This window comes from Mycobacterium sp. NBC_00419, assembly GCF_036023875.1.
Lineage (GTDB): Bacteria > Actinomycetota > Actinomycetes > Mycobacteriales > Mycobacteriaceae > Mycobacterium.
Genome location: NZ_CP107931.1, coordinates 4456365 through 4513643, shown reverse-complemented (window position 1 = coordinate 4513643; position 57279 = coordinate 4456365). Strand labels below are relative to the sequence as shown.

The window sequence follows — 57279 nt, the reverse complement described above, 5'->3', positions numbered from 1 at the left end:
CGCCGGGTTCGGGCAAGACCACCGTGCTGGCGGCCACTCTCGACGAGCTTGCCGGTGACATCGCCGTCGGCGTCATCGAGGGCGACATCGCCACCGACATCGACGCCGCCCGCCTCGGTGGCCGCGGCGCGCAGATCTCCCTGCTGAACACCAACAACGGCTTCGGCGGCGAGTGCCACCTGGACGCCCCGATGGTCAATCGGGCCCTCCAGGGCCTCGACCTGCCGGCACTGGACCTGGTGATCATCGAGAACGTCGGGAATCTGGTGTGCCCCGCGGAGTTCGACGTCGGCGAGCACGCCAAGGCGATGGTCTACTCGGTGACCGAGGGCGAGGACAAGCCCCTGAAGTACCCGGTGATGTTCCGCTCGGTCGACGTGGTGCTGCTGAACAAGATCGACCTGGTGCCACATCTCGACGCCGACGTCGACACCTATATCGCCCATGTGCGGCAAGTGAATCCGTCGGCGGCGATCCTGCCGGTCAGCGCCCGCACCGGTGAGGGGATGCCGGCCTGGTTCGACTGGATCCGCAGGTTCACCGCAGCGACGTCATGACGGCGCGCCGCGCAGGCTGAACCGCACCGCGACGACGCACACGTCGTCGTTGCGCGGCGCAGGGGCCATGGTCTGCGAAAGCCGCTGGCATGCGGCCGACAGCGGTTCGTCGGCCGCCCAGTCCCGGATCAGCCGCTGCGCCCATTGAATTCCGGTCTCGATGTCCTGGCCGCGTCGCTCGATGAGGCCGTCGGTGTAGAGCACCACGACGTCGCCGTCGGCGAGTGTGGTGTAGCCCTGGGCGTAGCTGACGTCGTCGACCGGGCCCAGTACCGGTCCATGGCCGGTGGCAAGCCGCACGACTTCCCCGGTATCGGCTCGGCGCAGCAGCGGCGGCGGGTGACCTGCCGAGGCGTAGGACAGTGAGCTGTCGCTGGGATCGAAGATCGCGACGCTCATCGTGGCGAACTTGCCGTGGCTGGCGTGCCGGGTGAACGTGTTGAGCTCACCGAGCAGCCGCGCCGGTGAGAGGCCTTGCAGCGCCAGAGCGCGGGCGGCGCTGCGCAGTTGGGCCATGTCCTCCACGGCGGGCAGTCCGTGCCCGACGACATCACCCACCGTGACGTAGGTGCGGCCCTGCCGCAGCGCCATGGCGTCATACCAGTCGCCGCCCAGGCCGTGAACCGCGTCGGCCGGCTCGTAGCTGATCGCCACGTCGATACCGTCGATCGCCGCCGGGCTGCTCGGCAGCACCGCCGCCTGCAGGATGGCGGCGCGGGCGTGCTCGTCGGCGTAGACGCGGGCGCGCACCAGCGCCTGGCTGATCATCGTCGCCACCGCCGAGGCGTAGGCCAGTTGGGCGGTGTCCAGCGGCTGCGGGCGGTCCCACGCGAGCACCAGGACTCCGATCGACATGCCACCGCCGGTCAACGGCCAGCTGACCGAGCAGAAAGTTCCGCTCGCCGCCAGCCACGCGGCGTTGTCCGGATAGCGGCGCTGGTAGTCCAGCGGGTTGCGGACGACCACCGGCTGCCCGGTACGAACGACCTCGCAGGCCGCTGCCGGTTCGCTGAGCGACACTCCGCGACCGAACCTGGCCACGACCGGCTCCGGATAGCCGGCCATCGTCACCCACTCCAGTCGGGTTCCGTCCGGTGACACCAGCCCTAAGGTGAGCGCCGAGGCACCGGCGTCATTGAGCACCTGGGATTCCACCGCGTCGCCGATCTGCTCCTGGGTCAGCGCACCGGAGAGCAGCTGACCCAGGCGGGCCAGGGTGCCCAGGCGCAACCGTTCGCGTCGTTCGGCTTCCCGCTGCTTGATCGCGGCGACCCGGCCGGCGGCCTCCTGGGCGATGAGCATCGACACCAGGACGACGACGGCGATGAAGGCCTGGGTGACCGCCAGTCGTCCGGGTGCGGGAAGGTCCAGCCGCGCGAATGTGCCGTAGCCGGCATCGGTCAAGACGTTGGCGGTCAGGGCCAGTACCGCTCCGGCCAGCGCGGCGCCGAGGACGTCGAGCCGCAGCGCCGCCCACGCCATCACGGGCAGCAGAAGCAAAGCCGGTGGTACGGCGGTGACGAACGCCACCACCGACAGCGCGGCCGTGGCGAGCAGAATCAGTGCCGTCTCGAGCTTGCGGGTCGCGAGGACATGAATTTGTTTGGGCCACAGGAGAATCGGTGCACCAATGACCAGAACGCCGATGCCGTCGCCGGCCCACCAGTGGAGCACGGCCGACGGTAGCCACGCGCCGTCACGAATCACGGTGGTGACGGCCCCGCCGATCAGGCCACCCGCCAGCGGGCCCAGCACCCCAGCTCCTGCGACGAAGCGGGCCAGGTCGTCACGCCTGCGCAGATCGGGTGGACCCTTGCACCACCGGAGCACCACCGACGCTCCGACCAGGGCCTCGACAGCATTGGCCGCGGCGAAACCGGCTGCCGCGGGCCAGCCTGCTCCGTAGCGCAGGTCCACGGCCAATTCGGCGACGACAATCGCCGCGACGATCACCGGCCACAGCGACCGGCGCGTCAGAATCATCGCGGCCACCGTCACCCCGGCCGCGGGGAAAAATGCCGGACCGATACCGGCGCCGAAGGTCTGCCACGACAGCACGGCCCCGACGATGTACGCCAGAGCTACCCAACCGAACAGACCCGTTGCCGCTCCCAGACGGTCCTGACGGTTAGCGCCGGTCAAACAGGCTCACCCTTCGATGGCTCGGCGAACGAAAAGAGCACCCGCAGAGCCTAGTCATACTCCCACGGCAGGCGCAGCGGAACCACTCGAGCCGATTGCGCACCGAGCAGAACAGCAGCCCGAGATCGGACGAATCATGTTGTCGTCGATGGGTTCTCGACGACAAAGGTCGCTTCCACCTCGGCCCTGACTTCCACATCCTGCGGGCGCAGCACGAATTCCGCGGGGCCGTCGGCCGACGGCGCCTGGGCGAGCATGGCCGCCCTGGCGACCGGCGCGGGCCGGTTCATCCCCGGGTCGCTGACACTGCGGACGCTCACCGCGCCGAGGTCCAGGGCGTCGGCGTAGTCCTGGGCGCGCCGCCGTGCCTCGTGCACCGCCTGCTGGCGGGTGTCACGCTCGATGCGCAGTCGGCTGGCCTCGGTCAGCTCCCATTCGATGTGCTGGATCGACAACCCGTCGATACCGGCCGCCCACGACACCCAGGTGGCCAGCTCGTCGACATCGGCGAAGGTGGCCTCGACCGTGACCGAGGCGGAGTGGACCAGGGGTAGCTTCTTGCCGTCCTTGTGCCACGGGCGATGCGAATTCATCCGCACCTGGTCCACCGAGTACGTGGTCACCGGGCCGTCCTCGGGATGGTGCCGCGCTTCGAGGGCGGCCTTGACCTCGGCCAGTGCGGCTGCGACCGACCGGAACACCGGCTCCGGTTGCGGCCCTTCCAGCGCCAGCGTGACGTGGATGGTTCCGAGTTCGGGAGCCAGCGTCACCGAGTGCGCGCCGCGCACGTTGATCTGAACGTCAGTCATATCGCTCACCCTAGAGAGGTCAGCCGACATGCTCCCGTCGCCGCTTGGTGAAGAACTCCACGGCATCGCGAATCGACTCGTGCACGTCGCGCGGCTGCCAGCCCAGTTCGCGGACCGCCTTGCCGTGGTCCATCGGCGCCATGATGTCCATCAGCCGCACCGAGGTCGGCGTCAGTTGCAGATCGCGGCGGGTCACCGCCGCCGCCACCCCGCCGAGGATCCCCGCGGCGCGCAGCAGCGGCTTGGGGATTCCCCATCGGGGCGCAGGCACGCCCGCGGCCTGCGCGGCGGTCTCATACAGGTCGCGGTAGGGCAGGAACCGCTCCGAGACGATGTAGCGCTCCCCCACCCGGCCGCGTTCGCCGGCCAACACCAGCGCCTGTGCGGCATCCTCGACGCCGACCACCTCGGTCGCCATCCCGGCCATGTAGAAGCCGAGTTTCCCGAACGCCGCGGCGGCCACCAGCGCGCCGTGCGGAGTGGGCTGCCAGTCCCTGGGCCCGTAGGTGTTGGACACGCACAGCGCGACGGCAGGCAGACCCTTGTCCCGGGCGTAGCTCAGCACCATGTCCTCGGCCTGCACCCGCGACCGGATGTAGTCCCCGGCCCGTGACCCCCAGTCGAACGGGGTGTGCTCGTCGACGGTCCCGCCGGCGCCCAGCCCGATGGTGCCGATGGTGCTGGTGAAGACGAACCGGTGCAGATCGACCTCCATGGCGGCATCGAGCACGTGGCGCAGGCCCTCGACGTTGGTCCGGTAGAGCGGCGCGGAGTCGCGCAAGTAGGCGCGGGTGTCGACGACGCAGTAGTAGACGACGTCGCAGCCGGCCATCGCGGTGCGCAGCGCGTCGTCGTCGAAGATGTCGCCGTAGAAACGCTGCACCGGCAGGTCGTCGATCGGGCGGGTGGAGCTGGTGCTGCGCAGCATCACTCGCACGGTCTCGCCGCGTTCGACAAGTTGACGTGCCACGTGCGACCCGAGGAAGCCGCTCGCCCCGATCACCAGTTTGTCCGTACCCGTCACGTCCCGCAGCATGCCCGATGAGCAGCCGAAAAGACAGTGTCGAGAATCTGTTCACTGACTGCGCGGGGTGTCGGAGGCTGCGTCGTTCACTAGGATTGGCCGGGTCCGATACCCGCGGAGGCAGAGCACCATTTCGTCGACCACAGACCAGACCACGACCGATACACCGGCAACGGCCACCACCCGGCCGCTGTATGTCGGCACCGGCAACGACGTCAGCGCGGCTGTCGACGCACTCGACGCCCCCTGGTCGTCCGCGGTGGCGGTCGCCGACACCGAACTGCCCGACTTCACCCCGCGGCGGCGCTGGACATCAGTGGTTCTGGGCGCGCTGGGCATCATGGCTCTCGCGGCTCTGGTGGTTGCGGTGATCACGATGGCCCACCAGTCCACCGAGCCCGCAGGGCCGGCTGCCGTCCCGGCTCCCCCTGTCACGACGTCGGCCGCGGCGACCACCACCGCTGTGGTGCCGTCGCCGTCGGCCCCCGCCGACCGCGCACCACCACCGGCCTTCGCCAGCGTCACGGCGACGGCGTCCACCCTCGCACCGCCGCCGGCTGTGCGGCCGGGGGGACCCGACCCGAAACCCGGTGTGCGCGAACGGCTCCATGACCTGTTCCCGCGATTGTTCCCCGACCGGTAGGGCTCAGCGACGCAGCCCGGTGACGATCAGGTACTCCCACTGCATCGTCGCAGTACCGCGGCCCGCCTAGTCCTTGAGGCAGGATTCGGCGCCGTTGATGACGCCGTCGCGGTAATGCCTGATCCGCTCGAACCCGGCACCCTGGCGATCGACGTCTCCGTCGCCGCGGAACACCAGCAGCGCGGTGATCGCTTCGTCGAGGTCTCCGGGCGAGATAGTGAAAGAACTTGTCTCCGAACGGTTCCCGAGCACCACGCTGGCCGTGTATGCGCCCGCGAAGCAATCTCCGCGCAGTGACTGGGTCTTGTCGTCGGACTGATCGTTGGCCCGCGTCATCGCGGCCAGGCCGTACTGGGTGGCCAGCAGGGTGGCCACCGCGAAGTCACCGCCCTGGCGGTACACCGTCGGCATCGCGTCGACGTTGTCCCAGCCGATGTAATCGTCCGGGACGCAATAGAACAGCGCGTAGTCCTTGGTGGAATTGCCCCCGCACAGCGGCGGGTTGGCCGGGTCGAACGGCTCCAGGCCCTTGAGCGGGACCCACTGCCCGCCGTCGGTGAGTTCCGGGTACACCTGGGTCCAGTAGTCCTCCAGGTCGTAGGGCACCCCGTTGACGATCGAGTCGTAGGGCGCATCGCCACCGCTGGCCTCGTCCTCGGCGTCGTTGAAGGGCAGTTCGATGACCACCGGATCGTCGTCGCGGTAGGCCTTGCACGCGGTGGGTCCGTTGTCGTAGCCGTCCTGGAAGGCTCCCACCCGGTCGAATCCACTGCCGTGCGCCGACGGGTCGATCTTGCTGGTTCCCGGCGAGTCACGCAGCTCGAGGATGCCGGCCAGCGCGGTGTCCAGTTCGGCGGCGTTGGCCTTGAAGACGCCGGTGTCCTGAGCGTGCTTGGCCCAGCCGCCGGCGAAGCAGTCGGCCTGAAGTTCCTTGGTGACCGTGCGGGCGGTGAAGTTGGACCGTTCCTGCACCGCATGGCCCCACTCGTGGGCCAGCACGATCGGGATGACGAAATCGCCGAACTTGGACTGCAATTCAGGCAGCAGGTCCTCGGAGTCCCACGCCACGACGTCCTTGGTCGAGCAGTAGAACGCGTTGCCTGAGATGTCGCTGGCGTCGGAGGCGCAGGGCGGCAGGTCCCCGGAGGACGGCAGCACCGCGTAGAAGCCGCCCTCGACCGGCTTGTAGTCACCGCCGTAGAGCTTGGGGTACTCGTCGCCCCAGTACTGCTGCAGGTCTTCGATCGCCGCGACGGCGATCTTGTTCACCGGGGTCGACGCATCGCCGTGGATGGTGACGTCGCTGGCCTTGGGTGGCTGCGACGTGGGTGTCGCAGCCACCGGTTTCGAACCACCGCAGCCGGCCACCAGGATTGCCACCGCGACGACGGGCAGTACACGCGCACGCATGCGCGAAGATTAGCCAGAAACCACGCATTGTGCGCGGTGTACGGCAAAAGACGTGCGCTCAACCTCTCCTGCGGGTTGCTGCAGCGCTACTTGATCAGCGGATCGCGCGGCATACCCAGGATTCGTTCAGCGATCTGGTTACGGGTGACCTCCGAGGTGCCACCGGCAATCGCCATTCCGCGCGCGCCCATCGCCGCGCGGGCAGCCAGCTCACCCTCGCCACCCTCGAGCACCAACTCGGGGCCCAGGAGAGACGCGGCGATGGCACCCTGTTCCTGAAAGTGCTCGGCGAGTTTCAGTTTGGTGATGTTGCCCTCGGGGCCTGGCCCGGCACCCTCGATGCTGCGCACGACACGACGAAGGTTCAGCAGCCGCAGCGCGTGGTCCTCGGCGAGGAACCGGCCGACCCGCTGCCGGGCACCGATGACATGATCGCCGTTGCGCTTGGCCAGGTCCACCAGCCAGGCCGAGGCGGGTGCGATGCCGCCGGCGCCGCCGCCGATACTGACCCGCTCGTTGCCCAGGGTTGCGCGCGCGACCGTCCAGCCGGCGTTGGGTTCACCGACCACGTCCTCGTCCGGGACGAAGACGTCGTTGAAGAACACCTCGTTGAACTCCGAGCCCCCGGTGATCTGCCGCAGCGGACGCACCTCGACACCCGGTGCCTCCATGTCCAGGATCACCATCGTGATGCCCTGGTGCTTGGGGACATCGAAGTCGGTGCGCACGGTGGCCAGCCCACGCTTGCAGTAGTGCGCACCGCTGGTCCACACCTTCTGGCCGGTGATCGTCCACCCGCCGTCGACCCGGGTGGCGCGGGTCTTGACCGCCGCGGCATCCGACCCGGCCGACGGTTCAGAGAACAGCTGGCACCAGATCTCGTCCTTGCGCAGCGCCTTCTCGACGAATCGTTCGATCTGCGAAGGAGTTCCGTGCTGGACCAGGGTCAGGATGACCCAGCCGGTGATGCCGTAGTCGGGGCGAGTGATACCGGCAGAGGCGAACTCCTCCTCGATCAGCAGCTGCTCGATGGCACCGGCGGCACGGCCCCACGGCTTGGGCCAGTGCGGCATGATGTAGCCCGTGGCGATCAGCTCGTCGACCTGAGCCTTCTCCTCGAGCTTGGCGAGTTCGGCTGCGTCGGAGCGGATCTGCTCGCGCAGTGCGTCGGCGTCGGCGGGCAGGTCGAGGCTGTTGGCCCGGCTCACCCCCAACGCGGTCAGGTCGAACACGTCGGTCGACGGACCGTCGCCGCCCAGCAGGGCCTGCAGGGTCAACGCCCGGCGCAGGTGCAGATGCGCGTCGTGCTCCCAGGTGAAGCCGATGCCGCCGTGCACCTGGATGTTCAGCTCGGCGTTGCGGACGTAGGCACCGAAGGCCAATGTCGCTGCTGCCGCGGCGATCAGTTCGAACTGAGACTGCCCTTGCTCGGCGGAGTCTCCCGCCGCGCGGGCGGCGTCCCACGCCGCGGCGACGGTGGACTCGGCGGCCACCACCATGTTGGCGCAGTGGTGCTTGACCGCCTGGAAGGTCGCAATCGTGCGGCCGAACTGTTCACGCACCTTGGCGTATTCGACCGCGGTGTCCACGCAGTCCGATGCCCCGCCGGCGGCCTCGGCCGCGAACAGCGTGCGCGCGTAGGCAACCGCGGCCGAGGTCGCTTCGGTCAGGATGTTGTCGCCGACGGACACCTCGGTCAGGGACACCCGGCCCGAGCGGCGGGTGCGGTCGAGGTTTCCGGGCACCTCGACCGTCACCCCGCTCGCGTGCCGATCAACGAGCACCACGTCCTCACCGGCTACCAGCAGCAGCAGGTCGGCCAGACCGGCACCGAGTACCACGCCCGCGTCGCCACTCGCCTTACCGTCGGAGACGGTCACGTCACCGCCGAAACCGATTGCAGCAGTGACGGTTCCGTCGACCAGGCCCGGCAGCAGCCGGGCCTTCTGCTCGTCGGTACCGACGGCGGAGATGACGGCAGAGGCCACCACGGTCGGGACGAACGGCCCCGGGGCCACCGCACGGCCGAGTTCGTCGACGACGACGACGAGTTCGGGCAGCCCGTATCCCGAGCCGCCGTACTGTTCGTCGACGTGCAGGCCGAGCCAGCCGAGTTCGGCCAGCTCGGCCCAGAACGCCGGCCGGGCCTCCTCATCGGAGTCGAGGAGCTCTCGCGCGGCCCAGCGCGCCTTCTGCGCGGTCAGGAAGGAACGCGCCACCTCCCCGAGTTCGCGGTGGTCGTCGGTCAGTGCGATACCCATCGGTGTCCTCTCGAGGCTGCGCTAGTTCTCCTACTGCCTTACCACATCACCTGGGAGCGAAGCGCTGTCCGGCGTCCAGGCGGATGCACTGCCCGTTGAGCATCGGGTTCTCGACGATCGCCGAGACCAGCTTGGCGAACTCCTCGGGCTTGCCGAGCCGCTTCGGGAAGGCGGCGTCCTTGGTCAGCGCCTTGGCGAACTCGTCAGGGATGCCCTTGGTCAGGCCGGTGGCGAACAGGCTGGGCGCGATGGCCAGTGCACGGATCCCCACATTGCCCAGGTCGCGGGCCATCGTCAGCGACATGCCGGCGATACCGGCCTTGGCGGCGGTGTAGGCCACCTGGCCGATCTGTCCCTCGAACGCCGCGATGGACGCGGTGTTGATGATGACGCCGCGCTCCCCGGTCTCCTCGTCCTCAGGCTCGTTCTTGGCCATGTGGGCCGCGGCCAGCCGGCTGATGTTGAAGCTCGCGATCAGGTTCAGGTCGATCGTGCTGCGGAAGGTCTCCAAGGCGTGCGGGCCGTTCTTGCCCAGCGTCTTCTCCGCGACGCCGCCGCCGGCCGTGGTCAGGATGACGTGCAGGCCACCGAGCGCGTCGACGGCGTCGGCCAGCACCTTCTCGGTGCCCTCGAAGTCGGTGACGTCGATAGCGAAGAACGGGCCGCCGACGGCAGCCGCGACCTCGGGTCCGTCGGTGCCCTCGCGGTCCAGGATCGCCACACTGGCGCCGCGCGAGGCCAGAAGCTCAGCACTTGCCCGCCCGAAGCCCGAGGCGCCGCCCACGACGATCACCTTCTTGCCCGAGATCTCCATCCGATTCCTCCTGTTGTCGTTGCCGCCGCGGCCCTTACCGTGCGACTTTCAGTTCCACATCGGTAGCGACGTTACCGCTCGTCATCGATCGGTAATGAACGTGGGTCGCCACCTCGGCGGTAGGTTAGCGACATGGCCCGAACCAGCATTGGTCTGCGGATGGGCGCCGGTATCGCCGCGGCTGCGGTGGCCGTCGGCGTAGCGCAGTTGCTGGCGGTGCTCTTCTCTCCCGCGGCAGACGCCCGCACCGCGGTCGGGACGGCCGTCATCAACCTGACGCCGGGCCCGGTCAAAGAATGGGCGATCCAAACCTTCGGCACCGCCGACAAGTTGTTCCTGTCGGTGATGGTGCTCGTGGTGATCGCAGCGCTGGCCGCCGTCACCGCGATCTGGGAGCGCTCGCGGGTGCCGACCGGCACGCTGGCGATCCTGGCCGGCGCCGTCGCCGGAAGTGCGGCGGTGCTCTCGCGGCCCGAAGCTCACGTCACCGACATCATCCCGACCCTCGTCGGCGCGGCGGCAGGCATCGCCGTGCTGCGCTGGCTGACCTCCGGGCGGATCACCGAGGGACGCGAAACCGCCGCGACGCAGGCCGCCGGGGTCGACCCGGGCCGGCGACTGTCCCTGGTGACGTTCGGCCTCGCCGGGCTCGGACTGGTCAGCGGGGTGGCCGGCGCGGCGATCGGCCGTGGCCTGCGCTCAGTGTCCGGCGACCGGGATAGTTTCGCGCTGCCCACCCCGACTTCACCCGCCCCGCCGATACCCGCCACGGTGCAACCGGCCGGCGTGCAGCTGCCGAGCTTCATCACGAGCAACGCCGACTTCTACCGCATCGACACCGCACTCAGCGTCCCCCAGCTCTCCCGCGCCGACTGGCGGTTGCGCATCCACGGCATGGTCGACCGCGAGATCACCTACACCTTTGAGGACCTGCAGAAGTTCGAGCCGATCGAGAAGGTCGTGACGCTGGCGTGCGTGTCGAACCCGGTCGGCGGTGACCTGATCTCCAATGCCACCTGGACCGGCTACCGGGTGCGGGACCTGTTGAGCGCAGCCGGAATTCACTCCGATGCCGACATGATGCTGTCCACCTCCGTCGACGGCTTCACCGCGGGTACCCCGGTCGAGGCGCTCACCGATGCACGCGACTCGATGCTGGCGATCGGGATGAACGGGGTACCGCTGCCCGTCGAGCACGGCTACCCGGCACGGCTGGTGGTGCCCGGGCTGTACGGATACGTCTCGGCCACTAAATGGGTGACGGACCTGGAATTGACCCGCTTCGACCGGGCGCAGGCCTACTGGACCAAGCTGGGCTGGTCCGAACGCGGCCCGATCAAGACCGAGTCGCGCATCGACGTTCCCCGCGACGGGCAGAAGGTTGCGCAGGGGCCGGTCACCTTCGGCGGGGTGGCCTGGGCCCAGAACCGCGGCGTGAAATCCGTCGAGGTCCAGATCGACGACGGCCCGTGGCAACAGGCCCAGTTGGGGGCGTCGTACTCCAACGACGCGTGGCGGCTGTGGAGCTTCCCGTGGACCGCCACCCAGAGCGGTACACACACCATCACGGCGCGCGCCACCGACAACACCGGCGCGGTGCAGACCGAAGACCAGGCCCTGCCGGCACCCGACGGGGCGAGCGGCTGGCCCTCGATCACCTTCGAGGTCAGCTAGTCCCTCCGCCGAGACTGATGTGACGCAGATGCGCACTCGCAGTTTGTCGGCGTCCGTTCAATCTCGGTGATGTCGGTCGGCCATGCCACCCTGGATGCATGTTGCTCGGCGATGTTGCGGCGGCCTCGGCCGATGTGACGGCGACGTCGTCGCGGCTGGCGAAGGTCGCCCGGATCGCCGACCTGCTCAGCGCCACACCAGACCCGCAGCTGGTCGCGATCGTGGTGTCCTGGCTGTCCGGTGAGCTGCCGCAGCGCCAGATCGGTGTCGGCTGGGCGGCTCTGCGCTCACTGCCCGCGCCTGCCGCCGTTCCGGTGCTGACGGTCAGCGCCGTCGACGCAGCGTTCAGCGAGATCGGGGCGGTGGCGGGCAAGGGGTCGCAAGCCCGGCGCGCCGGCCTGCTCGGCGGACTATTCGGCGCCGCGACGGCCGACGAGCAGCTGTTCCTGCGCCGGCTGCTGTCCGGTGAACTGCGCCAGGGCGCGCTCGGCGGCGTGATGGCCGACGCCGTCGCCAAGGCCGGTGGCCTGCCGGCAGCCGCGGTGCGTCGCGCGGCCATGCTCGGTGGTGAGCTGCCTGCGGTCGCCGCCGCGGCGCTCACCGGCGGCGTGCAGGCCCTCGACGAGTTCACCCTGCGCGTCGGCAGGCCGGTCGGGCCGATGCTGGCCCAGACCGCGACGGGAGTGGCCGAAGCACTCGAACGCCTCGGCGGGCACGCCGTATTCGAAGCCAAGCTCGACGGGGCACGGGTTCAGATTCACCGCAGCGGCCAGGACGTCACGGTGTACACCCGAAGCCTCGACGACGTCACCGCACGACTCCCCGAGGTTGTCGCGGCCGCCCGCGCGCTGCCGGTCACCGACCTGATCGCCGACGGGGAGGCCATCGCCCTGCGGCCCGATAACCGTCCGCACCGCTTCCAGGTCACCGCGTCCCGGTTCGGCAGGAGCGTCGACGTCGCGGCCGCTCAAGCAGCTCAACCACTTTCGGTGTTCTTCTTCGACGTCCTGCACCTCGACGGCGTCGACCTGCTCGACGAACCCGCACATCGGCGCATCGCCGCGCTGGAGCAGATCGTGCCTGCCCACCAGCGTGTCGACCGGCTCGTCACCGCCGATCCTGCTGCCGCGCAACAGTTTCTGGATGCCACCCTGGCAGCCGGGCACGAGGGCGTGATGGCCAAGTCGCCGGCCGGTCCATACGAGGCGGGCAGGCGGGGCGCAGGCTGGCTGAAGGTCAAACCGGTGCACACCCTGGACCTGGTTGTGCTGGCCGTCGAGTGGGGGTCGGGCCGCCGCACGGGCACGCTGTCCAACATCCACCTCGGTGCGCGCGATCCGGTCAACGGCGGCTTCGTCATGCTGGGCAAGACCTTCAAGGGCATGACCGACGCGATGCTGCAGTGGCAGACCGAACGGTTCACCGAGCTGGCAGTCGACGGCACGGCGGGTTACGTCGTCACAGTCCGGCCCGAACAGGTCGTCGAAATCGCATTCGACGGTGTGCAGGGTTCCAGCCGCTACCCCGGCGGGATGGCGCTGCGCTTCGCCCGCGTGCTGCGCTACCGCGACGACAAGAGCCCGGCCGAGGCCGACACCATCGACACCGTTCGCGCCTTCTATGAGCGCAGCAGCTAAACCCGCGCGAATTCGGCTTTACCGCGCTCGAATTCGGCCAGCATCTCCGCGGTGAGCGTCGGGCGGATCTCCCCGATCGCGTCGAGGTAGTCCGGCGTACCCGCGGGCTCGCCACGGCCATGCCGCATCTCGCGTTCGAACGCGGCCTGCGATCCCTTGCGGGCGGCGAATTCGATGTCGGCCGGGGTGAAGAACTCCGAGGCCGCGACCAGTTGGTCGACGTCGACCTCGGCGCAGGCCTTGCCCAGGTAGCGCTGCCACACCGCCCGGCGGGCCGGCTGGTCCGGCGGGCCGACCGGGATGACGTAGTCGAAGCGCCCCGGCCGCAGGAACGCCGAGTCCAGCGAGTGCACGGCATTGGTGGCGCACACCAGCAGCCGGCTGTCCTTCTGGCGGAAGGCCGGAATGAGTTTGAGTAGCTCGTTGGTCACCCCGAGTTCGGCCGTCGAGGCCCCCGAGCGTGCGGTCGCGATCTCCTCGACCTCGTCGATGAACAGCACCAGTTCGTCGAGTTCGGCCAACTCGGCGAAGGCCTCCCGCAGGGAGGCCGCCAGCCCGCCGGTGCCGGTGGCCAGCCGCGACGGGAACAGTTCGACGAACGGCCAGCCCAGCCGCGACGAGATCGCCTTGGCGAAGCTGGTCTTGCCAGTTCCGGGCGGCCCGAACAGGATCACCGCCTTCGGCGGCTGCACGCCGTAGCGTTCGGCGACCTCGGGATGGGCGAGCGGGTCGACGATGCGGCGCTCGATGATCTGCTTCTCCTGCTCCATACCGGCCATCTCCCCGAGCAGGCCGGGCGGCAGGAATTGGCCGCCCAGTTCGTCGAGCAGGTTGGCCTGATCCAGGCCCAGGTGCTCGACCATCTCGAAATAGACCAACCCGTCGCGCCGCACGTAACCGGAGTTCTCCAGGGCCGCCGCACCGGTGGCACCCTCGGGCATCACCGCGCAGATCCGCCGCACACCCTGCGAACGCAGCCGTCGCTCGAGGTCACCGAGCAGCGCGCTGCCGATCCCACGGTGCCGCCAGCGGGAACCCAGTGCGACCAACAGGATCCAGGCCCGCTCACCCTGGGTCTGGGCCACGGCCATGCCGACCACCTCGTCGCCGACCTCGGCGACCACGGCGGGCTGACCGCTGCGGGCGGCCGCCATCACCTCGGCCACGGTGAACACCGGCTCACCCGAAACGAGGCTCCGGCTCTGGTCCCAGACCTGGATGGCTTGATCGAGGTCCTCGTCGTGATAGTCGCGCAAACGCCACGGCGGCATCGCCCACCTCCTTCGGTGTCAGGCGAATCGTGCATCGGCGCGCGGGCGACGGCATCCCCCGATCGGTGGTTTTCGGGTGTGGTTGTGACGCGGATGCGATGATTTCCACCTCCCAAGCAGAAAGCGAGTCGATGAGCAGCACCGAAGCCGACCTGGTCGACGGCGTCCCCCGTAGCCGCATCGTGGTCGCCTCGATGGTGGGCACCACCATCGAGTTCTACGACTTCTACGCCTACGCCACCGCGGCGGTCCTGGTGTTCCCCCAACTGTTCTTCCCGAAGGGCAACCCGACCACCGCGTTGCTCGCGTCGCTGGCCACCTTCGGCTTGGCGTTCGTGGCGCGTCCGTTGGGCTCAATCCTGTTCGGCCACTTCGGCGATCGGGTCGGGCGAAAGGCAACCCTGGTCGGGTCTCTGCTGACCATGGGTATCGCCACCTTCATCATCGGGCTGCTGCCCACCTACCCCCAGGTGGGTCTGGTCGCTCCTGCACTGCTGGCAGTGATGCGGTTCTGCCAAGGCCTGGCGCTGGGAGGTGAGTGGAGCGGCGCCGCCCTGCTTGCCACCGAGACCGCCAAACCGGGCCGCCGGGGCTGGGCGGCGATGTGGCCGCAGCTGGGTGCGCCGTTCGGCTTCCTGCTGGCCAATGGCCTGTTCCTGGCTCTCATCACCTGGCTGGGCAACGGCAGCGCCAAACCCGATCCGCAGGGCGCGTTCATGACGTGGGGGTGGCGCGTCCCGTTCTTGCTCAGCGCCGTGATGGTCGCAGTCGGGCTGTACGTGCGGCTGCGGTTGACCGAGACGCCGGTGTTCCGGCGAGCACTCGAGCGCGGTGAACGGGTCAAGACGCCGCTGACGGAACTGTTCCGCACCAGTTGGCGGCAGCTGATCGTGGGCACGTTCGTGATGCTGGCGACCTACACCTTGTTCTATATCGTGACCACCTGGGCGCTGAGTTACGGCACCGGCAAGCGGCCGCCCGACGGCACCGGCCTCGGGTTCGGATACGTCGAATTCCTACGCCTGCAGTTGATTTCGGTGCTGTTCTTCGCCGCGCTGATTCCCGTTGCTGGCCGGCTCGCCGATATCTTCGGACGGCGGCGCACCCTGCTGGTGATCACCGCGGCGATCATGGTCTACGGGGCGGCGTTCGGATTCCTGCTGGCGCCCGAGCGGGCCTCCGACGGGGCGATGCTGCAGTTCCTGGTGATCGGCATGGCCCTCATGGGGCTGACCTTCGGACCGATGAGTGCCGTTCTGCCGGAGCTGTTCCCGACCAACGTGCGCTACACCGGTTCGGGGATCGCCTACAACGTGGCCAGCATCCTGGGCGCTGCGGTCGCACCGTTCATCGCGACCTGGCTGGCCACCAGCTACGGCGTCGGATGGGTCGGCGTCTACCTGATGGCGGCCGCGGCCCTGACCTTCATCGCGCTACTGGTGATGCGCGAAACCAAAGACGACTCGCTGGATTCGGAATCGATCGGCGATCACCTCGGCGACAGCGTCCACCCCGGCTGACGGCTCAGCCCCGCCCGCTGCCGCCGCTACTCGCCGAGGCCGATGACTTCTGACGGTTCGACGCCGCCGGGCGCTGGTGGCTCGACGCCGACGTCGTCGCTGCCGCTGACGTTGCCCTCTTAGACGAGCCGGATGCCGCGGCCGAGAGCACGAGGGTGTTGTTGATGTTGATTCCCGGGCCGGTCTGTTTGATCGTGGCCCCGTTCTGGCCGATCGAGCCGGCAATCGAGAGCGGACCGGGAATCGATGTCACGATGGTTCTGGAGCCGCCGAGATTGAACACCGTACTGAGCACCGAGGGTTTCGCGGGGCCGGCTGGGATCGCGAAGGTGCCCGCGCCGAGGAAGTTGCCCCGCCCTCCGACATTGAACGCGTTGTTCAGCGTGCCGTAGACCTCGATGAACCCTCCGGTGTCACCTTGTCCACCGCCGAGGTCGAGTGCCAGGTTGACATTGCCCGCCACCAGCAGCGTGTAGGTGCCGGTATTGGGTGGAATGTCGAGTCCCTGGCTGCCCAGGCTCACGGCGGTATTGAAGAAGTCGGTGCCCGAGACGCTGCCGACAACCGCAGCGACCCGCTTGCCCTGGACGATGGCGGTGGAGAAGTTACTGTGCGTCACGGCCACGGAGTTGGATCCGCCGCCGTAGGCCAGGTTCACCGATCCGTCGGCGGTCGCAATCGTGGTCTGCCCGGCGGTGTTACCGAGTCCGTTGGCCAGCGCGATGGTGAAAAGTCCTGTGGCACTGGCAGTTGCGCCGGGCCCCACTGCAATCGCGATGCTCGTGATGCTGCTGGTGCACTCGGCGGAATTGCCGAGGCCGAAGAAGGAGGCACACGTTGCATTGGCGGTGGCCGGCGATACCATCGCCGCGGCGAGGGCGGCGGACGTGAGCGTGCCGCCTACCAAGCCGACGAGCTTACGACGACTGCAACCGTTCGGCACTGTGGACTGAATCATGGTGTGGTTCCTGACTATTGCGGCCTCGGCCGTATCGCGGATTGATGAGAATCCGGCTGCGACCGTCGATTCGGAGGCTGCCGCCACCAGCGCCGGTGTTCCTGCACCGGCAAGACGTGGGCCGCCGGGCCCACTCCAGCCACCGCTGGCGCGATTCCTCGTCGCCGCCTCTTACGTGACCCCCCGCGTCCATCTAACGCTCAGGCCACGACCCAGTAGCCCGGAACAGTCAGATCGCCCGGACTGTGGCCGCAGTCAGCCGCCGGCGTCCAACACCGCGTCACACAACGGCTGCGTCGTCGCGATCAGCCGGGCGTTGGCTTCGTCGACCTCGTCGGCCCACGCCGCGGCGGCCTGCGGTGTGCGGCCACCGGCGATATGGCGGGCCACCAACCGTCGGCGCCGAACAGGCGCCGGGCAGTCCAGGTAGTACACCCGGTCGAGCACGCCGCGGACCGCAGCCCAGTCCCCGTCGGGCAGCGCCAGGTAATTGCCTTCGGTGACCACCAGCGGTGAATCGCGGGCCACGACGTGACCGGCCGCCACCGGCTCGTCGATCTCGCGGCTGAACGCAGGCGCATATACCTCGCCGGCCGCGTACTCCGAGCGCACCCGTCGCAACAGTGCGGCATAGCCCGCGGCGTCGAACGTGTCGGGTGCACCTTTGCGATCACGACGACCCAGCCGGTCCAGAACCGCGTTGGAGAGGTGAAACCCGTCCATCGGCAGATACGACGCCCCGGGGAAATTGGCCACCAGGGCCTGCGCCACCGTCGACTTGCCCGCCCCCGGCGGCCCGGTGATGCCGATGACCACCCGCCCGGGTGCGGCGGCGAGCATCTCTGTGACGTCTGCGACCAGAGCGTCCAGGAAAGTTTCGCGGGCGTAACTGATGGCTAACTGCTTTCGATAGGCCGGGTAGGTCGGGGATGACGACCGTAGGCAGGACAATCCATGAATCCATTTCGGACCATACGCAGTCGGGGGATCATCAGGGCGGCCATCGTTGCCGCGGCCGGGTTGCTGTTGCTGGGCAACCTCACCGCGCCGCCACCGACGGCACGGGCCGCCGAGGTCGAGTTCCTCAGCGTCCCCTCGCCGTCGATGGGCCGCAACATCACCGTGCAATTCCAGGGTGGCGGACCCAAGGCGGTCTATCTGCTCGATGGCCTGCGCGCCCAGGACGACCGGAACGGCTGGGACATCAACACCGGCGCGTTCTCCTGGTTCAACGATTCCGGGGTCTCCGTGGTGATGCCCGTCGGCGGTGAGTCGAGCTTCTACACCGACTGGTACCGGCCGGCGGTCGGCAACGGCACCACCCAGACCTATAAGTGGGAGACGTTTCTGACCTCCGAACTTCCGGCCTGGCTGTCGGCGAACAAGGGCGTCAGCCCCAGCGGCAACGCCGTGGTCGGGTTGTCGATGTCGGGCAGTGCCGCGCTAATCCTGGCCGCCTACCACCCGGGCCAGTTCGTGTACACCTCGTCGCTGTCGGGCTTCCTGAACCTCTCGGCCAGCCCCTGGCCGGTCCTGGTCTCGGTGGCCATGGCCGATGCCGGCGGGTTCAACGCCCTCGACATGTGGGGGGCGTACGGCGGGGCGGCCTGGCAGCGCAACGACCCGATGCTGCATATCGGCCAACTGGTCGGCAACAACACCCGCGTCTGGGTGTACAGCGGCAACGGCAACCCGACCGACCTGGATGCCGGGCTGGGCAACGCCCAGATCTCCGCGCAGCTGCTGGAGGGTCTAACTATCCGGACCAATCAGGAGTTTCAGAACCGCTACCAGGCCGCAGGCGGGCGCAACGGCGTCTTCAACTTTCCGCCCAACGGCACCCACAGCTGGGGCTATTGGGGTGGGCAGTTGCAGGCGATGAAACCCGACATCCAGCGGGTGCTCGGCGTGGCACCGACCGCCTGACGTCGCGCCGAGTGGCCACCTAGTGCACGCATTTCGCCGATCGGCGTGCCGCAACTGGCCACTCGGCCCGGCCGGAGCATGACGAGAGGCCCGATCCCTTGTTCAGGGACCGGGCCTCTCTGTGTCACGTTGTGTCCGCACCCCACGGCCGCTGTCTTTAATTCCCAGTGCGGCGCCCGCCCAAACCCGGTTGGGCGGAAATATCGGACACGGTTTACCTTCGTTTGATAACCGTGGTGCGCAGATAAGGGGTCGTGGATGGATCTGTCCTGGTCAGCTGAGGATCTGCGGTTCCGCGACGATGTGCGCGCGTTCCTCGACGAGAAACTCACGCCCGATCTGCGCCACGCCGGCCGGCTGATGACCAGCGTCTACGCCGACCACGAGGCGAGCATGGCCTGGCAGGCGATCCTGCATGAACGCGGCTGGGCGGCACCGGCATGGCCGGTCGAGTATGGCGGCTGCGACTGGTCGCTGACCCAGCACTACATCTTCAGCCGCGAATCGACCCTGGCCGGCGCTCCATCGTTGTCCCCCATGGGCATCAGGATGGTGGCGCACGCCATCATCGCGTTCGGCACACCCGAGCAGAAGGACTACTTCCTGCCGCGAATTCTGACCGGCGAGGTGTTCTTCTGCCAGGGCTACTCCGAGCCCGAAGCCGGCTCTGATCTCGCCGCGCTGTCGATGGCGGCCGTCGACGACGGCCAGGATCTGGTCTGCACCGGCAGCAAGATCTGGACCACGCACGCCGGAGAGGCGAACTGGATTTTCACCTTGGTGCGCACATCGCGGTCGGCCAAGAAGCAGCAGGGCATCACCTTCGTGCTCATCGACATGAATACTCCGGGCATCGAGATCCGGCCGCTGGTGATGACGTCCGGAGAGAAGATCCAGAACCAGATCTTCTTCGACGCGGTCCGGGTGCCCAAGTCCAATGTGCTCGGCCAGATCGACGACGGCTGGACGGTGGCCAAGTACCTGCTGGAGTTCGAACGAGGCGGTGGCGCCACCGCACCGGCCCTGCAGGTGATGGCCGAGTCGGTCGCCGCCGAAGCACAGACGCAGACCGGCCCGGCCGGTGGGCCGCTGATCGACGACGCCGCCTTCGCCGCGAAACTCGCCGACATCAGGATCCGCACCGAGGTTCTCGAGGTCCTCGAATACCGCGTCCTGGCAACGGTTGCCGAAGGCAAGAACCCCGGCGCGGCATCGTCGATGCTCAAGGTTCTGTCCACCGAACTGTCCCAGGCGATCACCGAACTGGCACTCGAGGCCGCCGGGCCGCGTGGGCGGGTGTATCAACCGCACGCCACCCGCCCCGGCGGGCCGATCGAAGATTTCGACCCACCCCGCGATGGGTACATCAGCGGCCAGCCGTGGCAGGCCGTCGCGGCGCTGCGCTACTTCAACGACCGGGCCGGCTCTATTTACGCCGGCTCCAACGAGATTCAACGCAACATCCTGGCCAAAGCGACCTTGGGGCTGTAGATGGACTTCAATCTGAGCAAAGAGCAAGAGCTGCTGCGCGACGGCCTCGGGAAGTTCCTGGCCACCCGCTACGAGCTGGAGAAGAGCCGCACCGCCGCCAAGGTGGGCCTGGGCTGGCAGCCCGACATCTGGCGCGGCTTCGCCGAGGAACTCGGCATTCTGGGTGCCACGCTGCCCGAGTCGGCGGGCGGCATCGGCGGCGGGCCCACCGAAATCATGGTCATCGCAGAGGAATTGGGCCGTGCGCTGGTGATCGAGCCGTTCGTCGAGACCGCCATCGTGGCGGCCGGGCTGCTGCAGCGCGCCGACGGACCCGCCGCCGCCGCGGTGCTCGAGCGCATCGCGGAGGGCAGCGCGATCATCGCGGTGGCGGCCGCGGAGCCGGACTCCGGCGACCGTTGGTCCAGCGTGTCCACCACGGCCGTCCGGGACGGCGCCGACTGGGTGATCACCGGCAGCAAGGCGGTCGTTGTCGGCGCGCCGATCGCGACGCACCTTCTGATCACCGCACGAACCTCGGGTGAATCCGAAGATTCACAAGGGATTTCACTGTTCCTGATCGAATTTGATCCGGCCGCCCCGCCGCGTGGGGTGACGTTGCACAGCTACCGCACCATCGACGACCGGCGGGCCGCCGACCTCGATTTCGACGGGCTCCGGTTGCCGGTGGACGCATTGCTCGACGACGACGTGTGGCCGTCACTGGCTCAGGCCCGCGACGAAGGCGCGGCCGCGGTCTGTGCAGAGGCCGTCGGCGCGATGCGCAAAGTGCTCGCCGACACCGTCGACTACAGCAAGCAGCGCCAGCAGTTCGGCCAGCCGATCGGCAGCTTCCAGGTACTGCAACACCGCATGGTGGACATGTACATGGAACTCGAGCAGGCGGTGTCCGCGGTGTACCTGGCCGTGCTCAACCTCGCTGCCGAAGCGCACGTGCGGGCCAAGGCAGTCTCGGCGGCCAAAGTCACCGTCGGGCGCGCGGCGCGGTTCATCGGCCAGAACGCGGTTCAACTGCACGGCGGCATGGGCATGACCGAGGAGCTGGCGATCGGCCACTATTTCAAACGGCTGACCGCGGTGCAGTACGAGTTCGGGTCCACCGACTACCACCGCACCCGGTACGCCAAACTGTCACGGCCCTAAAAGGTTTGGGCTGCCTTGCGGTTGCGTTCCCGCATCGAGGCGATCACCCCGCCGTCATTGAGGATGTCGGTCCCGGTGAGATAGCCGGCTCGGTCGCTGACGCAGAACGCGAACAGCTCAGCCATCTCCTCGGCTTTGCCCCACCTGGGCACCGCGAAGTCGGCGACCATCGCCCCGGCACCGGCCTTCTCCTCCAGCAGGCCCATCTCGGTATCGACCGACCCCGGTGACACCGACACGATGCGCAGCCCGCGGCCGTTGAATCGTTCTGCCTGCGAGGTGCTGTACCACCGCACGAAGTACTTGCTCAGGCTGTAGGCGAGCCCGGAGCGCATCTGCTCACCCGCCAGGTCGCAGGCCGTCAGCATCTCGTCGAGGAACCGCTGCTCATCAGTCAACGCGAGGTCGAAGTGCCCGGTGGGGACGATCTCGTCGGGCAGCATGTGCGACGCCATCGATGCGACGTTGACGATGGCGGCGCCCTGCGGCGCCGAGGCGAAGAAGGCCTCGTTGACGTGCACTGTGCCGAGTGCATTCGTCGCGACGATGTAGTCGGCGTCGCCCATGCTGGGGCTCACACCCGCGGTGTGGACGACCGAGGCGAGCGGCCCGAGTGCCGCCGCCGTCTCGAAAAGGCGGGTAACGGCCTGGCGGTCGGTGACGTCGCAGTTGACGGTCGTTGCGGTGATGCCGAGTTCGCTCAGCGTGCTCGCCGCCGCGTCGAGTCGCTCGCCGCGGACGTCGCAGAGCACCAGTTCGTTTTCGCGCCCGAGGATGGTTGCCGTGGCCAGGCCCATGCCGCCCGCGCCGCCTGTGATGATCGAGACCCCAGTCATGGCAGGAGGCTATCTGAGCGCTCGCTCAGCGGAACTGTGGGGCGGTCGTCCGCGTTAGAAAAGCGTCATCGGCGAGCGCCTGACAGATCGCCGACCAAGGACTTGACTGAAGTTTGGAGAGGAGGGTGGTCATGCTGAACAAGATTGTCGGTGCGGTCACACAGATCGCCGAGGCAGGCGGGTCCATCGTCGGGATCCGAAGCGGCACCGAGGAGCCGGACTACACCGTGGAGCGAGAGATCGACGGCGTAGAGATCCGCCGGTACGGCCCGCGCATCGCCGCAGAGACCACAGTCGAATCGGCCGACGAGGAGGCCAGCCGCAACGAGGGCTTCCGCCGCCTGGCCCGCTACATCTTCGGAGCCAACTCGGGCAAGGACAAGATCGCGATGACGGCCCCGGTCGTCCAGCAGCAGAGCGAGAAGATCGCGATGACCGCTCCGGTGGCCACCCAGCGCGACTCGACCGGCGACTGGGTCATCCAGTTCTTCATGCCCTCGAAGTACACGATGGACACCCTGCCCACGCCGAAGGACGAGCGGGTGCGCCTGGTGGAGGTGCCTGGCGAGACGGTGGCGGTGCTGCGCTTCAACGGGCCGTATGGGTCCAAGGCGGTGGCCGTGCATGCCGACAAGCTGCTGGACACCTTGAGCCGCAACGAGATCGAGGCGATCAGTGAACCGCAGGCGTGGTTCTACGATCCCCCGTGGACCGTTCCGTTCCTGCGCCGCAATGAGGTCCTCGTCAAGCTCGCCGCCACCGCGAGTTGACCGCCAGGCGACACTGATTCGCCGACTTAGGGTGTCGGCACCTCCGGTGCGGCGTCCACGGGCGCCGCGGCCGAGGAACCGACCGGCCCGGACGGCGCCGCCGACTGGCCGGGTCCGGCGCTGGCGGTCATCGGGCGCTGCGCCAGCAGCAACAGCGCGTCGCCCATCGTCACGTCCTGGGTCTGAATGGCGTGCCACATGTCACGCAGGTAGCCCATGTTGCGCGTCTGGGTCGGGATGTCGGTGGTGCCGGGCGGCAGGTTGCCCGGGCTGGGCAGGTGCTGCACACCATCGGTCGGCTGACTCGGGTCGGCCGACACGGCCTGTGCGCTGGCTTCCACCGGAACGACGGGAGCGGGCACCGGTTCGGCCGGATCGGCAAGCGCGGCGGGCGCGGTCGCGATAGCCAGCCCTGCGCCCAGCGCTGCGAGCCCGAGGCAGACGCGGCGCACCAGCGCCGAGCTGTGGACGGTCGTGTTCGTCGTGTTGGTCACCGTCATGTCCTCCGCGGTCGTCCCGGACGGCGAAACCGGTCATATCTCCCGGTGAGCGCCCTATACCGGTGATTCCGATGCTGCTTGCATTTTGTTACACCAGCCACTTGCGTCACGTCAGTTTCGACAATCCCGCCAACCTCGGCGCACCCCGGGCGTCCCCGTGCGCCTGCAGGGCGGTTCGGGTCCAATCGCCACCCCCGGCGGCTACGCTGACCAGCAAGAACACAGAATCGGCTTGAAACCGGGCATACCCGGGTGTAAAGATTCGTTGCCCGCAGAACCTGGGATACCGGGGGTTCTGGCGCGCCTGAAGTCTCGAAACTTTCCCAGCTGATGCGGTCGTTATGACTAGTAATGGCGAATAGCACGCGCGAATCGGGCGAGGGGTATCGATGCAGCTTCCGGATGATGATGCACTGACCGGGGGTGCTCTGGCTCGCGACGAGCCGGGCGGCCGGTCCGAGCAGGTCGGCTGGTTCCGGTTCTATTTCGACGACGAGCGCTGGGAATGGTCCCCCGAGGTTCAGCTGATGCACGGCTACCAGCCGGGCACCGTTTCCCCCACGACCGAGCTGGTGTTGTCGCACAAGCACCCCGACGACTACCAGGCCGTCGCGAACACCCTCGACGAGGTTCGCAGACATCATCAGGCCTTCAGCACCCGCCACCGGATCCTCGATACGGACGGCCGCATCCACCACGTCATCGTGGTGGCCGACAAGCTGCTCGACGACGACGGCGTGGTCGTGGGGACACACGGCTTCTACGTCGACGTCAGCCCCGCCGAACATCACCAGCAGCGACGGCTGACGGAGGCGATCGCCGAGATCGCCGAGAACCGGGCGGCCATCGAACAGGCCAAGGGCATGCTGATGGTCATCTACGGCATCGAGGCCGACGCAGCCTTCGAGCTGCTGCGCTGGCGCTCCCAGGAGGCCAACATCAAGCTCCGGGTGCTCGCCGAGCAGGTGATCGTCGACTTCGTCAACCTCACCCAGAGCGGCAAGCCTGCACCCCGCTCGGCCTACGACAACCTGTTGCTGACGGCGGACCGTCGCATCGAGAACTCGGCCGAGCCGCAGCCGTACTGAGCGATCGCCGGGCACCTATGCTCCCCTGATGCCAGCCGACCTCACGCTGACCGTGCGCATCGCCGGGATCCTTCGCGCCCGACCGCTCGTCTGCTTCTTCGTGCTGTCCTACGCGGTGACCTGGCTGCTTTGGGCACCGCTGGTGTTCACCGGCGTGCCCGCGTTCTCCGAGACCACCCACACCCCGTCCTGGTATGCGCTGCCCGCCGTGGCCGTGGGTGTCACCGGGACGGCGTTCTTCATGACCGCGGTGACCCAAGGCCGGGCCGGCGTGCGCCGACTGGTCGAGCGACTCAGGTGCTGGAAGGTCGGCCCGGTCTGGTACCTGGTGGCGATTCTGCTCATTCCCGTCGGCCAGCTGGTGATCACCGCGGCGCTGGTCAGTCCGCAGATCCTGAATGCACTGACCCCGTCGGCGCTGGCGCTGTACCCGAGCTCCTACCTGGCGCACTTCTTCTTCGGTCCGCTGTTCGAGGAATCCGGCTGGCGCGGGTTCGCGCTACCGCGCATGCAACAACGTTTCGGCCCGGTGGCGGCAACCCTTCTGCTCGGACTGCTGTGGAGCGGGTGGCACTTCTTCCTCTACGCCCCCTCGTGGTTCGCAACGGGAGCGGTCAATGGTGTTGTGGGCGTTGGCATTTTCGTGGTCTTCACCACCAGCATCAGCTTCATTTTCACCTGGCTGTCCAACAGCACGAAGGCCAGTCTGCTGCTGGTGATCCTGCTACACGGCTCGATCGACGGCACCGCCACGTATCTGCTGCGGCTGGCCGACAAGGGCGTGATCTCCCCGGATGCCGCCGCATTCAGCGGCCAGTTCGGGGTCCTGATCCTGGGTGTTGTGATGGCGCTGGCGTTAGTGCTGTTCACCCGGCGCCGACTCGGCTACCCCCGCTACCGCGCCGGGGCCGAGCGCCTCGACCTCCCGGCCGCGACCGACAGCCACTGACCGACGGGCACAATGCAGACATGGCCGTATCGCAGGGAGTGCTCGCCGGTCTGACCGTCGCACTGGTCATGGCGCCGACGGTGGCCGCCAGCCCGGACGGCGGGGTGCCGCCGGTGAGCCCGCAGGCCGCCGCAGCCGGCTTCGTTGATGTGCGCACCGTGGTGCCCGACGCGATCGTCGACATGCGCTACGCAAGGGCGGACAACTTCACCGGCGTGCAGCTCTACCCCGCAGATGCCCGGTGCCTGGTGCACGAGTCGATGGCGCCGGGTCTGGCGGCGGCCGCCGAAGCGCTTCGGGCCCAGGGCGACGTGCTGGTGTTCTGGGACTGCTACCGCCCGCACGATGTGCAGGTCCGGATGTTCGACGTGGTGTCCAACCCGGCCTGGGTGGCCAAGCCCGGGCCGTATGCGCGCAGCCACGAGGCCGGTCGGTCGGTGGACGTGACGCTGGCCGAGCAGGGCCGGCTGGTGGACATGGGGACCGGATTCGACGACTTCTCGCCGCGGGCGCTGGCGTATGCCACCGACGGGGTCAGCGCGCAGGCGCAGGCCAACCGGTCCCGGCTGCGCTCGGCGATGGCAGCCGGCGGGCTGGCCCCCTACTCCGGCGAGTGGTGGCATTTCGACGGTCCCGGTGCAGGGGTACAACGCCCGATCCTGGACGTGCCGGTCGACTGAGGTTCAGCCGACGGCGGCCCGGCCGGCTTCGAGGCGGGCCACCGGCAACCGGAATGGGGAGCAGGACACATAATCCAGGCCCGTCCGGTGGAAGAAGTGGATCGACTCGGGGTCGCCGCCGTGTTCGCCGCAGACTCCGAGCTTGATGCCGGGCTTGGTCTTTCGGCCCTCTCGGGCGGCGATCTCGACCAGCCTGCCCACTCCGTCGGCGTCGATGGTTTCGAATGGGGAGATCGTGAAGACGCCCTTCTCGAGGTAGGCGGCGAACACGGTCGACTCGACGTCGTCGCGGGAGAATCCCCATGTCGTCTGGGTCAGGTCGTTGGTGCCGAAGGAGAAGAAGTCCGCTGCATCGGCGATCCGGTGCGCGGTCAGTGCGGCCCGCGGCAACTCGATCATCGTGCCGATGGGAACGGTCAGGGTGACACCGTTCTCGGCGGACACGTCGGCAAGGATCCGCTCGGTCTCGTCGCGGACCAGGTGCAACTCCATCACCGAGCCGACCAGTGGCACCATGATCTCGATCTTGGGGTCCTTGCCCGCGGCGATCTGGTTGCATGCCGCCTCGCTCAATGCCCGCACCTGCAGGGCGAACAGGCCCGGGGTGAGCAGGCCCAGGCGCACTCCCCGCAGCCCGAGCATCGGGTTCGACTCGTGCAGCCTTTCCACCGCCGCCTGCAGCTTGCGGTCGGCCTCCACCTGTGGACCGGTCTCCCCCCGGGCCTCGGCGACCGCGACCTTGACCGCCAATTCGGTTCGGTCGGGCAGGAATTCGTGCAACGGCGGGTCGAGCAGGCGGATGGTCACCGGCAGGCCGTCCATCTCGTCGAGCAGTCCGGTGAAGTCCTCGCGCTGCAGGGTCAGCAATGCCGCCAGCGCTTCGTCGCGTTCGCCGGTGCCCTCGGCCAGGATGACCCGCTCGATGAGTACCCGACGATCGCCGAGGAACATGTGCTCCGTGCGACACAAGCCGATGCCTTGGGCGCCAAGCGATCTCGCCCGGGCGGCGTCAGCGGCGGTGTCGGCGTTGGCCCGCACCGCCAGGCGCCGCCTGCTGTCGGCATGGGTCAGCAGCCGGTCGACGGCCTTGACTAGTGCCGCGGTCTCGTCGTCGGCACCGGTCAGCGCCGCCTCGACACCGGACTCGAGGTAAGTCTCGACCGGTGAGGGCACGACGGGCATCGCGCCCAGGAAGATTTCGCCGGTCGAGCCGTCGATACTGATCTGGTCGCCCTCGTTGATCAGGACCGAGCCGATCCGCGCGGTTCGGGCGACAGCGTCGACATCGAGTGCTTCGGCGCCGCACACGCACGTCTTGCCCATGCCGCGTGCGACGACGGCCGCGTGCGAGGTCTTACCCCCGCGCGCCGTCAGGATCCCGTCCGCGGCGATCATGCCCTCGAGATCGTCGGGGTTGGTTTCGCGCCGGACCAGAACCACCTGCTCGCCGCGGTCAGCCCACTCCTTGGCCGTCGGCGAGTCGAACACCACGCGACCCACGGCGGCACCCGGCGAGGCGGCCATGCCCTTGGTCAGCAGATCGCGGGGCACCGACCGGTCGAACTGCGGGAACATCAGCAACGCCAGCTGCGAGCCGGCGACCCGGGCCAGCGCCTCGTCCATCGTGATCAGGTGCTCGTCGACCAGTTGCGCTGCGATCCGGAATGCCGCTGCGGCGGTTCGCTTTCCGACCCGGGTCTGCAGCATCCACAACGCACCCCGCTCGATGGTGAACTCGATATCGCACAGATCCCGGTAGTGGGTCTCCAGCCGGCGCATCACCTTGAGCAGCTGCTTGTGCGACTTGGGGTCCAGGCCCTTGAGGTCGTCGAGCGAGAGTGTGTTGCGGATTCCGGCGACGACGTCCTCACCCTGGGCGTTGGCCAGGTAGTCCCCGTACGCGCCGGCCCGCCCGGTGGCCGGGTCCCGGGTGAACGCGACGCCGGTGCCGCTGGACTCCCCCAGGTTCCCGAACACCATCGTGCAGATGTTGACAGCGGTGCCCAGATACTGCGGAATCCGCTCCCGGCGCCGGTAGAGCCGCGCCCGATCGGTGTTCCAGGAGTCGAAGACGGCATTGATCGCCATGTCCAGCTGCTCGCGGGGATGCTGCGGGAACTCCTGTCCGGAGTGCTCACGCACGGCGTCCTTGAAGGTGATCACCAACGCCTTGAGATCGTCGACGTCGAGGTCGACGTCGCTGGACACCCCTTTCGTCGACTTCGCCTTATCGAGCGCATCGGAGAACACCTCGCCGGGCATCTCCAGCACGGTCTTGCCGAACATCTGCACCAGCCGCCGGTAGGAATCCCAGGCGAACCGCTCGTCGCCGGACTCCTCGGCAAGTCCCTTGACGCTCGCGTCGTTGAGTCCGATGTTGAGCACCGTCTCCATCATCCCGGGCATCGAGAACGCCGCACCGGAGCGAACACTGACCAGCAGCGGGTCGTGCCGGTCGCCGAGGCGCCGGCCCAGGTTGTCCTCCAGTTGGCGCAACGCCATCGTGACCTGCACCCGCAACTCACCAGGCGCGCTGCCTTGTGACAGGTACTCCCGGCACGCCTCGGTGGTGATGGTGAAGCCGGGCGGCACCGGCAGCCCGAGTTTGGTCATCTCGGCCAGGTTCGCGCCCTTGCCGCCGAGCAGATCCTTCTGGTCCTTGTCGCCTTCGGTGAAGTCGTAGACGTATTTGGTCATCGGAGTTCTCCTTGCGGTTACCAAACGGTAAGCCGAGACGCGGGTTCACCGTGCCGGTTCGGCAGCCGCCGACGAACATGGTGGTGCCGTTGCCCCAACAATGTCGAGGGCGATGTCGACGAGCAGGTCTTCCTGGCCGCCGATCATGCCGCGCCGGCCCGCCTCTTCGAGAAGGGTGCGGGCATCAACGCCGTAGCGTTCGGCCGCGGCCTCGGCGTGCCGCAGAAAGCTGGAGTAGACACCCGCATAGCCCAGCGTCAGGGTTTCGCGGTCGACCCGCACCGGCCGATCCTGCAGCGGACGGACCAAATCGTCGGCGGCGTCCTCGAGTGCGTGCAGGTCGCAGCCGTGACTCCATCCTCTGCGGCTGGCCGCGGCGATGAACACCTCCAGCGGAGCATTTCCCGCACCGGCACCCATGCCCGCGAGGGAGGCGTCGACCCGGTTGGCGCCGTGCTCCACGGCGACCATCGAATTGGCCACTCCCAGCGACAGATTGTGGTGGGCGTGGATTCCGATCTCGGTTGTCGCACGCAGCGTCTGGCGCAGCGCGTCGACCCGCTCGGCCACGTCGTGCATCAGCATGGCACCGCCGGAGTCGACGACGTAGACACAGCCGGCGCCGTAGCCTTCCATCAGCTTGGCCTGGCTGGCCAGCGCTACCGGAGTGGTCAGGTGGCTCATCATCAGGAAGCCGACGGCGTCCATGCCGAGTTCGGCTGCCGCAGAGATGTGTTCGGCGGCGATGTCGGCTTCGGTGCAGTGCGTAGCCACCCGCACCACCGTGGCCCCGGCGCGGTGGGCGTCGTTGAGGTTGCGCACCGTTCCGATTCCCGGCAGGAGCAGTGTCGCGACTTTGGCCCGTTGCACCACCGATGCCACGGCGGCGATCCACTCCAGGTCGGTGTGGGCGGCGAATCCGTAGTTACATGTCGATCCGGCCAGTCCGTCGCCGTGGGCCACCTCGATGGAGTCCACCCCTGCGGCGTCGAGTGCGGCGGCGATGGCCGTCACCTGAACGGTGCTGTATTGGTGCCGCACGGCGTGCATACCGTCACGCAGCGTGACGTCGCTGATATAGAGATCGCCAGTCATATCGCGAGTCATGTTGTGGCCCCGGCAGTCTGAGTCGCATGGCGGGCGATGCGCTCGGCGGTGGCTGTGGCCGCCGAGGTCATGATGTCGAGGTTGCCTGCGTAGGCCGGCAGGTAGTGCGCCGCGCCGGTCACCTCGAGCAGCACGGTGACCCGGGTCCCGACGAACTTGCCGGTCTCGGGGATGAACAGTGCGTTGTCGCTGCCGAATGTCTCGAACTGCGGCCGTGCCTTGAGGCGATATCCGGGCACGTAGGCCTGCACTTTCTCGACCATCGCCTCGATCGAACGCTCGATCTCACCGGCGTCGACGTCGCCGTCGACCAGGCAGTAGACCGTGTTACGCATCATGACGGGCGGATCGGCCGGGTTGAGGATCATCAGGGCCCGGCCCCGCTGTGCGCCGCCGACGGTGCATAGCGCGGCCGAGGTGGTTTCGGTGAACTCGTCGATGCTGGCTCGGGTGCCGGGCCCGGCCGACTTCGACGAGATCGACGAGACGATCTCGGCGTACGAGACGAACCCGACCGCGCTGACAGCTGACACGATCGGGACGGTGGCCTGCCCGCCACAGGTGACCATGTTGAGGTTCGGGGCGTCGAGGTGGTCCTCGAGGTTCACCGTCGGAACGCAGTACGGTCCGACGGCGGCCGGGGTGAGGTCCAGCACCCGCACCCCGGTGTCGCGGAGCCTGGCCCAGTTGGACCGGTGCGCCGCTGCCGAGGTGGCGTCGAAGACGAGCTTGATGTCGGCGAAGCCGGGCATCGCCAGCAGTCCGTCGACCCCGTCGGCGGTGGTCGCCACCCCCATGCGCTGCGCGCGCGCCACACCGTCGGACTGCGGGTCGATACCGACCATCGCAGCCATCGTCAGCGGTCCGCCGCTGCGCAGGATCTTGATCATCAGATCGGTGCCGATGTTGCCCGAGCCGATGATCGCCACCGGCCAGTTCTGTTGTGAGGTCACGGTTTTCCTCAGGTGAAGCTCAGCGACACGGTGCCCAGGCCGCTGATGGTGGCCGACGCAGAGTCGCCGGGTGCGACGAATGCCGCGGTAGTGAACGAACCGGACATGACGAACTGGCCCGCTGCGACATCCGTTCCGAACGGAGCCAGCGCATTGGCCAGCCAGGCCACCGCGATGGCCGGATCGCCGAGTACCGCCGAACCGATCCCGGAGTCGACTTCAGTTCCGTTGAGCCGCAACGAAGCCCGAGCCCCTACGAGGTCCACTCCGGCACCCAACGGCACCCACTCGCCGAGTACCACTGCGCCCGAGCTGGCATTGTCGGCGACGGTGTCGCGCAGCGTCAGCTTCCAGTCGGCGATCCGGCTGTCGACGACTTCGAGTGCGACAGCCACCGCCTCGGTTGCCGCCCGCACGTCGTCGGCGGTGACTCCCGGCCCGCGCAGCGGCTCACGCAGCAGGAACGCGACTTCCGGCTCGACGCGGGGTGCGCAGAACCGGCCGCGGGGCACCGCTGCGCCGTTGGCCACCACCATGTCGTCGAGGATGTAGCCGAAGTCGGGCTCATCGACTCCGAGCAGCGTCTGCATCGGCTCGGAGGTCAGGCCGATCTTGTGGCCGACGAGAGCCTTGCCCGCGTGCAGCCGCCGGGTCAGGTTGACCTGCTGGACGGCGTAGGCGTCGGCAAGGTCCATCCCCGGATAGCGCTCGGTGAGCGGGGCGATCGGAGCGCGGTCGGTATCGGCGGCGAACAACAGCTCAGCGGCCTCGTCGAGGCGGGCACGCGACAAGGTCATCGGCTCTGGTTCTCCTGGATCATCCGCAGCGCGGTGTCGTAGATCGCCTGCCCGTGGATCGCGAACAGCGCGAGCAGATCGACGCTGTCGCCGCCGATCTCTTTGGCGATGAACAGCCCGTCTGCGCCGGCGATCGCGTACGTCGCCAGCTGATGGGTCTGTTCCTCGGTGATGCCCGGGGCCAGCGCGGTCAGGCTGCGGGTCAGCGCGTCGAAGGCCTGGTCTCGAACCTGGATGTACATCGCCCGGGCACGCGGCTCGACGGGGCGGCGTTCCAGCGCGAGCATCAGGCCGAGGCGAAGGAAGTCCGGCGAGTCCAGCACCGCCTTGGCCGTACCGGCAGCGACCTCCATCAGGCGTTCGCGGGCCACGAGGTCGTCGGGCAGCTGCCAGACCTGCAACCAGTTACCGAAGCTGCGCTCGATGACCGCGGCGATCAGGTCGTCCTTGTCGGTGAAGTGCCAGTAGATGGAGCTGGCCGGCAGCCCGCATTTGGCGCTCACCGCACCGATGCTGGTGCCCTCGTAACCACGTTCGGCCGCGATCTCGGTGGCGGCGTCGAGGATGCGAGTACGGGACTGCTCGCCGTCTGCTCGCCGCTGCCTGCGCTTGGGCTGCTCGTTCTTGTCCATTCGACCCTTACCCCTTGACTCCGTAGTGATCACTACATTACCGTAGCGATCACTACAGAACAAGTCCCGGTCGACGAGGACCGGATGACGAATGAGAGAAGCCATGAGCGCAACGCATGACGCGTACGACGTCGCGATCGTCGGATACGGGCCGGTGGGCGCCACCGCGGCCAACCTGCTCGGCCAGATGGGCCTCAAGGTCGTCGTCATCGAGCGCGACCCGGACATCTACTTCCGGGCCCGCGCGATCTCCACGGACGAAGAGGTCATGCGCGTCTGGCAGCAGGTCGGCCTGTCCGACCGGCTCAACGCCGATATGCAGCCTGGGGCGGGCGCTAACTTCGTCGATGCCGACGGCGCGCCGTTCATGAAACTGCTGCCCGTCGACCGCGGCAACGGACATCCGCCTCAGCAGTTCATCTACCAACCCGCGGTGGACACGGTTCTGCGAGACGGTGTCGACCGCTTCGTAAACGTGTCGATCCTGCTCGAACACGAATGTCTGCGGCTCATCCAGCGCCCCGACGGGGTGGAGCTGATGCTCGCCGATCTCACCCGCGACGAGTTCAAGCGCATCCACGCCGGCTACGTAATCGCCGCCGACGGCGGCTCGAGTGCCATCCGCGGACAACTCGGTATCGGCTTCAGCGGCCGCACCTTCTCCGAGCGCTGGATCGTCATCGACACCAAGGTCATCCAGGAATGGCCCGGCCACGACCGGCTGCGCTTTCACTGCAATCCGGCCCGGCCGACGGTCGACTGCCCGACCCCGCTGGGACACCACCGCTGGGAATTCCCCGTCCGCGACGAGGAAGACGAGAAGGATCTGCTCACTGAGGAGAACATCTGGAATGTCCTTGGCGCCCAGGGCATCACCAAAGACAACGTCAGCATCATCGGGTACGCCTGCTACAGCCACCATGTCCGGTTCGCCGAACGCTGGCGGGTGGGCCGGGTTTTCCTGGCCGGCGACGCCGCCCACGCGATGCCGCCGTGGATCGGCCAGGGCATGTGCGCCGGTGTGCGCGACGTCGCCAACCTCTGCTGGAAGCTGGACGCCGTTCTGTCGGGGTCGCTTCCTGAATCGGTACTCGACACCTATCAAGCCGAGCGGCTGCCCCATGTCAAGGAGGTCACCAGCCGGGCGGTCAAAGTCGGAAAGCTCATCGTGGAGCGCAACCCCGTCCGGGCCACCGTGCGCAACCACTTCTTCCGCACCGCCAGTAGGGTGCCGGGCTTCATGACCTACCTGCGCAACACCCGCTGGCTGCCCCCTGCCCGCTACGCCTCCGGATTGCTGGCGCACAACGGCAACCCGGCCACCGGCTGCCTGATCCCCCAGCCGTGGGTCACCGACGCCAACGGTGACCGCGTGCGGTTCGACGACGTCGTCGGCGGCAGGTGGGCGGTGCTGCACACGGGTGCCGACGGGGCTTCGCAGGCGTGGCGTTCGGCCGGAGTGCCGATCATCGCCATCGTCGCGGCTGGCAACGCGCCGGGCGCCGATCGGATCGTCGACCGCGACGGCACACTGACCCGCTGGCTAGCGGACAACAAGGCGTCCGTCGTGGTGCTGCGACCCGACGGGTTCGTCTACGCCGGCGCCGGGCACGACCAACCGCTGCCAGCACCCCCGGCCGGTTTCACCGCGCCGGCCAACCGAGTGAAGGACCACGCATGACGCTCACCCAACTCACCGAGCACGTCGTCACGGTGGCCGGGCGCCCCATCTTCGTCGCCGAAAAGGGCTCCGGCCCAGCCGTTGTCATGTTGCACGGCGGCGGCCCCGGGGCATCCGGGGTGTCGAACTACGGGCGCAATATCGACGCCCTGGCCCAGTCGTACCGCGTCATCGTGCCCGACATGCCCGGCTACGGCCGCTCGGACAAGCATGTCGACCACAGCGATCCGTTCGGCTTCCTGGCCGATGCGATCCGGGGTCTGCTCGACGAATTGAGCATCGACACCGCGCATCTCGTCGGCAACTCCTACGGCGGCGCCGCCGCGCTGCGACTGGCGCTGGACACTCCACACCGGGTCGGCAAGCTCGTCCTGATGGGACCGGGCGGAATCGGAACCACCCGCGGCCTGCCGACCGACGGGTTGAAGAGCCTGCTGTCCTACTACGGCGGTGACGGACCGAGCCGGGAGAAGTTGGCCGCGTTCATCCGCACCTACCTGGTCTACGACGGCGCGGCAGTGCCCGACGAGTTGATCGACCTGCGCTACCAGGCCTCACTCGACCCCGAAGTGGTGGCCAACCCACCGCTGCAACGTCCCTCGGGGCTGCGCACCCTGTGGCGGATGGATCTGACCCGCGACCGGCGACTCAAGCATCTGCCCAATCCAACGCTGATCCTGTGGGGCCGCGACGACAAGGTGAACCGGCCCGCCGGCGGCCCACTGCTGTCGAAGCTCATGCCCAACGCCGAACTCGTGATGACCTCTCATACCGGACACTGGATGCAGTGGGAGCGTGCCGAGCTGTTCAACGAGATGGTCACCGAATTCCTCTCCCCCGCATCACGATTGGCGATCTCATGACCGACGTGTTCGGCAAGGTCCACCTCGGCTATCTGGTCATCGAGACGCAGAAGTTCGACGACTGGCGGCGCTTCGGCCGCGATGCCATCGGCATGCATCTCGACGAGACACTGCCCGATGTGGTGCGATTCCGCCTCGACGACAACCAGTGCCGGGTCCTGTTGCAGCGCGGCCCCGCCGAGGACGCGACGGCGCTGGGTTGGGAAATCGACGACCACCACACCTTCGAGGTCATCGAGTCACGCATCCGAAGCCACGGTGTTCCGGTCGAGGCGGGATCCGCCGAAGAGTCCGAGCTGCGTGGTGTGGAACGGTTCGCCCGCTTCCCCGGCCCCAACGGCCTGACTCAGGAGATCTACGTCAACCCGCGCAAGGCTGCTGAGCCGCTGCGGCTGGCCGCGAAGGGCGGCTTCGTCACCGGGGCCGACGGGATGGGCCACGTCGCCATCGCGACCAAGAAGCCGCACCAGCTGCGGGGCTACTACAGCACCGTGTTCGACGCCCGGCTGTCGGACTACATCGACGAGACGATCAACGGAGTGAAGTTCAAGATCCGGTTCCTGCGGGTCAACGAGCGCCACCACACCGTCGCCATCGCCGCCGTGAAGCGGTTGCCGGTCAACCCGATTCGGACCAGGGTTCAGCACTGCAACGTTCAGGTCGCCGATCTCGACGACATGACCTCGGCCTACCAGCGCGTCAAGCAACTCGGCTTCGACATGGCTCTGTCGGTGGGCCAGCACACCAACGACAAGGAATTGTCGTTCTACGCGGTGACACCGTCGGGATTCGAGTGGGAATTGGGCTGGAACCCGATCGTGGTCGACGAGTCGACCTGGGAGCCGACCACCCACCAGGGCATCAGCATCTGGGGCCATACCCCCGAGGGGCAGATGATCGTCGAGCTGTTCGAGCGGTTCAAGACTGGCGCCCAGTCGGTACTGCACCGCGAAGACCCGGTACCGGCACTCGCCGGCGCCGGCATTCACGACACCTAGCCCGGCGACTAGACCCGCGGATCCTTGACGTAGGTCCGGAACACGTCGGCCGGGATCGAGTTGCCGGTGAACAGGTCGTGGATCAGGCTCACACTCGGGCGCGGCGTGCGCTCGAGCGTGACTGGATCGTAGGAATACAGACCGTATTTCGGGTCGTAGCCCAGCACCCATTCCAGGTTGTCGGTCAGTGACCAGGCGGTGTATCCGACGATATCCATGCCGTCGGCGATCGCCTTGCTGATCACCGCAAGGTGGCGCACCACATACGAGGCGCGCTTGGTATCGGCGGCGTCGGCGAGCCCGTTTTCGGTGACCCACAACGGTATTCCGTAGGAGTCCGCGATGTCGAGGACGTCGCGCAGCCCAGCCGGATTGATGATCTGGGCGGTGTCGCTGCATTCGGTCGCCGGGCAGCCGCCCGCCACCACGTTGAGCAACGGGGAGAACTCCGGATAGCCCTTGATGATCGGCAGCGCCGCATCGGCGAACGCGCCGCGGTAGGCCGCGACAATGCCCTGGCTGTAGTAGTTCACCCCGAAGAAGTCGGCCTTGCCCGCCAGTTCGGGATGGACCTCGTCGGGGGTGATCACGCCGTCGAAGTTGGCGTCGACCTCACCGCGGATCACCGCGTCGGGGAACCACCGGTTGTAGAAGTCGCTGAAATCGGTGGCAGCCTGCTGGTCGGTCGGGTTGGCCGGGTCACCTGCGCGCCAGGAGTACATGTTGAGCGCAAACCCGACCTGTGCGTCCGAATCCAGTTGGTGGATAAGGTCATAGGACGCCGAGTACGCCGAAGCCTGGTTACGCAGACCGACTGCCACCAGGTCGGGCCTGCTCAACGCCGGCGGGAAGTTGGTGGCCAGCGGGATGGCGTAGTACGACGTCAGCATCGAGTTGACCGGCTCGTTGAGCACCACCCATGTCTTGACCTCGGAGCCGAACTTGTATGCGAGGTAGGCGGAGTACTTCTCGAACTCGGTGACCGTCGAGTCCGACACCCACCCGCCACCGGATTGCGGCGTCTGACCGAAGATCTCCTGGAGGCGGGCTTGAGCCGGGTTGTGTATCCACAGCGGCAGGGTGAAGTGGTTGATCGTCACCATCGGCGCCAGCCCGGCGACATTCATGGCGTGCAGCTCGTCCTGGTAGTGGCTGACCGCATCCTGGTTGGCCAGAGCGTCGAGCTGCGCGAGGACCTCGGGGGTGAAGCCGTTCGAGATGTCCACCGATGCCGTTGAATTCGGGAAGATCCGGCTCCACTCGATACCCAGCCGGAAGGTGTCGGCACCCACCCCGTTACGGGCCAGGTCGATATCGGTGGGGTACTGGGTCCACTCCCCCGGCCCGTTCTCGGGAACCCCGCCCTTCCAGCCGAGCAGCAATTTGTTCGCCACGTCGTGGGTCCACTGCCACCAGTCGGAGTTGACGTCCAGCGGTGTGCCGGCGCCCATCTCCGACTGGAAGCCCGCGGTCGACACTCCCCAATGGAAGCCGTCGGGAAAGACCAGCGCGGTGGTGGCTCCCGACCCGTCGAAGGTCAGCTTGACGGTGGCGGTGGTGGTCGCCCTGGGCAGGTAGTCCGAGAGCAGCGACCCGAGCAGCGGAATGCTGCGGATGAAGTCCACCGGGGCCTGCGCCAACCCGGCCAATCCGTGGATGTGGAAGCTGGTGTCGTCGCTGACGGCGACGGTGAACGCGTCGTTGCCGCCGTAGGAGCCGAAGTCGACGACCGGGGTGTAGGTGAAGGCGCCGGTGTTCTGGTCGATGGTGACCCGGCCCAGGGTGGGCGCGCTGATCACGCTGTAAACCAGCCGGTCGCCGTCGGCGTCGGTGGCGCCGAGGTTGCCGGTGACCACGCCGTCGGCACTCTGGGTGGTGATCGTGGGATCGGTGGTGGGGTACTTGTTGGCGAAGGTGCGGTCGAGTTCGCGGCGCGCGCCCTCGAGCAGGCTGAGCAGCGTCGTGCTGCTCGCGGGGGTGACCGGCGCGCCGGTGCGGACCGCTCTGCCGGTCGTCACCGGCGACGTGGTGACGGTACGCTGCGCCGAGACCGTGGCGGCAGCCGGTGCAGAAACCTTGGCCCGCTTGGCCTGTGGACGATCAGAGGTCGACTGGGTGGCCGAACGTGCCGACTGTCCGTGGCTGGAACCGGCCGAACGCGCACTGCCGGAATCTGCGGACGAGGCGTCCGCACTCGCCGGGGCGGCCAGCCCGGTGGCTACTGCAGCGCCGATGCCCAGGGCGACAGCAAGGGCGCCCACCCGCCCGACCGTGGCCGACGCACGCGCCGGCCGCCTGTCCGCTGTTCTCATATCCGAGCTCCCGCCCCGTCGCGGTGTCAACTAACGGACATGATGGGTGCGCCGCTACGGCGCGTCAAGCACCTGCGCGGGTCAGGAACGGTAGGAAGCGGTCGGCGAATCGGCCCGGGCACTCGATTTGCGGCATGTGTCCGATGCCGGAGAGCAGGTGCACCTCGGCGTGCGGGTAGACCCGCTGCGCCTCGGTGATGTGGTGTGCGGGCAGCACCCGGTCGCGGGTGCCCCACATGATCAGGGTGGGCTTCGGGTTGCGGGCGACGGCGGCGGCCAGCTCACGGCGCCACTGCGCCTTGACGCCGCGAGGAGTGCCCAGCGCCATGGCGGCCTCCCGCAGCACCGTGCCCGCGCCGGGTTGCTGCGCGACGGCACACGCGTGGTCGATGCGCTCCTTGGTGGCCACCGCCTTGTCGGCGTGGATCAGGCGCTCAAAGAGCACCGCATTCAGCCGGGACGGCCGCCGGACGCTCAGCTCGCCGAGGACGGGCACCGTCAGCATCCGCAGCAGCGGGGTGACCTCGGTGCCGAATCCGGCGCTGTTGATCAGGGCCATGCTGGCTACCCGGTCCGGCTCGTCGGCCAGCATCTGCTGGGCGATCGCTCCGCCCAGCGAGTTGCCGACGACGTGGACCGGGCGGGTCTCGCCGAGCTCGTCGAGGGTGCGCCCCACGCCGCGGGCCAGCACCGCAAGGGTGATCGACTCCGTGGGACGGTCGGAGAAGCCGAACCCCGGTACGTCCAGGGAGATCACCCGATGGCGCTGGGCGAGCCGCTCGTGCTGCGGTGCCCAGTCCTCGAGGCTGCGGCCGATGCCGTGGACGAGCAGAACCGGTGCCCGGTTCGGGTCGCCGTCGACCCTGACCCGGGTACGCCGGCCGTCCACCTCGATGAAGGCGGGCCTGCTCATGCCGTGGCGAAGTCGGGCTTGGCGGCCACCGGCTTGGCGGTGCTGAACCGCAGCGCGGCGTCCTCGACCGGGCCCTTGCGCAACCGGGCGTGGTCGGCCTTGAAGTTCATCTCCACCGTCCACGGCCCGCTGGTGCCCTGCTGGGGGAAGATGTCGACCCCGCGCAGGATGTACCCGGCCGGGAAGTCCAGCATCGGGCGCTTCTCGATCATCGGGTCGTCGACGACCGGCACCACCATGGCGTACCCGTGCCGATCCATGTAGGCCATCAGCCGGCAGAGGTGCTCGCAGACCAGATCCACCTTGAGCGTCCACGACGAGTTGGTGTAGCCGAATGCGAACGCGAGGTTCGGGATGTCGGAGAGCATGAAGCTCTTGTACACCAGGCTGTCGTGCGGATTCTTGACATTCCCGTCGACGGAGACCTCGATGCCGCCGAAGGGCAGCAGCTTCAAACCTGTTGCGGTGACGATGATGTCGGCCTTGAGTTCACGGCCGGACTGCAGCAGGATGCCGTTGCTGGTGAACCGCACGATCCCGTCGGTGACGACCGAGGCCTTCCCTGCGGAGATCGCGTTGAACAGGTCGGAATCCGGCACCGCGCACATCCGCTGGTCCCACGGGTTGTACTTCGGATTGAAGTGGGTGTCGACGTCGTAACCCTCTGGCAGTGCCTTGACGTTCAGTGCCCGGATGATGCGGCGGACCTGCTTCGGGTAGCGCTTGCTGGCACCGTAGATCAGGCGCTGGCGGCCCTTGTTCACGCTGCGGGTGACCCGGTAGGCGAGCTTGCCGGGCAGCACCTTGCGCAGGCCGTTGGCGATCGGATCCTGCTTGGGCAGCGGCATGACGTATGACGGCGAGCGCTGCAGCATCGTGATGTGCGCGGTGTCGTCGGCCATGGCCGGGATGAGGGTGACCGCGGTCGCGCCGGAGCCGATGACCACGACCTCCTTGCCCTTGTAGTCGAGGTCCTCCGGCCAGAACTGGGGGTGCAGGATCGGGCCTCCGAAGTCCTCCTGGCCCTCGAAGTGCGGCGAATATCCGCTGGCGTAGTCGTAGTAGCCGGTGGCCCCGAACAGCCAGTCACAGGTGACGTCGAACTGCTGGTCGCCGTGGGCGAGAGTGACCGTCCACTGCGCGGTGCCGGTGTCGAAGTTGGCACTGATCACCATGTGCTGCAGGTAAATTCGGCGTGCGAGGTCGTCCTCGTCGATGACCTCGTAGAGGTAGTCGACGATCTCGTGGGCGTCGGCGATGGCGTTGTCAGAAGTCCACGGCTTGAACTCGTAGCCGAAGGTGTGCAGGTCGGAGTCCGACCGGATACCCGGGTACTTGAACAGGTCCCAGGTGCCGCCGATCGTGTCGCGGCCGTCGAGGATCGCGAAGGTCTTGCCCGGCTGGTTGTTCACCAGATAGTGGGCCATACCGATACCCGAGATCCCGGCGCCGACGATGAGCACGTCGACGTGACCGCTCAGCGGCTGCTTCGGACGGGCCTGGTTGAGCGAGTTGACGGTCATTCGAGCACTCCCGGTCGCGAGCTAGAAACTGTAACGCGAATAATGTTATGTTTTCTCGGATGGCTGTCAAGGGGTTCACGAGAAGAGGACGCAGATGACCACAGCGTCGGTTCCGCGCCGGGCACCCGTGCAGGCCCGCAGCCGTCAGACCGTGGAGCGCATCCTCGACGCCGCGACGACGATCGCCGACGAAGAAGGTGTCGACGCCGTCACCACCCGCACCATCGCCGACCGCGCAGGCGTGTCCTACCCCTCGCTGTACCGGTTCTTCGCCGACCGCGACGCCATCCTCGACGAGCTGATGGAGCGGCACTGCGCCGAGATCGACAGCCTGTGCGTGGCGGCCGAGCAGACCTGGACGATCACCTCGTTCGCCGAGCTGTTCAACAACGAGATCGACCTGCACGTCGCGTACTACCGCCAGCATCCGAGTTCGGCGAGCCTCTGGATGGGCGGCCGCACCTCCCCCACCGTGACCAAGCACGTACACCTGCGGATGCAGACGCTGGCCAACCGCCTCCACGACATCCTCGTCGGCCGCGGTCTGATCCCCGCCAACGTCGACCGGCGCAACATGCTGGTGGCCGTCGAGATGGCCGACCGCATGCTCGAGTTGTCCTACCGCGACAACAACGACTTCGACGAGACGATCCTCACCATCGGCCGCACCGCGTTGGTGGCGTTCGGCGAGGCGCTGGCCGGCGCATAGCCCGACGGGCTCAGGACCGCTCGAAGTGCTGGTAGTCGATCGGGTTGTGCCAACTGCCGCCCCACGTCCAGCCGCGGTCGGTGAAAGCACGGACCGCCGGGTCGCCGGGATGCAAGATTCCCGGGTCGGTGCGGTTGCGGTCCAGATAGGCCGCGGCGGTCTTCGGTTGCAGGTCACCCGATTTCGTGATGTACGGGTTCAGCAGCGGATTGACATCGACCGCCCGGCCGTAGGCGTGCAGCGACCAGGCCCTGCCCGAGGGCAGCGGGCGGCAGTTGAAGGCCGAGGTGTTGTTGTCCTCCATCGACGCTTCGTCGTCGGCTTTCGGGTAGTGGTCGACGGTCTGCATCTTCGCGATCGGATAGCGCTGACGCTCAAGGTCACCGAAAATCGCGATCACGTCAGCGACGACGGCCTCGTTGACCACCAGTGCGCCGCGATGGGTCGTGTTGTCGAATCCGACGTAGTCGAGCTCGACGCGGCGCAACTGATCGGGGGTGACCGGACAGTCGGGGTGCCAGGTGGCACCGAGGTCGGCAGCGCTGACCCGGTGCACGACGGGGCCGTGTTGTTCAGCGGTCGTGACGGGGTGCGTCGTCGGTGCCGGAACGACGGCGGACGGCGGTGCCGGGTGGGTACAGGCCGCGAGCATCAGCGCCGCCGCGGCAGCCAGCACCGGCACCGCAGGCAACGACATGGCCGGAGCTTACGTCGGCGTCACTGATTCAGTTGCTGGGATTCAGTTGCTGGCCGCTGCGCCGGGTGGCGCCCCACAGCCCGACGCCGATCCCCACGACCGCACCGCCGAGCCCGATGACCTGCTGGCCGCGAGTCAGCTCGCGGTGCACGCCGGCGCTGCCGAGAAGGTCTGCCGCGTCGGCACCACCGGAGGCCAGGAACCAGCCGCGGGTGTCCTTGCCGCGCAGGCCCGCCGAGAACAGCAGCCCACCGATGAGAGCGTCGCGGTAGCCCATCGAGCGCAGCAGCAGCCGAGCCGACGGGCCGGGATCATTGGGTTCGCCCCACAGCCGGTTGGCGCGCAGCGGGTCGACCAGGAACGAGAGACCCGACGCGAGCCGGATGCCGCCGGCGACCAGCGCGGCGCGATCGACAGCCATGACTAGAGCGTCGCGGTGAACGGGCCGAGGATCTGACAGGGCGGCGATGCGGGCTGCAGAGCCCAGGCCGCGCAGCCACGTCCGGTCGCGATGTAGGTGGTGCCCGGGTGATACGGCACCGAGATCGTCGCCGGATCGGCCCCGCGGGCCTGGGTGCACTGGGTGACCGAATCCTTGTCCAGCGGCTGGATGCACGCCACTGCCGCATACGGCCCGGCTGCCGCGCCGCACCCGGCGATGACCGCAGTCGCGCTGACGGTTGCGCCGGTGACCTCCGGCGGTGAGAGCGTGTAGGTGCACGGCGCGTCTGGGCCGGCGTGCGCCACCCCGATGGCGCTGCCCAGCGCCGCCACACAGACCGCCGACATGATCAGCACAGGCCGCTTCATGGCCGAATCGTAGAACAGCGCGAGCGGCCGGAGGATCGCTTTAGACTCAGCTGACCCCAGCCCTGCGAGACAGGATGCGATATGGCAATCGATGGTGCAACTACCGCACGGACTCTCGCTGTTGCGGCGGTCGCGTGTGCCGCAGCCGTCGGCCTGTCCGCCGCCCCGCCTGCCCAGGCCGACAGCGTGGCCTACCTGGTGAACGTGACGGTGCGGCCCGGCTACAACTTCCCCAACGCCGACGCGGCACTGTCGTACGGCTACGGCCTGTGCGACCAGATCGCCTCCGGTGCCAGCTTCAGCCAGTTGGTCAACACGGTGAAATCCGACTTCAACACCGGCGACGAATTCCAGGCGACATACCTGCTCAGCCAGGCATCCCAGGAGCTGTGCCCCACCCAGATCTGGCAGCTGCGCACGTCGGCTGCAGGCTGGGTTCCGTCACCGCAGTAGTAATGCGTTGGCGGACAATCCCCTTGAGCCGCTCGACATCACAGACAGCGGGAAATCCGCCGTTAGCTCTTTGGGGGTACAAAAACCCCTCATTTGAGAAGCAGCTACCTAGGCAGTAGCCCGATAGCGTTTCGGCCATGTTGCCGGACGAGGATGCGCGCACGGCAATTTCTGGTGCAGATGGCGACGCGAACTGCGCTTATGTCGCTCCCCGCGGTGCGCCGAGGGGGAACGAAGACCGGCCCCGGATGCGTTCTGCGGCTCAGGACGACCGGGCTTCGGCGATTCTCTCCGATCCGCTGAGCGGGATTGTCTCCAGTTTGCGGGGTAAGCGCCCTTGAGCGCGGGAACACTCGCCGCCAAACCCGTGCGGGCCTTCGGCGGATTTATCGGCATGACCCTGGACACCTTCGTGGTGATGTTCAGGCCGCCATTCGCGTGGCGCGAGTACCTGCTGCAGACCTGGTTCGTGGCGCGGGTGTCAGTCTTGCCCGCCCTGATGCTGACACTGCCCTACTCGGTGCTGCTGGTGTTCACGTTCAACATCCTGCTCGGTGAGTTCGGCGCGGCAGACTTCTCCGGCACCGGCGCCGCGGTCGGCACGGTCAACCAGATCGGACCGATCGTCACCGTGCTCGTGGTCTCCGGAGCCGGTGCCACCGCGATGTGTGCCGACCTCGGCGCGCGCACCATCCGGGAGGAGCTCGACGCGTTGCGCGTCATGGGCATCGACCCCATCCAGGCACTTGTCGTTCCGCGCGTGCTGGCGGCGACCACTGTGGCGCTGGCCCTGTCCGCCACGGTCATCCTGACCGGTCTCGCCGGCGCCTACATCTTCTGCGTCTACATCCAGCACGTCTCACCGGGGGCGTTCGCGGCCGGCCTCACGCTGTTGACCGGGGTTGGCGATGTCGTCGTCTCCCTCACCAAGGCAACGCTTTTCGGCTTGGCCGCCGGTTTGATCGCCTGCTACAAGGGCATCTCTGTCGGCGGCGGCCCCGCCGGGGTGGGCAATGCCGTGAACGAGACCGTGGTGTTCACGTTCATGGTGCTGTTCGCGATCAACGTCATCGTGACCGCCGTCGGCATCCAGTTCACGGTGTCGTGAAGGTGGACCGGTGAGCCTCAACGCCCCAAGCCGACTGCACCCGAAGGTGGCGAACGGTATCCACGAGCTGTCCGCCGGATGGAATCGGATCGGTGCCCAAACCCGCTTCTATGTCAAGACGCTGGCCGCCATCCCCGATGCGGCCACCAGGTACAACAAGGAACTGCTGCGGCTCATCGCGCAGATGGGTTTGGGTGCAGGTGCGTTGGCCGTGGTGGGTGGAACCGTCGCCATCGTCGGCTTCCTGACCATGACCACCGGCGCCCTGGTGGCCGTTCAGGGCTACAACCAGTTGGCCTCCGTCGGCTTCGAGGCGCTGACCGGATTCGCGTCGGCGTTCTTCAACGTCCGGCTCATCGTCCCCGGCACCGTCTCAGTGGCGTTGTCGGCGACCATCGGCGCAGGCGCCACCGCCCAGATCGGCGCGATGCGGATCAACGAGGAGATCGATGCCCTCGAGGTCATCGGAATCCGTTCCGTCACCTACCTGGCCGCGACCCGGGTCCTGGCGGGCGTCATCGTCGTCATACCGCTGTACTGCATCGCGGTCATGATGGCGTTCCTGGCCGCCCGCACCGGAACGGTCGTCATCTACGGTCAGGGTGCCGGCGTCTACGACCACTACTTCAATACCTTCCTGAACCCCACCGACGTCATCTGGTCGTTCATGCAGTCGGTGGCGATGACCGTCGTCATCATGCTGGTGCACACCTACTACGGGTACACCGCCAAGGGCGGACCGGCCGGCGTCGGTGAGGCGGTCGGGCGCGCAGTCCGCACGTCGATGGTCGTGGCCGCGGTCGAAATCGTGATGATCTCACTGGCCGTCTACGGCCAGTCCGGCAACTTCAACCTGGCGGGCTAGAGATGGAACCCCGGCCCGGCGAGGAACGCCTGCATGACAGGTGGTGGACGGTCGTTCTGCTTGCGGTGGTCGCCGTGTTCTTCTTCGTCACCGCAACGCTTTTCGCGGGCACCTTCCGGTCCTACATTCCGGTGACAGTGACCGCCGACCGCACCGGGCTGGTGATGGAGACCGGCGCGAAGGTCAAGATGCGCGGTGTCCAGGTCGGCCGGGTGGGTCAGATCAACGGCGGGCAGGGGCCGTCGACACTGCGACTGGAGATCGACCCCGACCAGGTGCAGTACATCCCGGCCAATGTCGGCGCGCAGATCCGGGCCACCACCGCTTTCGGGGCGAAGTTCGTCGACCTCGTCTACCCCGCCGACCCCAGTCCGCAGCGGCTGGCCGCCGGCGCGGTACTGAAATCGAAGAACGTCACCACCGAGGTCAACACCGTCTTCCAGAACGTCGTCAACCTGCTCGACAAGGTCGACCCGGCCAAGCTCAACGCCGTACTGACCGCGGTCGCCGACGGAGTTCGTGGCCAAGGGCCGAGGATGGCCCAGGCCACCACCGACCTCAACGAGGTGCTCAAGGTGCTCAACGAGCGCAGCGACACCATCCGCGAAGACTGGCGCTCGTTCAAGAACTTCAACGACACCTACGCCGCGGCAGCCCCGGACATCGTGACGATCCTCAATGCCGGCAGCACCTTCAGCACCACGGTCGCCGATCGGGCATCCCAGCTGGATACACTGCTGCTCAACAGTATTGGCTTCGGCCAGACCGGAACAGAACTATTGGACTCCAGCGGTCCCGATCTGGTCCGCGCGATCAACCTGCTCGAGCCCACCACCAACCTGCTGCTGAAGTACAACCCCGTGTACACCTGCTGGCTCCAGGGCGCCACGTGGACACTCAGCACCGGCGACGCCTACAACATCTGGGGCGGCCGGGACGGCAAGTCGGCGAACTTCGACGTCGCACTGCTGCTGGGCAACGACGCCTACCAGTACCCCGACAACTTGCCCATCACCAACGCCAAGGGCGGACCGGGCGGCAGGCCCAGTTGCGGGTCGCTGCCCGATCCCACCAAGAACCTCCCCGTGCGTCAGCTGATCACCAACACCGGCTGGGGTACCGGCCTGGACATCCGCCCGAATCCCGGACTGGGAGAGCAATGTTGGGCCGACTGGTTCCCGGTCACCCGGGCGGTCCCGGAGCGGCCCAGCGTCCGCCAGTGCCTGCCCGGACCGGCCCCGGGGCCCGACCCCGGCCCGGGGATGCCGCCCTACGGGGCGGCTTGGTACGGGCCGGGCGGGGTTCCGCTCTGGCCGGGCGTGCCGCCGGCACCGGATCAGGCGGCCGCGCCACCGCCGGCAGCGCCCGCCCCAGCCGAGCCGGGACCGCCACCCACGCCGTGACCATCGTGAACCGACAGGAGAGCAGACCGTGAAGGACAATCTGAGGGCCACCGTGTGGCGCCTCGCCGTCTTCCTCACGGTCTGCCTGTTCGGCGCCTTCGCCCTACTGGCCGTGTTCGCGCAGTTCCGGTTCAGCGACGGCAAGTCCTACAACGCCGAATTCACCAACGTCACCGGCCTCAAGTCCGGCGACTTCGTCCGAATCGCCGGAGTCGAAGTGGGCAAAGTCGGCGACATCACGATCAATCGGGACGCGACCGTCCGCGTCGAGTTCTCCGCGCGGGACGCCGTCACCCTGACCGAAGGCACCCGGGCGGTGATCCGCTACGACAACGTGATCGGCGGCCGCTTCCTGGCGCTCGAAGAAGGTGCCGGCGGGCTCAAGCGCCTACAACCCGGCGCGACGATCCCGGTGAACCGCACCGCCCCCGCTCTCGACCTGGACTCGGTGATCGGCGGTTTCAAGCCGCTGTTCCGCGCCCTGAATCCCGAGCAGGTCAACGCACTGAGCGGCCAGCTCGATCAGGCACTGCAAGGCCAGGGCCCCACCATCTCCTCATTCCTCAACCAGGCCGCGGTGTTGACGAACACACTCGCCGACCGTGATCAGCTGATCGGTGAGGTCGTCACCAACCTCAACGCGGTGCTGGGCACCCTGGGCGGGCAGAGCGGACAGCTGGACAAGGCCGTGACGAATCTGTCGGGGTTGATCGATGGACTCAACGCGCGCCGGACCGATTTCGCCGGAGCCTTCGCCAGCGTCAATGCCGCGGCGACAACCGTGGCCGACCTGTTAGGCCAGGCGCGCGAACCGGTCAAGAAAGTGGTGCACGAAACCGACCGGGTCTCGACGATCGCGGTGGCCGATCACGAATACCTGGAGAGGCTGATCGACACGTTGCCCGACAAGTACAAGGCACTGGGCCGGCAGGGTATGTACGGCGACTTCTTCAGCTTCTACCTCTGCGATTTGGTGCTGAAGCTCAATGGCAAAGGCGGACAACCGGTTTACGTCAAGGTGGCCGGCCAGGACACCGGGCGGTGCACACCGAAATGAAATCGTTCTCCGAACGCAGCCCCTTCATCCTCGGCGCCGTCGGTGCCGTCGTGATCACCGGAATCGTCATGGGTGCCCTGAACTGGCAGAAGCTGCCGTTCCTCAACCCCGGTCGCAACTATTCCGCCCAATTCGCCGACGCGGGCGGATTGTTCACCGGTGCCGGCGTGGAGGTGTCAGGCCTACCGATCGGCAAGGTGTCCAGTATTGAACTCGACGGCCAGCACGTCCTGGTGAAGTTCCGGATCAAGGGCGACGTGCACCTCGGTGAGCGCACGACGGCGGCGATCAAGACGAAGGGTCTGCTGGGCACCAAGATGCTCGACGTCATTCCGCGCGGTGACGGCGATCTGTCGGCTCCGATCCCGATCGACCGGACGACATCGCCCTACCAATTGCCCGACGCGCTGGGCGATCTGACCAACACGATCAGCGGGCTGAACACCGACCAGTTGTCGGCCTCGCTGGCCACCATGGCCCAGACCTTCGCCAACACCCCGCCGGATCTGCGCAACGCGGTGGCCGGCGTGGCGCGATTCTCCGAGACACTGAACAAGCAGGACGCCCAGCTTCGCAACCTGCTGGACAACGCCGCCAAGACCACCGACGTGCTGGCCAAGCGGACCGACCAGATCGTCACTCTGGTGCGGCAGACCAACTCCTTGTTGCTCGCACTCAACGAACAGAGCGCAGCCCTCGACCGGATCTGGCGCAACATCTCGGCCGTATCCAAACAACTGAGGGGCTTCATCGCCGACAACCGGGCGCAGCTCAAGCCGGCCCTAGAGAAGCTGAACGGGGTCTTGACCATCGTCGACGACCGCAAGGAACGTGTCCAGGAAGCGGTCAAGCGACTCAACAGCTATGCGATGTCGCTGGGCGAATCGGTGTCCTCCGGGCCGTTCTTCAAGGCCTACGTGGTCAACCTGTTCCCTGGTCAGTTCGTCCAGCCGTTCATCGACGCGGCGTTCTCCGACCTCGGTGTCGACCCGGCCACCCTGCTGCCCTCGCTGCGCACCGATCCCCAGGTGGGCCAGCCGGCCACGCCGGCTCTGCCGGTCCCCTACCCGCGCACCGGTCAGGGCGGCGAGCCGCACCTCAATCTGCCCGACGCGATCACCGGCAACCCGGGCGACCAGGGTTGCGGCCCGCCAGGTTTGGCGCTGCCCGGCCCCACGGGCTGCTACCCGTACCGGGAGCCGCTGCCCGCACCGCCGCCGGGTGGCCCGCCGCCGGGCCCGCCGGCCGCGTCGCCACCTGGGATTGCGTCGGTCCCCGAACCCACGCCGGCGCCGTTCCTCGTGACAGCGCCCGGTGAACAACCCGCCGACGCCCAGGCCGGGGGATCGCAATGACCACGCTGCGCAAGTCCCGCACCCTGATCGCCACGATCCTCGCCCTCACCGTGATCGCCGGCGGCGTACTGGCCGTCCGAGCGGCCGACCATATGTCCCGCACCGAGGTCGTCGGCTATTTCGAGAACAGCATTGCGCTGTTCCCCGGCGACGATGTCCGCATCCTCGGGGTGCCGGTGGGCCAGGTGGAGAGCGTCCAGCCGCAACCCGACGGCGTCAAAGTCTCGTTCTGGTTCGACCGCAAGTTCAAAGTGCCGGCCGATGTCAAAGCAGCGATCCTGTCCCCCATGCTCGTCACCGGCCGGGCCATCCAGCTGACGCCGGTCTACGCGGGCGGCCCCACCCTCGCCGACGGTGCGGTGATTCCCCGTGACCGCACCGCCGTACCCGTCGAATGGGACGAGGTCCGTGCCCAGCTCAAGCGCCTGACCGAACTTCTGGCGCCGACCGAGCCCGGCGGGGTCAGCACGCTGGGGTCGTTCATCAACACCACCGCGGACAACCTGCGCGGCCAGGGCGGCGCCATCCGCGAGACCATTCTTAAACTCTCCCAAGCGATGTCGGTGCTCGGTGACCACAGCGGAGACATCTTCTCCACGCTGAAGAACCTGTCCATCCTCGTCACAGCGCTGCGCGGCAGCAGCGATCTGCTCGGCCAACTCAACAACAACCTCGCCTCGGTGAGCGGTGTGCTGGCCTCCGATCCGGGCAAGATCGGTGACGCCTTCGTTGACATGAACGCCGTGATCGCCGACGTCAAGACCTTCGTCGACGAGAACGGTGACACCATCGGGACGACGGCGGACAAACTGGCCTCGATCAGCACGGCGCTCAACGACAGCCTCGATGACATCAAGCAGACACTGCACATCGCGCCCTCCACCGTCCAGAACTTCAACAACATCTACGAACCCGCCAACGGCGCGTTCACCGGAGCGCTGGCGGTGAACAACTTCGCCAATCCGATCTCGTTCCTGTGCGGGGCCATTCAGGCCGCATCGCGCCTCGGCGCCGAACAGGCCTCGAAACTGTGCGTGCAGTATCTGGCGCCGATCATCAAGAACCGGCAGTACAACTTCCCCCCGATCGGGGAGAACTTCTTCGTCGGGGCCCAAGCCCGGCCCAACGAGGTGACCTACAGCGAGGACTGGATGCGTCCGGACTTTGTGCCGCCGGCTCCCCCGGCCGCACCCGCGCCCGCCGCGAAACCGGGTGCGCCGCTGGCCGCCGAGACGTCGCCGGTGCAACAGACCGACCCGAACGCCGGACTGGCAGGATTGATGTCCCCGGCCACCGGTGGTGGCTCGTGATACGCCGCGCGTGGTGCCGCAGGGCAGTCACCGTGGCGCTGATCGCGGTCCTTGCGGGCGGATCGTCAGGGTGTGATCTCACCAGCTGGCAGGGATTGAACTCGCTGCCCTTGCCCGGTACCACCGGCAATGGACCTGGCTCGTTCGAGATCAAGGCAGAGATGCCCGATATCAACAACATTCAGCCCAACTCCCGGGTTCGCGTCGGCGACGCCACCGTCGGTCACATCACCAAGATCGAGCTGCAGGGCTGGCATGCGCTGGTCACGATGCGCCTCGACGGCGGCGTGGCGATGCCGGCGAACGCGATTGCCAAGATCGGACTGACCAGCATCCTGGGTTCCCAGCACATCGAATTGAGCCCTCCCACAGACGAACCGGCGCAGGGCCGACTCCACGAGGGCTCGCTGATCCCGCTGTCCCACTCGGCGTCCTACCCCACCGTCGAACAGACCCTCGCCGCGGTCTCGATGGTGCTCAACGGTGGCGGCCTGGGCCAGGTTCAGGACATCACCGAAGCGTTCAGCACGGCCTTCCGCGGCCGCGAGCAGGACTTGCGCAGCATGATCAGCGAGCTCGATAAGTTCGCCGCCAACTTCAACGACCAGACCGACGACGTCATCGCCGCCACCGAGAGCCTCAACAAGGTCGCCGGCACGTTCGCGGCGAATCAGGCGACACTGGATAAGGCGCTCAAGACGGTTCCCGAGGCGTTGGCCGTCCTCAACAACGAGCGCGAGAACCTCGCCGAGGCCGCCGATGCCTTGGGCAAGTTCGGTGAACGGGTCGTCAGCACGGTTGACCAGAGCAAGGCCAGCTTGGTCAAGGAACTCAAAGACATCGGGCCGGTCCTGGAATCGCTGGCCAACGCCGGACCGAGCATGACCCGTGCGCTGAGCCTGATCCTGACGTTCCCGTTCCCCAACGAGACCATCGAGAAGTGGCAGCGCGGGGATTACGCGAACATGACCGCGATCGTCGACCTCACCTTGAGCCGGATCGACCAGGGCATCTTCACCGGCACCCGCTGGGAGGGCGATCTGACAGAACTGGAGATGCAGTGGGGTCGCACCATCGGCCAGTTCCCCAGCCCCTACACCAAGGCCAATCCATTGGTCGCCCCGTACCGATTCGATCAGGGGCCCTGATATGCATCTGAACCGACGAATGCTGATCCAGCTCGCGATCTTCACGTTCATCGCGGTGACCGCGGTCGCGGTGATGGCACTGCAATTCCTCAAACTGCCCGCCAAGATGTTCGGCGTCGGCCGCTACAGCGTGAGCATGGAGTTGCCGGAGAGCGGCGGTCTGTACGGCACCGGCAACGTCACCTACCGTGGCGTGGAGGTGGGTCGTGTCGAGTCGGTGGGGCTGACCAATACGGGTGTCAAAGCGGTGCTGTCGCTGAAATCGGGGATCGACATCCCGTCGGATCTCAAAGCCGAGGTGCACAGCCAGTCCGCGATCGGCGAGCAATACGTCGACCTGATTCCCCGCAATGGGACATCGGCGCCGTTGAAAGACGGTGACGTGATTCCGCGCTCCGACACCTCGATTCCACCGGACATCAACTCGCTGCTCGACGCCGCCAACACCGGGCTACAGGCCATTCCGCGGGACAACCTCAAGACCGCGATCGACGAGGCCTACACAGCCGTCGGCGGCCTCGGCCCCCAGCTGTCCCAGATCGTCAGGGGCTCGACGACGTTGGCGATCGATGCGCGCGCCAACCTCGACCCGCTGATCAATCTCATCGACAACTCCAAGCCGGTGCTGGATTCGCAGTCCCAGTCCGCGCAGGCGGTCCAAGCCTGGGCAGCACACCTCGCGACGGTCACCAGTGACCTGCAGCAGAACAACGATGCGGTGGCCGGATTCATCGACCAACAGGGCGTCATCGTGGCGTCCGACGAGCTGCGTAATCTCCTGGATCGGCTCAAGCCGACCTTGCCGGTCCTGGCGGCCAACCTGGCCAGCGTCGGACAGGTCGGCATCGACTACAAGGACTCGATCGAACAACTGCTCGTGGCCCTGCCGCAGGCAGTCGGCGTCGGGCAGGGCACGTTCGTCGCCAATGCGAACACCAAGCAGGCCTACAAGGGCGAGTACCTGTCGTTCAACCTCAATGTGAACCTCCCACCGGCCTGCACCACCGGCTTTCTGCCCGCCCAGCAGGCCCGCATCCCGAACCTGGTCGACTACCCCGACCGCGCCCCGGGTGATCTCTACTGCCGTGTTCCGCAGGATTCGCAGTTCAACGTCCGCGGTGCGCGCAACATCCCCTGCGAGACGGTCCCCGGCAAGCGGGCGCCCACGGTGAAGCTGTGCGAGAGCAACGAGCAGTACGTACCGCTCAACGACGGCAACAACTGGAAGGGCGACCCCAACGCCACCCTGTCGGGCCAGGACATCCCGCAGCTGCCGCCGGGGTCTGCACCGCCGGCATCGGCGGCTCCCCCGCTGCCGGCCCTGATGGGCGTAGACGGGTACGACGCCGCACCGCTCCCACCACCGGCAAACCGGGACAGCACATGGCAATCCATGCTCATCCCTGCCGGGTCCTGAGCGCCGGCGGCGGTACTGGACGACGCTATGCTCACCACGTCACCGAGACACAATTGAGGAATCACGATGGATCATCGAATGATTCGGCGAACCCTGACGTCGGGCGCCATCGTCGTTGCCGCCCTGCCGATTTCGGTGGGCGTCGCGAACGCCGACAACACGCGGCTCAACAACGGTGTGGTAGCCAATGTGTACACCGTTCAGCACCAGGCCGGGTGCACCAATGACATCAAGAAGAATCCGGCGTTGACGTTGGCCGCGCAGTGGCACACCGATGACGTCCTGAACAACCGCAGCCTCGACGGCGACATTGGTTCGGACGGGTCGACTGCCCAATCACGCGCCGAGGCAGCAGGTTTCAAGGGAACCGTCTTCGAGACCGTGGCGATCAACCCGGCTCTGGCAATCAACAACCTCGACGTGATCAACCAGTGGTACTACAACCCCGACTATCTGGCGATCATGTCCAACTGTGCCAACACCGCGATCGGTGTGTGGTCGGCGAACAGTCTGGACCGTTCGGTGCTCGTCGCGGTGTACGGCCAGCCCGCCTGACCCAGGCAAGCGCGAGGTGGCCCTCCTGGTGCGACCGGCCTCGAGGCAGCAGCCGCAGACCCCATCGCACGCTCCTTAACTGCGGATCGATCGGCGGCTACCGATGCGGCACCGGGCCGGTCCGGCAAGGCCGGAGAGGCAGTCGGCACTGGCAACGTCTGGTTCGGTCGTGCGGGGGCGTCGCACCTGCCGCACCACGCACCCCGAACAGCAGTTGCCCCTGATCGGGCCACTGAATGCTCATCACCAGGACTGAAGCTAATGGCGCTCTGGCAAAAACTCTTAGCGACGTATTAGCGCTGGAGGGCTCCCGCCTTAATATCCGCCCCTACCTTTGAACTCATGTTGCTCGATGTTCGTTGGCTTCAGTACCTGCTGAAGCGCCCTGCCCACAAGTAGGCAATCCCGCGCGCGTAGCCGCGGGCTGGTTCGACCTTGGCTGTTCGCCGCCGACCCGGTCGAGCCGTAATCGTTTTATGGGACTCCGAACATCGTCTCGTGCGCGCATACCCACCCTATGATTTGCCGATGGGCGTCGACGCTGCCACGACCAGCGCTGAAGCCGCGCACTATCGAACGCAGGGCTGGTGGTCGGACACCACACTGTCCGACCGTGTCGCCGTCAGCGCCGCGTCGTTCCCCGACAAAGCGGCCTATATTGATTTCCGACTCGAAGGCTCCGACCGCGTCCTGACCTGGTCGCAATTCGACGCCGCCGCCACCAACCTCGCCGCGCAACTGTGCGCCCGGGGTGTCGGCCCCGGAGACCGGGTGGCGGTGTGGCACGGCGACACCGCCGCAATCCACGTCCTGTTCGTCGCGATCGAACGCTGCGGCGCGGTGACCGTCGGCCTCGGGGCCCGCGCCGGCGTGCGCGAGGCAACCCACATCGTGCGCAGCACGGCACCCTCACTCATCGTCAGCGACGCCACCCGGCGCGAGCAGGCCGCCACGGTTGCCGAAGAAGCGGCCGTGCCGGCGGTCGTGCTCGACGACTCCGGTGATCTGCACATCGACACCCTCGCGCGACCGGCCGAAAACTTGTCGCCGATCGGCCCCGACGAGCCGTTTCTGATCAACTCCACCTCGGGCACCACCGGTCTGCCCAAATGCGTCGTGCACACCCAGAACCGCTGGCACTACTTTCACCAGAAGGCGGTGGCCAACGGCGAGCTCACTGCCGACGACGTGTTCCTGCCGGTGATCCCCACCCCGTTCGGCTTCGGACTGTGGACCTCGCACACCACCCCGATCCACCTCGGCGCGACGGCAGTGCGCATCGAGCGCTTCGACGCGGCGGCCACCTGCGCGGCCGTGGAGCGCTACCGCGCGACGGTGCTGTGCTGCGTGAGCACCCAGCTGATGATGATGCTGGCCAGCGACGCCTCCCGGGTGCACGACCTGAGCAGCCTGCGGGTGGTGTTCACCGGCGGCGAGCCGCTGCCCTACACCCAGGCCGCACAGTTCGAGGACCTGACCGGTGTGACGATCCTGCAGTTCTACGGGTCCAACGAGACCGGCATGCTCAGCGCGACCACCACCAAGGACTCGCTGCATCACCGGCTGCGGACCGCCGGACGCGTCGTCCCCGAGATGCAGGTCCGGCTGTTCGACGGCGACACCGATGTGACGGAATCCGGCCACGGACAACCGGTCTGCCGAGGGCCGGCGTTGAGCATGGGCTATCTGGGCGGCGTCGACCACGACCAGCTCTACACCCCCGACGGCTGGATGCGGATGGGCGACATCTGCGAACTGGACTCCGAGGGATATCTGCGGCTGACCGGCCGGACGTCGGACTTCATCCTGCGTGGCGGCAAGAACATCAGTGCGGTCGAGGTCGAGGAAGTCGTCGCCACCCACGCGGCCGTTGCGGTGGCCGCGGCGGTGGCCATGCCCGACCCGTTGTTCGGTGAGCGGGTGTGCGTGTTCGCCGAACTCAAGGACGGCTACACGCTGGAGTTGCCCGCCCTCGTCGAGCACCTGCTGGCCCAGGGCATGTCCAAGGAATTACTGCCCGAGCGGCTGGAGATCCTCGGGGAGCTGCCGCGGTCCTCAGGCGGCAAGATCGCCAAAGGCCAACTTCGCGACGTGATCCGATCGACACTGGAGCAACCATGAGTGGTACCGAAGAAGTCCGCCGGGGCGGCTTGGGCGTATGGGCGCCGTCGAAGGTGCCCCGCATCGGGGTCGATCTGACCGACGAGCAGAAGATGGCGATCGCATTCCGCCATCTCGCCAGCATCGGGTTCGCCGAGAACATGGCCGGCCACATCACCTGGCAGCCCGACGGCCGCAGCGACATGTACGTCAACCCGTGGGGTTTGTGGTGGCAGGAACTCACCGCATCCGACATCTGCGTGGTCGACGAGGACGCCCGGGTGGTTCGCGGCCGCTGGGATGTCACGCCGGCCATCCACATCCACACCGAGATTCACCGCCAGCGCCCCGACGCCCGTGTGGTGATCCACAATCACCCCTACTACGTCAGCCTCATCGCCGCCCTCGGCGTGCTGCCCGAGCTCGTCCACCAGACCGGGGCGCTGTTCCTCGACGACATGTACCTGGTCGAGAAGTATGACGGCGAGATCGACACCCCTTGGCGCGCCGCCGAATTGGCGGGTCAGATCGGATCGGCCAACCTGGTGATCCTGGCCAACCACGGCGTGATCGCCACCGGACACGACCTGGCGGCAGCGGTGTACCGGGCGGTGTCGATCGAGCGGGTGTGCCGGCTGGCCTACGACGTGATGCTGACCGGCCGCACCCCGTCGCAGATGAACCGCGGCGACATGGTGGGCATGCAGGCCTCCCTGATCGAGCGGGCCGCCGACGTGTACTGGGCGGGCGCTGCCCGCATGACCATCAAAGCCGACCGTGGCGTACTGGACTGAAGGAGTGTGACCTATGGCGTCCATCGATGAGTTGTCGGCGAACCTGAACTTCACCACCGCCAAGACTGGTGACGAGCGGTCGGTGACGTTCCTGCCGGAGCCGCAGCGCGCCACGCGCCACTACACCGTCATCTCGGTCGACGATCACATCGTCGAGCCACCGGACACCTTCGAAGGACGGGTTCCCCGCAAGTTCGCCGACCGGGCGCCGCGCGTGGTCGAGACCGGTGACGGCGGCCAAACCTGGATGTATGACGGGCAGTCACTGCCCAATGTCGGATTCAACGCGGTCGTGGGCCGGCCGGTCTCGGAGTACGGCTTCGAACCGACGCGCTTCGACGAGATGCGCCGCGGTGCATGGGATATCCACGCGCGGGTGGCCGACATGGATCTCAACGGGGTCTACGCGTCGCTGAACTTCCCGTCCTTTCTTCCCGGCTTCGCCGGCCAGCGCCTCCAGCAGGTGACCTCCGACCGCGACCTGGCGATGGCCTCGGTGCGGGCGTGGAACGACTGGCACCTCGAAGCCTGGGCGGGGGCCTACCCCGACCGGATCATCCCCTGCCAGCTGCCCTGGCTGCTGGACCCCGACGTCGGCGCGAAGATGATCTACGAGAACGCCGAACGCGGTTTCCATGCCGTGACGTTCAGCGAGAATCCGGCCCTGCTGGGGTTCCCGACGATCCACTCCGGCTATTGGGAGCCGATGATGGCCGCCTGCGCGGAGACCGGAACGGTGGTGAACCTGCACATCGGCTCGTCGGGGACCTCACCGTCGACGACAGCAGACGCACCGCCGGACGTTCAGGGTGTGCTGTTCTTCGCCTACGCCATCTCCGCAGCCGTCGATTGGCTGTACTCCGGTGTGTGCACCCGGTACCCGGATCTGAAGATCTGCCTGTCCGAAGGTGGGATCGGT

The 57279-nt window shown here is 67.5% G+C and carries 51 protein-coding genes (2 of these 51 running past the window's edge); 29 read left to right on the top strand and 22 right to left on the bottom strand.

The window, feature by feature from the left end:
• A protein-coding gene (hypB, locus tag OG976_RS21595) for a hydrogenase nickel incorporation protein HypB (RefSeq protein ID WP_328353375.1) crosses the window boundary here: on the top strand, positions 1-557 show its 3' portion. The gene continues 211 nt to the left of window position 1, outside the view; 557 of the gene's 768 nt are visible here — the last part of the coding sequence; its start codon lies beyond the left edge, outside the window; it ends in the stop codon at positions 555-557.
• Here the strand turns inward: hypB and OG976_RS21590 are convergent.
• From OG976_RS21590 to OG976_RS21580, 3 genes are all read right to left on the bottom strand, one after another.
• Complete coding sequence (locus OG976_RS21590) at positions 552-2699, bottom strand: SpoIIE family protein phosphatase (protein WP_328353373.1); 2148 nt, start codon at positions 2697-2699, stop codon at positions 552-554. The two genes, hypB and OG976_RS21590, sit on opposite strands and share 6 nt — an antisense overlap.
• A gap of 134 nt (positions 2700-2833) precedes the next feature.
• Positions 2834-3508, bottom strand: coding sequence for an SIMPL domain-containing protein (locus tag OG976_RS21585; protein ID WP_328353370.1), 675 nt, complete (start codon positions 3506-3508; stop codon positions 2834-2836).
• 19 nt (positions 3509-3527) lie between these two features.
• Positions 3528-4532 carry an NAD-dependent epimerase/dehydratase family protein gene (locus OG976_RS21580; RefSeq protein WP_328353367.1) on the bottom strand — a complete coding sequence of 335 codons (1005 nt, stop codon included), beginning with the start codon at positions 4530-4532 and terminating at the stop codon, positions 3528-3530.
• Positions 4533-4599: 67 nt separating this feature from the next.
• Here OG976_RS21580 and OG976_RS21575 point away from each other — a divergent pair, with 67 nt between their 5' ends.
• The gene (locus OG976_RS21575) at positions 4600-5175 is read left to right on the top strand and encodes a hypothetical protein (protein ID WP_328353365.1); all 576 of its coding nucleotides are present in this window, start codon (positions 4600-4602) and stop codon (positions 5173-5175) included.
• 66 nt (positions 5176-5241) lie between these two features.
• Here OG976_RS21575 and OG976_RS21570 read toward each other — a convergent pair whose 3' ends face one another.
• The 3 genes from OG976_RS21570 to OG976_RS21560 form a co-directional block, all read right to left on the bottom strand.
• Positions 5242-6585, bottom strand: coding sequence for a neutral zinc metallopeptidase (locus OG976_RS21570; protein WP_328353363.1), 1344 nt, complete (start codon positions 6583-6585; stop codon positions 5242-5244).
• Positions 6586-6671: 86 nt separating this feature from the next.
• Positions 6672-8846: an acyl-CoA dehydrogenase gene (locus OG976_RS21565; RefSeq protein ID WP_328353360.1), complete on the bottom strand. Its 2175-nt coding sequence runs from the start codon at positions 8844-8846 to the stop codon at positions 6672-6674.
• A 46-nt stretch (positions 8847-8892) separates the two neighbouring features.
• Positions 8893-9660: an SDR family NAD(P)-dependent oxidoreductase gene (locus tag OG976_RS21560; protein WP_328353357.1), complete on the bottom strand. Its 768-nt coding sequence runs from the start codon at positions 9658-9660 to the stop codon at positions 8893-8895.
• 132 nt (positions 9661-9792) lie between these two features.
• On the opposite strand from OG976_RS21560, the gene OG976_RS21555 reads away from it, so the two are divergent.
• Both OG976_RS21555 and OG976_RS21550 read left to right on the top strand, forming a co-directional pair.
• Positions 9793-11334, top strand: coding sequence for a molybdopterin-dependent oxidoreductase (locus tag OG976_RS21555; RefSeq protein ID WP_328353354.1), 1542 nt, complete (start codon positions 9793-9795; stop codon positions 11332-11334).
• Between the two features lie 98 nt (positions 11335-11432).
• Positions 11433-12971 (top strand): ATP-dependent DNA ligase, encoded by a 1539-nt coding sequence (locus OG976_RS21550; protein ID WP_328353351.1) that lies wholly within the window; start codon positions 11433-11435, stop codon positions 12969-12971.
• Here the strand turns inward: OG976_RS21550 and OG976_RS21545 are convergent.
• Positions 12968-14242 (bottom strand): ATP-binding protein, encoded by a 1275-nt coding sequence (locus OG976_RS21545; protein ID WP_328353348.1) that lies wholly within the window; start codon positions 14240-14242, stop codon positions 12968-12970. The two genes, OG976_RS21550 and OG976_RS21545, sit on opposite strands and share 4 nt — an antisense overlap.
• Positions 14243-14373: 131 nt before the next feature.
• Here OG976_RS21545 and OG976_RS21540 point away from each other — a divergent pair, with 131 nt between their 5' ends.
• A complete protein-coding gene (locus OG976_RS21540) occupies positions 14374-15762 on the top strand; it encodes an MFS transporter (protein ID WP_328353345.1) in 1389 nt (462 codons plus the stop codon).
• Between the two features lie 4 nt (positions 15763-15766).
• Here the strand turns inward: OG976_RS21540 and OG976_RS21535 are convergent, their stop codons facing one another.
• Together OG976_RS21535 and OG976_RS21530 are read right to left on the bottom strand one after the other, a co-directional pair.
• On the bottom strand, positions 15767-16720 hold the full coding sequence (locus tag OG976_RS21535; RefSeq protein WP_328353342.1) for a hypothetical protein: 954 nt from the start codon (positions 16718-16720) through the stop codon (positions 15767-15769).
• A 255-nt stretch (positions 16721-16975) separates the two neighbouring features.
• The gene (locus tag OG976_RS21530; protein ID WP_442930369.1) at positions 16976-17671 is read right to left on the bottom strand and encodes a nucleoside/nucleotide kinase family protein; all 696 of its coding nucleotides are present in this window, start codon (positions 17669-17671) and stop codon (positions 16976-16978) included.
• Positions 17672-17674: 3 nt separating this feature from the next.
• Here OG976_RS21530 and OG976_RS21525 point away from each other — a divergent pair, with 3 nt between their 5' ends.
• The 3 genes from OG976_RS21525 (at position 17675) to OG976_RS21515 (ending at position 21280) form a co-directional block, all read left to right on the top strand.
• Positions 17675-18646: an esterase family protein gene (locus OG976_RS21525; RefSeq protein ID WP_328353339.1), complete on the top strand. Its 972-nt coding sequence runs from the start codon at positions 17675-17677 to the stop codon at positions 18644-18646.
• Positions 18647-18904: 258 nt separating this feature from the next.
• Positions 18905-20137: an acyl-CoA dehydrogenase family protein gene (locus OG976_RS21520; protein ID WP_328353337.1), complete on the top strand. Its 1233-nt coding sequence runs from the start codon at positions 18905-18907 to the stop codon at positions 20135-20137.
• Positions 20138-21280, top strand: a complete 1143-nt coding sequence (locus tag OG976_RS21515) for an acyl-CoA dehydrogenase family protein (protein ID WP_328353335.1) — start codon at positions 20138-20140, stop codon at positions 21278-21280.
• Here the strand turns inward: OG976_RS21515 and OG976_RS21510 are convergent.
• Positions 21277-22116, bottom strand: coding sequence for an SDR family oxidoreductase (locus OG976_RS21510; protein WP_328353333.1), 840 nt, complete (start codon positions 22114-22116; stop codon positions 21277-21279). The two genes, OG976_RS21515 and OG976_RS21510, sit on opposite strands and share 4 nt — an antisense overlap.
• Positions 22117-22247: 131 nt before the next feature.
• Between OG976_RS21510 and OG976_RS21505 the strand changes: the two genes are divergently transcribed.
• Positions 22248-22886, top strand: a complete 639-nt coding sequence (locus OG976_RS21505) for an SOUL family heme-binding protein (RefSeq protein WP_328353330.1) — start codon at positions 22248-22250, stop codon at positions 22884-22886.
• Between the two features lie 26 nt (positions 22887-22912).
• Here the strand turns inward: OG976_RS21505 and OG976_RS21500 are convergent, their stop codons facing one another.
• Positions 22913-23380: a dopamine receptor D4 gene (locus OG976_RS21500; RefSeq protein WP_328353327.1), complete on the bottom strand. Its 468-nt coding sequence runs from the start codon at positions 23378-23380 to the stop codon at positions 22913-22915.
• A gap of 395 nt (positions 23381-23775) precedes the next feature.
• Between OG976_RS21500 and OG976_RS21495 the strand changes: the two genes are divergently transcribed.
• From OG976_RS21495 to OG976_RS21485, 3 genes are all read left to right on the top strand, one after another.
• Entirely contained in the window at positions 23776-24474 is a 699-nt protein-coding gene (locus OG976_RS21495; RefSeq protein ID WP_328353324.1) for a PAS and ANTAR domain-containing protein, read from the top strand.
• 28 nt (positions 24475-24502) lie between these two features.
• Positions 24503-25423: a CPBP family intramembrane glutamic endopeptidase gene (locus tag OG976_RS21490; protein ID WP_328353321.1), complete on the top strand. Its 921-nt coding sequence runs from the start codon at positions 24503-24505 to the stop codon at positions 25421-25423.
• Positions 25424-25491: 68 nt separating this feature from the next.
• Positions 25492-26103 carry a M15 family metallopeptidase gene (locus tag OG976_RS21485; protein WP_328363867.1) on the top strand — a complete coding sequence of 204 codons (612 nt, stop codon included), beginning with the start codon at positions 25492-25494 and terminating at the stop codon, positions 26101-26103.
• Positions 26104-26106: 3 nt separating this feature from the next.
• Here the strand turns inward: OG976_RS21485 and ppdK are convergent, their stop codons facing one another.
• Genes ppdK through OG976_RS21460 form a run of 5 tightly spaced genes read right to left on the bottom strand, consistent with a single transcriptional unit; the run spans position 26107 to position 32289 of the window.
• Positions 26107-28800: a pyruvate, phosphate dikinase gene (gene ppdK / locus OG976_RS21480; RefSeq protein ID WP_328353318.1), complete on the bottom strand. Its 2694-nt coding sequence runs from the start codon at positions 28798-28800 to the stop codon at positions 26107-26109.
• A gap of 45 nt (positions 28801-28845) precedes the next feature.
• The gene (dmpG, locus tag OG976_RS21475) at positions 28846-29895 is read right to left on the bottom strand and encodes a 4-hydroxy-2-oxovalerate aldolase (protein ID WP_328353315.1); all 1050 of its coding nucleotides are present in this window, start codon (positions 29893-29895) and stop codon (positions 28846-28848) included.
• A gap of 8 nt (positions 29896-29903) precedes the next feature.
• On the bottom strand, positions 29904-30860 hold the full coding sequence (locus OG976_RS21470; RefSeq protein ID WP_328353312.1) for an acetaldehyde dehydrogenase (acetylating): 957 nt from the start codon (positions 30858-30860) through the stop codon (positions 29904-29906).
• Between the two features lie 8 nt (positions 30861-30868).
• Positions 30869-31657 (bottom strand): 2-keto-4-pentenoate hydratase, encoded by a 789-nt coding sequence (locus tag OG976_RS21465; RefSeq protein WP_328353309.1) that lies wholly within the window; start codon positions 31655-31657, stop codon positions 30869-30871.
• Positions 31654-32289 carry a TetR/AcrR family transcriptional regulator gene (locus OG976_RS21460; RefSeq protein WP_328353306.1) on the bottom strand — a complete coding sequence of 212 codons (636 nt, stop codon included), beginning with the start codon at positions 32287-32289 and terminating at the stop codon, positions 31654-31656. The genes OG976_RS21465 and OG976_RS21460 overlap by 4 nt, the downstream gene beginning before the upstream one ends.
• Positions 32290-32392: 103 nt before the next feature.
• Here OG976_RS21460 and mhpA point away from each other — a divergent pair, with 103 nt between their 5' ends.
• The 3 genes from mhpA to OG976_RS21445 are packed head-to-tail and all read left to right on the top strand — an operon-like array spanning position 32393 to position 35831.
• A complete protein-coding gene (gene mhpA / locus OG976_RS21455) occupies positions 32393-33970 on the top strand; it encodes a bifunctional 3-(3-hydroxy-phenyl)propionate/3-hydroxycinnamic acid hydroxylase MhpA (RefSeq protein ID WP_328353303.1) in 1578 nt (525 codons plus the stop codon).
• The gene (locus OG976_RS21450; RefSeq protein WP_328353298.1) at positions 33967-34833 is read left to right on the top strand and encodes an alpha/beta fold hydrolase; all 867 of its coding nucleotides are present in this window, start codon (positions 33967-33969) and stop codon (positions 34831-34833) included. The genes mhpA and OG976_RS21450 overlap by 4 nt, the downstream gene beginning before the upstream one ends.
• Complete coding sequence (locus tag OG976_RS21445) at positions 34830-35831, top strand: VOC family protein (RefSeq protein ID WP_328353295.1); 1002 nt, start codon at positions 34830-34832, stop codon at positions 35829-35831. Before OG976_RS21450 ends, OG976_RS21445 begins: the two co-directional genes overlap by 4 nt.
• An 8-nt stretch (positions 35832-35839) precedes the next feature.
• Here OG976_RS21445 and OG976_RS21440 read toward each other — a convergent pair whose 3' ends face one another.
• From OG976_RS21440 to OG976_RS21430, 3 genes are all read right to left on the bottom strand, one after another.
• Complete coding sequence (locus OG976_RS21440; protein WP_328353292.1) at positions 35840-38092, bottom strand: family 1 glycosylhydrolase; 2253 nt, start codon at positions 38090-38092, stop codon at positions 35840-35842.
• Between the two features lie 115 nt (positions 38093-38207).
• Complete coding sequence (locus tag OG976_RS21435) at positions 38208-39056, bottom strand: alpha/beta fold hydrolase (RefSeq protein ID WP_328353289.1); 849 nt, start codon at positions 39054-39056, stop codon at positions 38208-38210.
• On the bottom strand, positions 39053-40579 hold the full coding sequence (locus OG976_RS21430) for a flavin-containing monooxygenase (RefSeq protein WP_328353286.1): 1527 nt from the start codon (positions 40577-40579) through the stop codon (positions 39053-39055). Before OG976_RS21430 ends, OG976_RS21435 begins: the two co-directional genes overlap by 4 nt.
• Before the next feature lie 94 nt (positions 40580-40673).
• Between OG976_RS21430 and OG976_RS21425 the strand changes: the two genes are divergently transcribed.
• Positions 40674-41288: a TetR/AcrR family transcriptional regulator gene (locus tag OG976_RS21425; protein ID WP_328353283.1), complete on the top strand. Its 615-nt coding sequence runs from the start codon at positions 40674-40676 to the stop codon at positions 41286-41288.
• 10 nt (positions 41289-41298) lie between these two features.
• Here the strand turns inward: OG976_RS21425 and OG976_RS21420 are convergent, their stop codons facing one another.
• The 3 genes from OG976_RS21420 to OG976_RS21410 are packed head-to-tail and all read right to left on the bottom strand — an operon-like array spanning position 41299 to position 42795.
• Entirely contained in the window at positions 41299-41985 is a 687-nt protein-coding gene (locus tag OG976_RS21420; protein WP_328353280.1) for a M15 family metallopeptidase, read from the bottom strand.
• A gap of 28 nt (positions 41986-42013) precedes the next feature.
• Positions 42014-42406 (bottom strand): DUF4267 domain-containing protein, encoded by a 393-nt coding sequence (locus OG976_RS21415; protein WP_328353277.1) that lies wholly within the window; start codon positions 42404-42406, stop codon positions 42014-42016.
• Between the two features lie 2 nt (positions 42407-42408).
• Positions 42409-42795 carry a hypothetical protein gene (locus OG976_RS21410; RefSeq protein ID WP_328353274.1) on the bottom strand — a complete coding sequence of 129 codons (387 nt, stop codon included), beginning with the start codon at positions 42793-42795 and terminating at the stop codon, positions 42409-42411.
• A gap of 81 nt (positions 42796-42876) precedes the next feature.
• Between OG976_RS21410 and OG976_RS21405 the strand changes: the two genes are divergently transcribed.
• From OG976_RS21405 to OG976_RS21345, 13 genes are all read left to right on the top strand, one after another.
• On the top strand, positions 42877-43248 hold the full coding sequence (locus tag OG976_RS21405) for a DUF732 domain-containing protein (RefSeq protein WP_328353271.1): 372 nt from the start codon (positions 42877-42879) through the stop codon (positions 43246-43248).
• A gap of 394 nt (positions 43249-43642) precedes the next feature.
• Positions 43643-44356, top strand: coding sequence for an MlaE family ABC transporter permease (locus OG976_RS21400; protein WP_328363864.1), 714 nt, complete (start codon positions 43643-43645; stop codon positions 44354-44356).
• A gap of 10 nt (positions 44357-44366) precedes the next feature.
• Complete coding sequence (locus OG976_RS21395) at positions 44367-45221, top strand: ABC transporter permease (protein WP_328353268.1); 855 nt, start codon at positions 44367-44369, stop codon at positions 45219-45221.
• A gap of 2 nt (positions 45222-45223) precedes the next feature.
• Positions 45224-46624 carry an MCE family protein gene (locus tag OG976_RS21390; RefSeq protein WP_328353265.1) on the top strand — a complete coding sequence of 467 codons (1401 nt, stop codon included), beginning with the start codon at positions 45224-45226 and terminating at the stop codon, positions 46622-46624.
• Positions 46625-46652: 28 nt separating this feature from the next.
• Positions 46653-47681, top strand: a complete 1029-nt coding sequence (locus OG976_RS21385) for a virulence factor Mce family protein (protein ID WP_328353262.1) — start codon at positions 46653-46655, stop codon at positions 47679-47681.
• Positions 47678-49036 (top strand): virulence factor Mce family protein, encoded by a 1359-nt coding sequence (locus OG976_RS21380; RefSeq protein ID WP_328363861.1) that lies wholly within the window; start codon positions 47678-47680, stop codon positions 49034-49036. Before OG976_RS21385 ends, OG976_RS21380 begins: the two co-directional genes overlap by 4 nt.
• Positions 49033-50346 (top strand): MCE family protein, encoded by a 1314-nt coding sequence (locus tag OG976_RS21375; RefSeq protein ID WP_328353259.1) that lies wholly within the window; start codon positions 49033-49035, stop codon positions 50344-50346. The genes OG976_RS21380 and OG976_RS21375 overlap by 4 nt, the downstream gene beginning before the upstream one ends.
• Before the next feature lie 32 nt (positions 50347-50378).
• Positions 50379-51494, top strand: coding sequence for a virulence factor Mce family protein (locus OG976_RS21370; RefSeq protein WP_328353257.1), 1116 nt, complete (start codon positions 50379-50381; stop codon positions 51492-51494).
• 1 nt (position 51495) lies between these two features.
• Positions 51496-52911, top strand: coding sequence for an MlaD family protein (locus OG976_RS21365; RefSeq protein ID WP_328353250.1), 1416 nt, complete (start codon positions 51496-51498; stop codon positions 52909-52911).
• A gap of 78 nt (positions 52912-52989) precedes the next feature.
• A complete protein-coding gene (locus tag OG976_RS21360; protein WP_328353247.1) occupies positions 52990-53466 on the top strand; it encodes a CAP domain-containing protein in 477 nt (158 codons plus the stop codon).
• 528 nt (positions 53467-53994) lie between these two features.
• On the top strand, positions 53995-55587 hold the full coding sequence (locus tag OG976_RS21355) for a class I adenylate-forming enzyme family protein (protein WP_328353244.1): 1593 nt from the start codon (positions 53995-53997) through the stop codon (positions 55585-55587).
• Positions 55584-56360 carry a class II aldolase/adducin family protein gene (locus tag OG976_RS21350; protein WP_328353241.1) on the top strand — a complete coding sequence of 259 codons (777 nt, stop codon included), beginning with the start codon at positions 55584-55586 and terminating at the stop codon, positions 56358-56360. Before OG976_RS21355 ends, OG976_RS21350 begins: the two co-directional genes overlap by 4 nt.
• A gap of 13 nt (positions 56361-56373) precedes the next feature.
• Positions 56374-57279, top strand: partial view of an amidohydrolase family protein gene (locus tag OG976_RS21345; RefSeq protein WP_328353238.1) — the 5' portion only. It continues 363 nt past the right edge of the window; the window shows 906 of its 1269 coding nt (coding positions 1-906); the start codon lies at positions 56374-56376; its stop codon lies off the right edge, out of view.

Excerpts from the sequence above, each read along its gene's own strand:
- OG976_RS21485 (WP_328363867.1), top strand. The coding sequence starts at position 25,492 with ATGGCGCCGACGGTGGCCGCCAGCCCGGACGGCGGGGTGCCGCCGGTG.
- OG976_RS21415 (WP_328353277.1), bottom strand. The coding sequence starts at position 42,406 with ATGGCTGTCGATCGCGCCGCGCTGGTCGCCGGCGGCATCCGGCTCGCG.
- OG976_RS21435 (WP_328353289.1), bottom strand. The coding sequence starts at position 39,056 with ATGAGCAGGCCCGCCTTCATCGAGGTGGACGGCCGGCGTACCCGGGTC.
- OG976_RS21375 (WP_328353259.1), top strand. The coding sequence starts at position 49,033 with ATGACCACGCTGCGCAAGTCCCGCACCCTGATCGCCACGATCCTCGCC.
- OG976_RS21565 (WP_328353360.1), bottom strand. The coding sequence starts at position 8,846 with ATGGGTATCGCACTGACCGACGACCACCGCGAACTCGGGGAGGTGGCG.
- OG976_RS21460 (WP_328353306.1), bottom strand. The coding sequence starts at position 32,289 with ATGGACAAGAACGAGCAGCCCAAGCGCAGGCAGCGGCGAGCAGACGGC.
- OG976_RS21495 (WP_328353324.1), top strand. The coding sequence starts at position 23,776 with ATGCAGCTTCCGGATGATGATGCACTGACCGGGGGTGCTCTGGCTCGC.
- OG976_RS21465 (WP_328353309.1), bottom strand. The coding sequence starts at position 31,657 with ATGACCTTGTCGCGTGCCCGCCTCGACGAGGCCGCTGAGCTGTTGTTC.
- OG976_RS21450 (WP_328353298.1), top strand. The coding sequence starts at position 33,967 with ATGACGCTCACCCAACTCACCGAGCACGTCGTCACGGTGGCCGGGCGC.
- OG976_RS21520 (WP_328353337.1), top strand. The coding sequence starts at position 18,905 with ATGGATCTGTCCTGGTCAGCTGAGGATCTGCGGTTCCGCGACGATGTG.
- OG976_RS21410 (WP_328353274.1), bottom strand. The coding sequence starts at position 42,795 with ATGAAGCGGCCTGTGCTGATCATGTCGGCGGTCTGTGTGGCGGCGCTG.
- OG976_RS21540 (WP_328353345.1), top strand. The coding sequence starts at position 14,374 with ATGAGCAGCACCGAAGCCGACCTGGTCGACGGCGTCCCCCGTAGCCGC.
- OG976_RS21545 (WP_328353348.1), bottom strand. The coding sequence starts at position 14,242 with ATGCCGCCGTGGCGTTTGCGCGACTATCACGACGAGGACCTCGATCAA.
- OG976_RS21535 (WP_328353342.1), bottom strand. The coding sequence starts at position 16,720 with ATGATTCAGTCCACAGTGCCGAACGGTTGCAGTCGTCGTAAGCTCGTC.
- OG976_RS21390 (WP_328353265.1), top strand. The coding sequence starts at position 45,224 with ATGGAACCCCGGCCCGGCGAGGAACGCCTGCATGACAGGTGGTGGACG.
- OG976_RS21560 (WP_328353357.1), bottom strand. The coding sequence starts at position 9,660 with ATGGAGATCTCGGGCAAGAAGGTGATCGTCGTGGGCGGCGCCTCGGGC.
- dmpG (WP_328353315.1), bottom strand. The coding sequence starts at position 29,895 with ATGACTGGCGATCTCTATATCAGCGACGTCACGCTGCGTGACGGTATG.
- OG976_RS21425 (WP_328353283.1), top strand. The coding sequence starts at position 40,674 with ATGACCACAGCGTCGGTTCCGCGCCGGGCACCCGTGCAGGCCCGCAGC.
- OG976_RS21445 (WP_328353295.1), top strand. The coding sequence starts at position 34,830 with ATGACCGACGTGTTCGGCAAGGTCCACCTCGGCTATCTGGTCATCGAG.
- OG976_RS21400 (WP_328363864.1), top strand. The coding sequence starts at position 43,643 with ATGACCCTGGACACCTTCGTGGTGATGTTCAGGCCGCCATTCGCGTGG.
- OG976_RS21405 (WP_328353271.1), top strand. The coding sequence starts at position 42,877 with ATGGCAATCGATGGTGCAACTACCGCACGGACTCTCGCTGTTGCGGCG.
- OG976_RS21570 (WP_328353363.1), bottom strand. The coding sequence starts at position 6,585 with ATGCGTGCGCGTGTACTGCCCGTCGTCGCGGTGGCAATCCTGGTGGCC.
- OG976_RS21585 (WP_328353370.1), bottom strand. The coding sequence starts at position 3,508 with ATGACTGACGTTCAGATCAACGTGCGCGGCGCGCACTCGGTGACGCTG.
- OG976_RS21515 (WP_328353335.1), top strand. The coding sequence starts at position 20,138 with ATGGACTTCAATCTGAGCAAAGAGCAAGAGCTGCTGCGCGACGGCCTC.
- OG976_RS21555 (WP_328353354.1), top strand. The coding sequence starts at position 9,793 with ATGGCCCGAACCAGCATTGGTCTGCGGATGGGCGCCGGTATCGCCGCG.
- OG976_RS21420 (WP_328353280.1), bottom strand. The coding sequence starts at position 41,985 with ATGTCGTTGCCTGCGGTGCCGGTGCTGGCTGCCGCGGCGGCGCTGATG.
- OG976_RS21350 (WP_328353241.1), top strand. The coding sequence starts at position 55,584 with ATGAGTGGTACCGAAGAAGTCCGCCGGGGCGGCTTGGGCGTATGGGCG.
- OG976_RS21355 (WP_328353244.1), top strand. The coding sequence starts at position 53,995 with ATGGGCGTCGACGCTGCCACGACCAGCGCTGAAGCCGCGCACTATCGA.
- OG976_RS21365 (WP_328353250.1), top strand. The coding sequence starts at position 51,496 with ATGCATCTGAACCGACGAATGCTGATCCAGCTCGCGATCTTCACGTTC.
- OG976_RS21525 (WP_328353339.1), top strand. The coding sequence starts at position 17,675 with ATGAATCCATTTCGGACCATACGCAGTCGGGGGATCATCAGGGCGGCC.
- OG976_RS21380 (WP_328363861.1), top strand. The coding sequence starts at position 47,678 with ATGAAATCGTTCTCCGAACGCAGCCCCTTCATCCTCGGCGCCGTCGGT.
- OG976_RS21505 (WP_328353330.1), top strand. The coding sequence starts at position 22,248 with ATGCTGAACAAGATTGTCGGTGCGGTCACACAGATCGCCGAGGCAGGC.
- ppdK (WP_328353318.1), bottom strand. The coding sequence starts at position 28,800 with ATGACCAAATACGTCTACGACTTCACCGAAGGCGACAAGGACCAGAAG.
- OG976_RS21550 (WP_328353351.1), top strand. The coding sequence starts at position 11,433 with ATGTTGCTCGGCGATGTTGCGGCGGCCTCGGCCGATGTGACGGCGACG.
- OG976_RS21490 (WP_328353321.1), top strand. The coding sequence starts at position 24,503 with ATGCCAGCCGACCTCACGCTGACCGTGCGCATCGCCGGGATCCTTCGC.
- OG976_RS21510 (WP_328353333.1), bottom strand. The coding sequence starts at position 22,116 with ATGACTGGGGTCTCGATCATCACAGGCGGCGCGGGCGGCATGGGCCTG.
- OG976_RS21360 (WP_328353247.1), top strand. The coding sequence starts at position 52,990 with ATGATTCGGCGAACCCTGACGTCGGGCGCCATCGTCGTTGCCGCCCTG.
- mhpA (WP_328353303.1), top strand. The coding sequence starts at position 32,393 with ATGAGCGCAACGCATGACGCGTACGACGTCGCGATCGTCGGATACGGG.
- OG976_RS21430 (WP_328353286.1), bottom strand. The coding sequence starts at position 40,579 with ATGACCGTCAACTCGCTCAACCAGGCCCGTCCGAAGCAGCCGCTGAGC.